Raw genomic sequence first — 53730 nt, forward strand, 5'->3', positions numbered from 1 at the left:
GGCCGGTGATGCCATGGCTGCTTCCCGCCCCCGCCGCACGCTGTTGCCCGTGCGCGGGTTGGCGGGCAGGGGCAACCCATCTCCCGACAATGGTTGTCGTGAGTTCAACGGTGAGAGCGTTCACCCGCCACCGGAAGAGGGCTTAGAAGAACCACCAGCGGTGGACAGCGCGCTGCCTGCAGGCACTGTGAGCGAACAAATCGGCGGCGAGGGGGCGGATGCGTTGACCATCTACCTGCGCCAGGTCCGTCGCACCGAACTCTTCACGCCTGCGCAGGAATACCAGACCGCATGCGCCGCGCGAGCCGGCGACTTCGCGGCGCGGCAATCGATGATCGAGCACAACCTGCGGCTCGTGGTCAATATCGCCAAGAGCTACCTGGGCCGTGGCGTGCCGCTGTCGGACCTCATCGAGGAAGGCAATCTCGGCCTGATGCACGCCATCACCAAGTTCGAGCCCGAACGCGGTTTTCGCTTTTCCACTTACGCGACCTGGTGGATCCGCCAGTCCGTCGAGCGTGCGGTCATGACGCAGGCGCGCGCGATCCGGTTGCCGGTGCATGTGGTGCGTGAGCTGCAGCAGGTGCTGCGGGCCCGCCGCACACTCGAAGGCGACGCCGAATTCCTCGCGCACCGGCCCGATGGCGTGCGCGTGGAAGACATCGCCGCGCTGCTCGGCCGCGAGGTGCAGGCGGTGGCCGACCTGCTGGCCCTGTCCGAAGCCCCGCGCTCGCTGGACGCGGGTGACGCGCGCGGGGACGAGGGCTTCACGCTGGCCGACACCGTGGCTTCCGAGGACGGGCAGGGCAGCCCGACCGACGTGACGCACATGCACGAGGTGGAGCGCCTGCTCGATCAGTGGGTGCTCGCCCTCGATGCGCGCGAACGCGAGGTGCTGGAGGGGCGCTATGGCCTGCACGACCGCGAGCCCGAAACGCTGGAGGTGCTGAGCGTGCGCCTCGGCCTCACGCGCGAGCGCGTCAGGCAGATCCAGAACGAGGCGCTGGCCAAGATGCGCCGCCAACTGGCCCGCGCTGGCGTCGAGCGCGACGCGCTGTTCTAGCTGCCTCGGCCACGCTGAGACAATCGGGGGATGACGGAATCCATCGAAGAAAACAAAGCCCCCGCGAAAGTCCCCACGAATCCCGGTGAAGAGTGGCTGCAGGTCGAGTCTCTCGACCTCGACGCGCAGGGCGTATCGCACAAGGCCGACGGCATGGTCGTGTTCATCGAAGGCGCATTGCCTTTCGAGGAAGTGCAGTTCAATGTCCATCGCCGCAAGAACAACTGGGAGCAGGGCACGGTCACGGCCATCCGCCGCGAATCGTCGCAGCGCGTGCGCCCGGGCTGCCCCCATTTCGGCCTGCACACCGGCGCCTGCGGCGGCTGCAAGATGCAGCACCTGGATGCGGCCGCCCAGGTGGCCGTGAAGCAGCGCGCACTGGAAGACAACCTTTGGCACCTCGGCAAGGTCAAGCCTGAGAACCTGCTGCGGCCGCTCGAAGGGCCGACCTGGCACTACCGCTACCGCGCGCGCCTCTCGGTACGCCACGTGGTCAAGAAGGGCACGGTGCTGATCGGTTTCCACGAGCGCAAGAGCCGCTACCTGGCCGACATGCAGGTGTGCCCCGTGCTGCCGAAGCAGGTCAGCGACATGCTGATGCCGCTGCGCGCGCTCATCGGCTCGATGGACGCGCGCGAAACCTGCCCGCAGATCGAACTGGCCTGCGGCGACGCCCCCGACTCAACGCGGCTCGGCACCATCGCGCTGGTGCTGCGGCATCTTGAACCGCTCTCGCGCGCAGACATCGATCGGCTGAAGGCCTTTGCCGAGAAGAACGAGGGCGTTCAATGGTGGCTGCAGGCCAAGGGGCCGGACACCGTGAAGCTGCTGGAAGAGGGCGGCACGCCGCTGGCATACCGGCTGCCCGAGTTCGACGTCACGATGCCATTCAAGCCCACTGACTTCACGCAGGTCAATCCGCACATCAATCGGGCGCTGGTGGGCAAGGCACTGCGTTTGCTCGACGTGCAGCCCGAAGAGCGCGTGATCGACTGGTTCTGCGGCCTCGGCAACTTCACCTTGCCGCTGGCGAGCCGGGCTCGCGAGGTGCTGGGCATCGAGGGCAGCGACACGCTGGTGGCGCGCGCAACCGACAACTTCAACAGGAATCAGCCAGCGACGTCGGCCCGGCGGGCACTGTCGCCCGCCACTTTCGTGGCGCGCAACCTGTTCGACATGACACCGGAAATGCTTGTGGCCGACGGCAGTGCCGACAAGTGGCTGGTCGATCCGCCGCGCGAAGGCGCCTTCGCGCTGGCCAAGGCCATGGCCGACCTTCATCAGCAGCCCGAGCTGCGAACCGATGGCTGGACACCGCCGAAGCGCATCGTGTACGTGAGCTGCAATCCGTCGACGCTTGCGCGCGATGCCGGCTTGCTGGTGCACCAGGCGGGCTACCGCTGCACCTTCGCGGGGGTGGTCAACATGTTCCCGCACACCGCGCACGTCGAGTCGATTGCAGTCTTCGAGCTGGAATGAAAAAAGGGCCCTTCCGGGCCCTTTTTCTTGCTGCGCGTGATTCGCTCAATCGCGTTCGCCGCCGAAGATGCCCAGCAGCGCCAGCAGGCTCTGGAACACATTGAACAGGTCGAGGTACAGCGCGAGCGTGGCGCTGATGTAGTTGGTTTCGCCGCCGTCCATGATCTGCTTCAGGTCATAGAGCATGTAGGCCGAGAAGATGCCGATGGCGGCCACCGAGATGACCAGCATGCCCGTGGTCGAACCGACGAACACGTTGATGATCGCGCCGAACATCAGCACCAGCGCGCCGACGAACAGGAACTTGCCCATGCCCGACAGGTCGCGCTTGATGATCGTTGCCAGCGAGGCCATCACGAGGAACACGCCGGCGGTGCCGCCGAAGGCCGTCATGACGAGTTCGGAGCCGTTCTTGAAGCCCAGCACCATCGCGATCAGGCGCGACAGCATCAGGCCCATGAAGAAGGTGAAGCCCAGCAGCACGGGCACGCCGGCGGCGGAGTTCTTGGTCTTTTCGATGGCGAACATGAAGCCGAACGCGCCGCCGAGGAAAACCATGAGGCCCAGCCCACCCGTGAGCGAGCGGGTGATGCCGGTGCTGACGCCGATCCATGCGCCCAACACGGTGGGCAGCATGCTCAGCGCGAGAAGCCAGTAGGTGTTGCGCAGCACGCGCTGGCGTTCAGCCTGCGCCAACGGCTGGCCATAGCCAGCGGAAGTGTCTAGGGTGGTGACGCGGTCGTTCATGGCCGGAGCTCCTGTGGTTGCTGCAGTGACGCAGTTTGGGCGCATTCTAGGGGGCTGCAAGAGGGGGTGTCGAAAAGACCGTATGCGGGGTGTTCCCAAGCCCTGAAGACACCCCTGGCCGCATGGCCGTTATGCTGTCGGGTTTTCACGAAACCAGAGCCCATCATGAAGACCAAGTCATTCCTCGAACTCGCCGACGTCAAGGCCGTGGCCGCAGCGGCCGAAGCCGAGGCCCTCAAGAACAACTGGGCGGTGACCATCGCCATCTCCGACGACGCAGGCAACCTGCTCTGGCTGCAGCGGCTGGATGGCGCCGCGGCATTGTCTTCGCACATTGCGCCTGCCAAGGCCCACACGGCAGCCATGGGCCGGCGCGAAAGCAAGGTCTATGAAGACATCATCAACGGCGGCCGCACGGCGTTCCTGACGGCGCCTGAAGTGCAGGGCCTGCTCGAAGGCGGCGTGCCGATCGTCAAGGACGGCCACGTGATCGGCGCCGTCGGCGTGAGCGGCGTGAAGTCGAACGAAGACGCGCAGATCGCCAAGGCGGGCATCGCCGCCCTCGGCCTCTGAGTTTTTCTTCTGCACAAAGCAAAACGCCGACTTCGAGGTCGGCGTTTTCTTTTGGGTGCTTCAGCGTGAAAAAAAGCTTGGCTAGTCGGCGAACCGTTGGCTAGCAAAAAACGACCCTTCGGAGATGAATCTCCTCGAGTCGCCCCACGATGAAACTTGCGCGAAGGGCGGACTGGACGACCTACTTGGTCAGGATCAGCTTGCCGAGTTTGGTGGCTTGAAGCCGGTAGAGGGAGCCGTTGTGCATGATGCCCACGGTCTTGCTTCCCTTCAGAAGTTCGGTGCTCTCGACCACTGGCGCCGGACGCATTGCCTGGATGGACGCATGGCCGCCACCCGACTGGTCGAGCGAAGGATGGTTCAGGACAGAAAAGGCATTCGGTGTGGCTGGCATCTGGGTTTCCCTATCGAAGCGATTAGTTAATGATAATGATTCGCAATAAAAAGTCAATCGTCGCGATCGACTTTTTTGGCTTGCGATGTCAGATCACTTCGCTTCGGGCTCCGTGATGAAGCCGATCTTGCGCACGCCGGCTTCGCGGGCCTCCGACATCGCCTTGGCCACGCGCTCGTAGCGCACGGCCTTGTCGCCGCGGATGTGCAGCTCGGGCTGCGGTTCCTTGGCGGCTTCGGCGGCGAGGCGGTTGGGCAACTCGCTGTCGTCGATCTTCTGTTCGTTCCAGTAGTACGAGCCATCGGCCGTCACGCTGAACAGGATGTTCTGCGGCTTCGGCTGTTCGGGTTCGCTGCTGGCGCGCGGCAGGTCGATGTTGACCGCGTGCTTCATCACCGGCACGGTGATGATGAAGATGATGAGGAGCACCAGCATGACGTCGACCAGCGGTGTCATGTTGATCTCGTTCATCACCTCATCGGGTTCGTCTTGTGTACCGAAGGCCATGGCACTCAGCCCTTCTTGAGCGGAACCACGACGGCCTCGCTGCCGCTTTGAACGCGAGCGCCGGTCACGAAGTAGGCATGCAGGTCGTGCGCGAAGGCGTTGAGCTTGGTCAGCACGAACTTGTTGCCGCGCACCAGGGCGTTGTAGCCCAGCACCGCGGGGATGGCCACGGCCAGGCCCAGGGCCGTCATGATCAGCGCCTCACCGATCGGGCCGGCCACCTTGTCGATGGTTGCCTGGCCGACCGAGCTGATGCTCATGAGCGCGTGATAGATGCCCCAGACCGTGCCGAACAGGCCGATGAAGGGGGCGGTCGAGCCAACCGATGCCAGCACGGCCAGGCCGGTCTGCAGGCGGGCAGTGAAGGCGTCGATGCCGTTGCGCAGGGCGCGCGTGATCCAGTCGCTCACGTCGAGCGCGTCATGCAGATGGGCCTTGGTGTTGCGGTGGTGCGCTGCTGCCTCTCGGCCTTCGAGGGCCAGCGCACGGAACGGGTTGCTGTCGTCCTTGCCGAGCTTGTTCAGCGCGGTGGCGAAGTCTTCGCTGTGCCAGAAGTCTTGCGAATGCTTGGCGAGGCGCTTGTATTTGATGACGTCGAGCGCCTTGACGATGATGACGATCCACGACGCGAGCGACATGCCGATCAACAGTACCGCGACGGCCTTGGTGACGAAGTCGCCCTGATGCCAGACGTTCATCAGGCCAAATTGGGAATCCATACGAAGTTGCTCCAGAGAAAAATTAGTTCAGGACGTAGTTGACGGGGGCGTCATAGGACATGGCCTGCACCACGCCGTTGATCTTGCCGGGCACGAAGCGGCATTTCATGATGTATTCGACCGCGGCTTCGTCGAGGCGATCGAAACCGCTGGATTTCTTGACCTCGGCACTCTTGGGCAGGCCGTCGACGCCGACGAGCACCCGCACGATGACCTTGCCCTGCTCGCCGAGCCGCTTGCTCATGGCGGGGTAGGTTGCCTTGGGGTTTTGAAGGTAGTCGGCGTTGCTCGAGGGCATCTGCACGGCTGGAGGCGCAGGGGGCGCAGGTGGTGGCGCGGGCGGCGTCGGCGGAGCGGGAGGTGCCGGCGGCGTTGCCGGAGGCGGTGGTTCCGTGGTGCCAACGGGCGCCTGGGGCGCCAGCGTGGGCTTCGGCTCGCGGATCGCCTGGGGCCGCGGCGGAGGCGGGGCCTTGGCTTTGGGCTGGGGCGGCGGTGGGGGCGGCGGAGGCGGATCTGCCTTCGGCTTCGGCGGCTCGACGAACTGGCTCAGTATTTCGACTGGAATCACCACCTCGGCGGCGCGGCGGAGCAACCCGCTCTGCAGCGCCCAGAGCGCAGCCGCGTGGAACAGGATGACACCGCCGGCAATGACGACATTGCGTGAAAGGCCGAGGACGGAAGGGGGGGGAGCAAAGCGGTCAGACACGATCAACCATTCGAATGCGGGCACCGCGAAAGGTGCCCCGATTTCAGCAAAACCGCTACGAAGACAACACTTGCGCCAGTTGCGCTACTTGCGAAAGATCCACCAGACCGAGCCTGCAACCAGGATCAGGCTGCCGCCGAGTGTCGAGAAGAGTTCCATGCCTTGCTTTCCTTGATGGAGTTGGCAAGCTGGATCGCCCTCGGACCTGATTCGCAGCTCAGCGCGGCGACCGGATGCGAAGCGCTGCACTGCGCGACGATATCTCGCGCGCACCCTTCACATTGGCCACACTGGGTGGCCACGCCAAGTTCGAACTGAACCTCGTCGAAAGTCATGCCGGCCCGCACGTGGCGTGCGATTTCTCGGTCGGAGACTCGGCGGCAGACGCAAACGATCATGGCTGTGAAAGCGGCAGTTGGCTGGCTGTTGGATTTGCTTGATTATAAATAAGAATCCATCGCATTCACAATAACCATGTGTTACTGATTCATGCAAGTGAGCCAGATCCCTGGATTCAGACCTCGGACCAGAGCCGAAGCAGGTTGTGGTAGTGGCCGGTCAGCGCCACGGTTTCCTCGCCTTCGCCGAAGCGCGCACGAAGTTTCTGGATGTTCTGGTCGAGTTCGAACAGCATGCCGCGCTGCTGGTCGCTGCGCACCATGCTCTGCAGCCAGAAAAACGAACAGATCCGAGCCCCCCGGGTCACGGGGTGGACGCGGTGCAGGCTGCTGGCCGGATAAAGAATGAGGTCGCCGGCCGGCAGCTTCACTTCGTGCGAGCCATAGGTGTCGATGACCTCCAACTCGCCACCCTCGTAACGGCCGGTTGCCCGCATGCATCTTGAGAATGAACAGGCCGGTGATCGAGAAGACCAGTGCGGCGCCCGCGAAGATGTCGATGAACCAGCTCCACGCGGCACCGGTGTTGCGGCCCTTGTGGAGGTCGTTGAAGTAGGAGAGCCAGCCGCGGTCGGTGCGCTCGTACTCGATCTCGCCGTCGGCCAGGCTCAGGCGCAGCCAGGCGTCGCCGCCAGGGCGGGGGAGCGAGAGATAAATTTCGTCGTCCGACCACTCGGCCTCGCGGCCCGCGGTACCGATGTCCCAGTGCTTCTGCACCCAGGCCTGCAGTTCGGCGGGCAAGGGCGCCTTTCCCTTGAGGGCCTTGGCGGCTGGCAACTGCTTTTCGAGTTGCGTGCGCAGGACTTCATCGACCGAACCGCTCAGCTTCGTGACGGCCGGCCGGGCCTCGATCTGCCCCGCGTGATTGAGCGTGAAGCCCGTGACGCTGAACAGGATCATGCCAATCAGGCAGATCGCCGAGCTCACCCAATGCCATTCGTGCAGGGTCTTGAGCCAGTAGGCTCGTCGGCGGGTGTCGGGGCGGGCGGCAGTCATCATCGAAGGCGCGGATTCTATCTGTGCAAATGAGAGTGACTTCTATTCGTGATTGGTTGAGTTGCGTAAAGCAATAAAAAACGGGACCGAAGTCCCGTTGATCGGCAGGCGCGAAAGCCTCGCTTATTCGAGTTCGCCCATCTGCGATTGCAGGTAGTTCTGCACCCCGACCTTGTCGATCAGGTCGATCTGGGTTTCGAGGAAGTCGATGTGCTCTTCCGTGTCGTCCAGGATTTCCTGCAACAGGTCGCGCGAGACATAGTCGCGCACCGATTCGCAATGCGCGATGCCGTCCTTGATGGTCGCTTGCGCGCCGGTTTCGGCGCCGAGGTCGCAGCGCAGCAGTTCCGGCACGTCTTCGCCGATGTTCAGCTTGCCCAGGTCCTGCAGGTTCGGCAGGCCGTCGAGCATGAAGATGCGGTCCATCAGCTTGTCGGCATGCTTCATCTCGCCGATCGATTCCTCGTATTCCTTCTTCGCCAGCTTGTCCAGGCCCCAGTGCTTGAGCATGCGGTAGTGGAGGAAGTACTGGTTGATTGCAGTGAGCTCGTTCTTGAGCTGCGCCTGCAGATGTTCGATGACCTTGGGGTCGCCCTTCATGATCGTTTTCCTTGTTCTGAAAGAGGGGATTGTCCGGTTCCTCGGAGGGCCCGCGCAAGCATTCCCCTGCGCAGTCGGTCTGCATGCGTACGAGGGTGATAGGCGTTCGTATTCGGGCGGGCAACGAAGGCGAGGACGCCTTTGTTTTTCATAGGCCGCACCGATGTTGTTGATAGTTCAATGCTATTAATGTGTCTTATTTGGTAGTTATACTCATGGCTCGCACTTACTTTTGTCCACCCGAAGCATCCAAGGAATCACCATGTCCCTGATCAACACCCAAGTCCAACCCTTCAAGACCCAGGCCTACCTCAACGGCAAGTTCATCGATGTGTCCGACGAGACGCTCAAGGGCAAGTGGTCCGTGCTGATCTTCATGCCGGCGGCCTTCACCTTCAACTGCCCGACCGAAGTCGAAGACGCGGCCGACAACTACCCCGAGTTCCAGAAGCTGGGTGCCGAGGTCTACATCGTGACCACCGACACGCACTTCTCGCACAAGGTCTGGCACGACACGTCGCCGGCCGTCGGCAAGGCCAAGTTCCCGCTGGTGGGCGACCCGACCCACACGCTGACCAACGCTTTCGGCGTGCACATCCCCGAAGAAGGCCTGGCACTGCGCGGCACCTTCGTGATCAACCCCGAGGGCATCATCAAGACCGCCGAAGTGCACTCCAACGAAATCGCCCGCGACGTCAAGGAAACCCTGCGCAAGCTCAAGGCAGCGGTCTACACCGCCGCCCACCCGAACGAAGTCTGCCCGGCCAAGTGGAATGAAGGCGACAAGACCATCGCACCGTCGTTCGACCTCGTCGGCAAGATCTAAGCGCCCCGCGCGAAAGCCCGGGCGCTCACGAGGCCCCGGGCTTTTTCGTCCCCAGTTGATAGTTTCCAGTTATCGAAAGAGAGTCCCTCATGCTCGACGCCAGCACCAAAGCCCAATTGAAGAGTTACCTCGAACGCGCCACGCAGCCGATCGAGATCGTCGCCTCGCTCGACGACGGCAAGGCCTCGGGCGAGATGCTGTCGCTGCTGAAGGACGTCGCCGAAGCCTCGCCGCTGGTCAAGCTGACCGAAAGCCGCGACGACAACCACCGCAAGCCCTCGTTCTCGGTCAATCGCCCGAGCGAAAACCACGGCCCGCGTTTTGCCGGCCTGCCGATGGGCCATGAATTCACTTCGCTGATCCTTGCCTTGCTGCAGATCGGCGGCTATCCCCCCAAGGTCGAGCAGGCAGTGCTCGACCAGATCAAGGCGCTCGACGGCGATTTCGAGTTCGAGATCTACGTCTCGCTCACCTGCCACAACTGCCCCGACGTGGTCCAGGCGCTGAACCTGATGGCAGTGCAGAACCCGCGCATCCGCACCACCATGATCGAAGGCGGCACCTTCCAGGACGAAGTGAAGGAACGGCAAGTGATGGCCGTGCCGACCGTGTTCCTCAACGGCACCGAGTTCGGCCAGGGCCGCATGAGCCTGGAGGAAATCCTCGCCAAGATCGACACCAGCGGCGTCGAGCGCGAAGCGAAGAAGATTGCCGCCAAGGATCCGTTCGACGTGCTGATCGTCGGCGGCGGTCCTGCCGGCGCCGCTGCGGCTGTGTACGCGGCGCGCAAGGGCATCCGCACCGGCGTGGCCTCGGAGCGCTTCGGCGGCCAGGTGCTAGACACGCTGGGCATCGAGAACTTCATCTCGATCAAGGAAACCGAAGGACCGAAGTTCGCGCATGCGCTCGAGGAACATGTGCGCGACTACGACGTCGACATCATGAATCTGCAGCGTGCCAAGGCGCTGGTGCCCGGCAACGGCCTGATCGAAGTGCAACTCGAAAGCGGCGCCTCGCTCAAGAGCAAGTCGGTCATCATCTCGACCGGCGCGCGCTGGCGCAACATCAACGTGCCCGGCGAGCACGAGTTCAAGAACAAGGGCGTGGCCTATTGCCCCCACTGCGACGGCCCGCTGTTCAAGGGCAAGCGCGTCGCGGTGATCGGCGGCGGCAACTCGGGCGTCGAAGCGGCGATCGACCTGGCCGGCATCGTGGGCCACGTCACGCTGATCGAGTTCGACACGGCCCTGCGCGCCGACGCCGTGCTGCAGCGCAAGCTCCAGAGCCTGAAGAACGTCGACATCTTCACCAACGCGCAGACCACCGAGATCACCGGCGACCAGAAGGTCAACGGCCTGGTCTACAAGGACCGTGCGACGGGCGAGCTGAAGAAGGTCGAGCTTGAAGGCGTGTTCATCCAGATCGGCCTCGTGCCCAACACCGACTGGCTCAAGGGCACGGTCGAGCTGTCGAAGCACGGCGAGATCCTCGTCGACGCGCGCGGCCAGACCTCGGTGCCCGGCGTGTTCGCGGCAGGCGATGTGACGACCGTGCCGTTCAAGCAGATCATCATCGCGGCCGGCGACGGCGCGAAGGCGGCGCTCGGTGCATTCGACCACCTGATCCGCACTTCGGCGCCCGCCGCGCCGGCGGCTGCCTGACCGGCTGCCCGATGCAAGAAGGGGTCATCGCAAGTCGATGGCCCCTTTTCTTTGAAGTCTCAGTAGTTCAGCCGCTCCGGCCGCAGTTCCTGCAGGATCGTCGTCGCGATCTCCTCGATCGACTTGGTGGTGGTCGACAGCCAGCGGATGCCGGCGCGTCGCATCATCGCCTCAGCCTCGCTCACCTCGTGGCGGCAGTTCTCGAGGCTGGCATAGCGCGAATCGGGGCGCCGCTCGTTGCGGATCTCGCTCAGGCGCTCGGGCTGGATCGTCAGGCCGAAGATCTTCTTGCGGTGCGGCATCAGGGCCGGCGGCAGCTGGCGGCGGTCGAAATCCTCCGGAATCAGCGGGTAGTTGGCGGCCTTGAGGCCGTGCTGCATCGCCAGGTAGAGCGAGGTGGGCGTCTTGCCGCTGCGGCTCACGCCAACCAGGATCACGTCGGCGCCCTGCAGGTCGCGGTTGCTCTGGCCATCGTCGTGCGCCAGGCTGAAGTCGATGGCCGCGATGCGGGCGTTGTATTCCTTGCTCTTGCTGACGTCGCTGAAGCGGCCGATGCGGTGGTTCGACTTCACGGCCAGTTCGATTTCCAGGGGCCGCACGAAGGTGCCGAACATGTCGAGCAGCATGCCCTTGCAGCCGGTTTCGATCACTTCCAGCACGTCCATGTTGGCCAGCGTGGTGAAGACGATGGGGCGGACGCCCTCGATTTCGGCGGTGTGATTGATCTGCCGCACCGCCTGGTGTGCCTTGTCGACCGTGTCGGTGAAAGGCAGCCGGACATGGCGCGGTTTCATCTCGAATTGGGCCAGAACGGCGTTGCCGAAGGTCTCGGCGGTGATGCCGGTGCCGTCGGAAATGAAGAAAACAGTGCGTGTATGCATGGTCTTGCGGCCTTGTCCTGCGGCGCGCGCGACCTTGCCACGCCTACAATCCGGGCCATTATCGGGAATCCGCTTTCCCAACCCCAATTCTTTCCATGCACACCGCGCTCGCACCCAAAGCAACGACAACGATCGTGCCGCGCCGTCTGCATGCGGCACCGGTTTCAACTTCTGGAGCTTTCCCATGTCTGCACTTTTCGACGCGACCGCCCTGGTCGTACCGTTTGAAAACCTGAGAATGACCGACGTCGAGGCGGTTGGCGGCAAGAACGCCAGCCTCGGCGAAATGATCTCGCAGCTGCCGCAGGGCGTGCGGGTGCCGACCGGTTTCGCGACCACGGCCCACGCATTCCGACAGTTCCTGGCCCACGACGGCCTGGCCGACAAGATCAGCAAGCGCCTCGCCGCGCTCGACACCGAAGACGTGCGCGCGCTGGCCGCCGCCGGCGCCGAGATTCGCGCCATGGTCGAGGCCCAGCCTTTCCCGGCCGACCTGCAAAAAGCCATCGGCGAGGCCTTCGCCACGCTGAGCGCCGGTAACCCCGCCGCCTCGTTTGCCGTGCGTTCCTCGGCCACCGCCGAAGACCTGCCCGACGCCTCGTTCGCCGGCCAGCAAGAGACCTTCCTGAACGTCGTCGGCATCGACGACGTACTGCACAAGATGAAGGAGGTGTTCGCCTCCCTCTACAACGATCGCGCCATCAGCTACCGCGTGCACAAGGGCTTCGAGCACGACGTGGTCGCGCTGTCGGCCGGCGTGCAGCGCATGGTGCGTTCCGACCTCGGCGCCGCCGGCGTGATGTTCACCATCGACACCGAATCGGGCTTCGAAGACGTGGTGTTCATCACCTCCAGCTACGGCCTCGGCGAAACGGTGGTGCAGGGCGCCGTGAATCCTGACGAGTTCTACGTCCACAAGCCGACCCTCAAGGCCGGCAAGAAGGCCGTGATCCGCCGCAACCTCGGCTCCAAGCTGATCCAGATGGAATTCGCCACGCCTGAAGAGAAAAAGGCGAGCGGCAAGCTGGTGAAGACCACCGACGTCAAGGCGGAGCAGCGCAACCGCTATTCGCTGAGCGACGCCGACGTCGAGCAGCTCGCCAGGTACGCGCTGGTCATCGAAGAACACTATGGCCGTCCGATGGACATCGAGTGGGGGAAGGACGGCACCGACGGCCAGCTCTACATCCTGCAGGCGCGCCCCGAGACGGTGAAGAGCCAGCAGCAAGGCAAGGCCGAGCAGCGCTACAAGCTGCTGGGCAAGGGTGCCGTGCTGGCCGAAGGCCGTGCCATCGGCCAGAAGATCGGCACCGGCCCCGTGAGGCTCGTGCACAGCATCAGCGAAATGGACAAGGTACAGGCCGGCGACGTGCTCGTCACCGACATGACCGATCCCAACTGGGAGCCGGTGATGAAGCGCGCCGCCGCCATCGTCACCAACCGTGGCGGGCGCACCTGCCACGCGGCCATCATCGCGCGCGAACTGGGCATTCCGGCCGTGGTCGGCTGCGGTGACGCGACCGATCTGCTGAAGGACGGCACGCTGGTGACCGTGAGCTGCGCCGAGGGTGACACCGGCTTCATCTACGACGGCCTGCTCGAGACCGAAGTGACCGAAGTGCAGCGCGGCGTGATGCCCGAGATCGACCTCAAGATCATGATGAACGTGGGCAACCCACAGCTCGCCTTCGACTTCGCGCAGTTGCCGAACCACGGCGTGGGCCTGGCCCGCCTGGAGTTCATCATCAACAACAATATCGGCGTGCATCCGAAGGCAATCCTCGACTATCCGAACGTCGACAACGACCTGAAGAAGGCCGTCGAGTCGGTGGCGCGCGGCCACGCCTCGCCGCGCGCGTTCTACGTCGACAAGGTGGCCGAAGGCATCGCGACCATCGCGGCCGCGTTCTGGCCAAAGCCCGTCATCGTGCGCCTGTCCGACTTCAAGTCGAACGAGTACCGCAAGCTGATCGGCGGCAGCCGCTACGAGCCGGAAGAAGAAAACCCGATGCTGGGCTTCCGCGGCGCCGCGCGCTACCTGAGCGCCGATTTCGGCGAAGCCTTCGCGATGGAATGCGAAGCGCTCAAGCGCGTGCGCAACGACATGGGCCTGACCAACGTTCAGATCATGGTGCCCTTCGTGCGCACGCTGGGCCAGGCCGAGCGCGTGACCGGCCTGCTCGCCGAGCACGGCCTGAAGCGCGGCGAGAACGAACTCAAGCTGATCATGATGTGCGAGGTGCCGAGCAATGCCATCCTGGCGGATGAGTTCCTGCAGTACTTCGACGGCTTTTCGATCGGCTCGAACGACCTGACCCAGCTCACGCTGGGCCTGGACCGCGACTCGGGCCTCGAACTTCTGGCCGCCGACTTCGACGAGCGCGACCCGGCCGTCAAGGCGATGCTGAGCCGTGCCATCAAGGCCTGCAAGGACCAGGGCAAGTACGTCGGTATCTGCGGCCAGGGCCCCAGCGACCATCCGGACTTCGCACTATGGCTGGCGGAGCAGGGGATCGAATCGATCTCGCTGAATCCCGACAGTGTGATCGACACCTGGCAGCAGCTCGCCAAGCGCTGACCCGCAAAAGGCATTGGGCCATGTGCCCGCCGCGCGACAGACTGCGGGAATCCCCACAGGGGGATTTCCCGCGTCAGCTTGGTGTCATTGAAACAAGATGCGTTTCCGATGTCAGACTTGCGGCTTAACGGGGCGCATCCCGGCAGCTCGCGGGGGACACCATCATGATTCTTGTAAAGACAGACGCCGGCCAGCAGGTTCTCAAGGATCGCTCGGTGCCGCTCACGCCGCGCCAGCGATCGGCGTTCATCCTGTTCGACGGCAAGCGCTCGGTGGATGACGTGATCGCCGCCGGCATGGGCATCACCGCGGAGGACATCAACCAGATGATGGAACTGGGCGTGCTGGCGCCGGTGGGCGGCAAGCCTGCGGCGACGCCGACCGGGGAGGCCGCGGCCCCCGAAGTTCCGAAGCCGGCTGCGGATGCTGCTGGCTCCGGGCGCAGCAAGCAGCAGCGGTACAAGGACGCCTATCCGATCGCCACGCAACTCACCGGCAGCCTGGGCCTGATGGGTTTCCGGCTCAACCTGCAGGTCGAGGGCACCACCAGCTACGAGGACCTCGTGGCGCTGGCGCCGAAGATCCGAGCCGCCGTCGGCCCTGAGAAGGCCGCGGCGCTCGACAAGGCCCTCAACGACTGAATCTTGCCGGGATGGCCGATACAGGGCTATAATCGCCGGCTTTGCCTTGCCACACTGCGCCCGACGCTGCAGGTGGCTTTTCCTCTTCTTCGGAAGAATCCACAAGGAGTGCCATGCGTCACTACGAAATCATTTTGCTGATCCACCCGGATCAGAGCGAACAAGTTCCGGCCATGCTGGAGCGTTACAAGGGCCTGATCACGGCCGGCGGCGGCAAGGTCCACCGCGTTGAAGACTGGGGCCGCCGTCAGCTGGCCTACCAGATCAACAAGCTCAACAAGGCTCACTACCTGTGCGTCAACATCGAAGCTGAACAAGCCGTGATGGGCGAACTGGAACACGCGTTCAAGTTCAACGATGCCGTGCTGCGTCACCTCACCGTCCAGAAGAAGAAGGCTGAAACCGGTCCTTCGTCGATGATGAAGACGGTCGAGCGCGAAGAAGCCCGCAAGGCCCAGCAGGCCGAATACGCCGCCAACAACAACTGATGGCGTGACTGCTGCCGCTACGGCAACCGGGGTCAACCAGCTTCTGCTGACCGCCTCCGTTGCCGAACTCGGAGCCCTGCGATACACGCCAGCCGGCTTGCCCGCCATCGATCTGAAGCTCGAACACGAGTCGACGCTCCAGGAGGCAGGCAAACCCAGGCAGGTGAAGACGGCCCTCAAGGCCGTTGCCTTCGGCGCCATCGCCGAACGGCTCGCAAGACAGTCGATGGGAAGTCTCTGGCGTTTTCAGGGCTTCCTGGCGACACCGGGCAACGGCAAGCATCCGGTCCTGCATATCCAGGATTTTCAGCAAGATTAATTTTCGACAAGAGGTCCCCAAATGGCCACGTTCAAGAAATTCAACAAAGACAAGCGCCCGAAGCGCAACACCCAGTCGCTGCTGTTCAAGCGCAAGCGCTTCTGCCGCTTCACCGTCGCTGGCGTCGAAGAAATCGACTACAAGGACATCGACACGCTGCGTGACTTCATCAGCGAAAACGGCAAGATCATCCCCGCACGCCTGACCGGCACGCGCGCGATCTACCAACGCCAGCTGAACACCGCCATCAAGCGCGCGCGCTTCCTGGCCATGGTGCCGTACAGCGACCAGCACCGCGTCTAAGGAGCCGAGACCATGCAAATCATTCTTCTGGACAAGGTTCTCAACGTCGGCGGCCTGGGCGATATCGTCAAGGTCAAGGACGGCTATGCACGCAACTTCCTGATCCCGACGGGCCGCGCCCGCCGTGCTACCGCCGCCAACAAGGCTGAATTCGAAGCCAAGCGCGTCGAACTCGAAAAGGCTGCGGCTGCCAAGCTGGCCGAATCGCAAGCCCAAGGCGAAAAGCTCGGTGGCACGACCGTCAAGCTGACGCAAAAGGCTGGCGTCGACGGCCGTCTGTTCGGCTCGGTCACCAACGGCGACATCGCCGAAGAACTGGGCAAGCAAGGCTACAAGGTCGCCAAGTCGCAAGTGCGCCTGCCCAATGGCCCGATCAAGGTTGTTGGCGACAGCACCGTGAGCGTTGCGCTGCACACCGACGTGGTGGTCGACATCACCGTGACGGTCTACGGCGAAACCGCCTGATCGTCCACGGCGCCTTAGTGCGCTGCAGCAAAAGCCGCCTTCGGGCGGCTTTTCTTTTTCTGCGCTCGGGTTATCCAGTCGATTGCACTGGAAGATCACTGTTTATTCACAACCTTGTCCACACGCGCATCCGCGTGCGCGGCTTAGCATGCAGGGTTGCAAGGGAAGTCCATGTCCGCCGTTTTCTCCTATGCCGACAATGACCCGTCGGCCGATCGCCAAGTCGCTCAACTGCGCATTCCGCCTCACTCCATCGAGGCCGAATCGAGCGTGCTCGGCGGCCTGCTGCTCGACAACGGCGCCTGGGACCGAATGGGCGACCTGCTGGTCGACGGCGACTTCTATCGCCACGAGCACAAGCTGATCTATGCCGCCATCGGTGGGCTGATCAATGCCAGCAAGCCGGCCGATGTGATCACGGTCTACGAGCAACTGCAGAACCTCGGCAAGGCCGACGAGATCGGCGGGCTGGTGTATTTGAACTCGCTCGCGCAGTACGTGCCCAGCGCGAGCAACATCCGCCGCTATGCAGAGATCGTGCGCGAGCGCTCGATCCTGCGCAAACTTGTCACCGCCAGCGACGAGATTGCGACCAACGCTTTCAACCCGCAGGGCAAGGCGGTCGACAAGATCCTCGACGAGGCCGAGCAGAAGATCTTCAACATCGGCGAAGAAGGCACGCGGATGAAGCAGGGCTTCCAGAGCATGGATTCCCTGGTGGTCGAGCTGCTCGACCGCGTGACCGAAATGGCCGAGAACCCGAACGACATCACGGGCATTCGCACCGGCTTCCACGACTTCGACAAGATGACCTCCGGCCTGCAGCCGGGCGACATGATCGTGCTGGCTGCGCGTCCATCGATGGGCAAGACCTCGCTCGCGATCAACATCGCCGAGCACGTGGCGCTCGAGGAGGGTCTGCCGGTGGCGGTGTTCTCGATGGAAATGGGTGCCTCGCAGCTCGCGGTGCGTATCGTCGGCTCCATCGGGCGCATCGACCAGGGCCACCTGCGCACCGGCAAGCTCAGCGACGAGGAATGGCCGCGCCTCACCGAAGCCATCGAGAAGCTTCGCACCGTGTCGCTGCACATCGACGAAACGCCGGGCCTGTCGACCAGCGAACTGCGTGCCAACGCGCGCCGGCTTGCGCGCCAGTACGGGCGCCTTGGCCTGATCGTGGTCGACTACCTGCAGCTGATGTCGACCAGCAGCTCGGGCGACGAGAACCGCGCCACGGCCGTGGGCGAAATCTCGCGCGGCCTGAAGATGCTGGCCAAGGAACTCAAGTGCCCGGTGATCGCGCTGTCGCAGCTCAGCCGAGGCGTGGAAAGCCGCACCGACAAGCGCCCCATGATGAGCGACCTGCGCGAATCCGGCGCCATCGAGCAGGACGCGGACATCATCATGTTCATCTACCGCGACGACTACTACAACAAGGAGTCGAAGGAGCCGGGTGTGGCCGAGGTGATCATCAGCAAGCACCGCAACGGCCCGACCGGCACCGTCAAACTGGCCTTCCTGAAGCCGATCACCAAGTTCGAGAACCTGGTGGGCTACAGCAACAACGACCAGTACTGACGCAGCGCGTCAGCCAACGTTGCCGCCAGGCCGGGGCAGCGAGGCCGGCGGCTTCTGCTTTATCGTTTTGCCGTGCGCCGTCTCGGCCTTCACCTGCCGCAGCAGGTCGGCCAGCGTCTTGCCGGGTTCGTCACGAAAGCGCTCGGGCAGCATTTCGATCGTGTCCATGCGGTCCAGGCGAAAGCCGCGGAAGTCGTTGCGCAGCTCGCACCAGGTCGAGAGCGTCCAGACCTTGCCCCAATAGAAGCAGCCGAGCGGCCGAACCGTGCGTTCGCTCGCATCGCCCGACACATCGTGGTAGCTCAATCGCAACTTGTTGTGCGACTGCACCGCCTCGCGCAGCGTCTGCAGCCGCGTGCGCAGCGTGTCGTCCAGGCCCATCGCAGGGGCATAGAGTGCCAGCGCCTCGGCCGAGACGCGTGCCGCCGGTGGCAGCACCGACAGGATCTTGCCCAGCCCGCTCTCGATGTCGCGCGCCAGCGCCGGATCGACCCAGCTCTGCGCGAGCCGCGCCGCGGCCATCAGTGCCGAGGCTTCGTCCTGCGTGAACATCAGCGGCGGCAGTTCGAAGCCCGCGCCCAGCCGATAACCCACGCCGGCCTCGCCCTCTATGGGCACGCCTTGGTGCTGCAGGTCGGCCACGTCGCGGTACACCGTGCGCTCCGACACCTCGAGGCGCTGCGCCAGGAACGCAGCCGTGGTGAGCCGGCGTCCGCGGATGAGCTGCACGAGTTGGAAGAGGCGGTCGGCGCGGCGCATCAGCGGGTTTCGGTGAGTTTCTTCGCGAAGCCTTCGACGAAGCAGTGCTTGCCGCGCTGTACGGCCGCCCCGACGTTCGGCAGATGAAGGCGGCCGGCCAGCCGGGTGCGCCGGTTTTTCCTGATGCTCATGAAACTCCGATGTGGACCGCCACCCTGTCTGGCCCTTCGTAGGCTTCGAAATCGCTGCGGTAGCTGCGCGCGATTTCCGGGTGAGCCTCGAAATACTGCCAGATGCGCTGCCAGGTGGCGATGATCATCTGCGGCATCTTGCCCTGGCCGGTGAACACAAGGTAGTCGCCGGCCTCGATGGCAAGGCTGCCTTCGCCGCCCGAGACGGCGACGCCCGTCGTCACGTCGAAGGCGTCGCGGGTGTCCGACTCGTAGGCCGAATAGACGCCGAAGAGGCGGACGTCAGCGGTGCGGTGCGGCGTCGACTCGTATGTCTGTTCGCCGAAGAACCGATCCCACAGTGCGCCGATGCGGGCCGTTGCGGGATCGTTCTCTTCATGGTTGGTAGTGCGGGCGGTGAGGCCCGCGACGCGGAAGGCGTCCAGGTGTTGGCGGATAGGTTCCATGGGGCTTGTTCTCAAAGTGCCAGCGTCTTCGGATCGGCCTTCATGGCCCGGGCGATCAGCTTCATGTCGGCATCGGTGACGTCGAACATGCCAAAGCGAAACTTGTAGCCCCATTGCCTGGGGTTCTCGATGAAGGCCAGGCGCTCGATCAATGGCGCGATCGGTGCCTCCTGCCCGGCCGTGTAGGCCACGTCGCGGCGCCACGGCACGAAGCCGTCGCCCATGTCGAACTCGTAAGGCTCGCCGGGCTGCACGACGCCGATCGACACGAAGCTCTGCAGCTTGTCCGTGCCGCCGAACACCGTGGCCGGCGAGTAGTAGACGACGCGGTCGCCCGCCGCAACCCGCTTGAGCGGCGCATGCTTGCCATGGCCGACCTGCATGAAGCCGAGCGGCCGGTGGTCGCGGCCGCGCCGGGCATGCTCGGCGCTGGCCACGGCGATCCAGTTGCGTTGCGTCATGGCGGCATCACTCCAGGGAGTGCAGGCCGACTTCGTTGCCTTCGGTGTCGCGCAGGTGGGCGATGAAGCCCATGCCAGGCGGCAAAGCGGACTTGGGCGCCACGATCTGGCCGCCGGCCGCCTCGACCCGCGCGAGCACGGCGTCGATGCTGGGCATGCAGTCGAGGTAGATGCGGATGCCTGTGCCGGCGCGCGCGCTTGCGTTGGCGCCGGCCTGCAGGGCGCCGCCGGTGGCGGGATCGTCGTAGGGGAACACGGCCAATGTCTGGCCGCCGAAGTTCTCGCGGCGCAGCTTGCGGGCCAGCACGGTTTCGTAGAAGGTTTGCGCACGGTCCATGTCGGCGACGGGGATCTCGAACCAGCTGATGGCGTTCTGCTTGTACATGGGTGTTCTTTCGTGTGGTTGAAGGAGCCCCGATGGTGCGGACCGGCTCCTGACAACGTCTTGTCAGTAGGCTGTCATCGCAGGCGAAAAAAGTGCCCGCGATGCCCCTTGGGGCACACGCGGGCTCTTGTCGGCCAGGAGTCGCGGCTTAGAGCACGTCGCTCGCGAAATCCGCCAGCCGCGAGCGTTCGCCGCGCGCCAGCGTGATGTGCCCGCCGTGCGGCCAGCCCTTGAACTTGTCGACTGCGAAGGTGAGGCCCGAGGAGCCTTCCGTGAGGTACGGCGTGTCGATCTGAGCGAGATTGCCCATGCAGATGATCTTGGTGCCGGGGCCGGCACGGGTGATCAGCGTTTTCATCTGCTTGGGCGTGAGGTTCTGCGCCTCGTCGATGATCACGTACTTGTTGAGGAAGGTGCGCCCGCGCATGAAGTTCATGCTCTTGACCTTGATGCGGCTGCGGATCAGCTCGTTGGTGGCCGCGCGGCCCCACTCGCCGGCGCCGCCGCCGTCGCCCTTGGCCAGGAACTCGAGGTTGTCGTCGAGCGCCCCCATCCAGGGGCCCATCTTTTCTTCTTCGGTGCCGGGCAGGAAGCCGATGTCTTCACCCACGCTCACGGTGGCACGGGTCATGATGATCTCGGTGTAGCGGCGGTCGTCGAGCACCTGCGTGAGGCCGGAGGCCAGCGCCATCAGGGTCTTGCCGGTGCCGGCGGTGCCGGTCAGCGTGACGAAGTCGATCTCCGGGTCCATCAGCAGGTTCATCGCGAAGTTCTGCTCGCGGTTGCGCGTGTTCACGCCCCAGACCGCGTTCTTGCCCGAGCTGTAGTCCTTCAGTGTCTTGAGTACCGCGGTCTTGTCGCGGATCTCGGTGACGCGCGCGTACATGCTCGGCTCGCCCGGTGCCTCGAAGAAGACGAACTGGTTGATGTACAGGTTGGGCACCAGCGGACCGCTGATCCGGTAGAAGGTGTTGCTGCCGCTCTGCCAGCTTTCGACCGTCTTGCTCTGGCGGGTCCAGAAGTCGGGCGGCAGCGCCAGCGAGCCGGCGTACAGCAGGTCGCCGTCTTCCAGCGTCTTGTCGTTCTGGTAGTCGTCGGCGGCCAGGCCCAGCGCACGCGCCTTGACGCGCATGTTGATGTCCTTCGACACCAGCACCACTTCCTGCTTCGGCTTGCCCGGCCGGTCCTTGGCGTACTCGTCGCGTAGCGCGTGCACCACACCGAGGATCTGGTTGTCGGCCTTGCCTTGGGGCAGGCTGATCGGCAGCGAGTAGTCGAGCGGAGCGGTCTGGAAGAACAGCCGGCCGCCGGCTTCGCGGTGGCCGGTGGTGTCGAGCTTCAGGCCCTTGTCGATGTCGGCATCCTGGGCGCCAGCGAGCGCGTCGAGCGTGCGGCTGGTCTGGCGGCCGTTGCGCGCGACTTCGGTGGTGCCTTTCTTGTGGCCGTCGAGTTCTTCCAGCACGATCATCGGCAGGAAGATGTCGTGCTCCTCGAAGCGGAACAGGCACATCGGGTCATGCAGCAGCACGTTCGTGTCGAGCACGAACAGCTTGGCGGGGCCGGTGGACTTGCTGCGTTTGGGCCGTGCCGGTGCCTGCGGCGCCGGGGCCGGGGCGGGGGGGGTGGCGACGACCGGTGCCTTCGTCTCGACCTGGATGAGGGCTTGCGGCTGGGGCGCGCTCACGGGTACGGGCGCCGGTTTCGACTTGGCCCGGCGTGCCGGGCGCACAGTGTTGCCGCCGCCGGCACTGTCGGTGCCGAGGCTGTCGAACAGTTCCAGCGGCTGCGGGCTGCGCGCCGTGGTCTCGTCAGCGCGCGAATCGCCGGAACGGCGCGAACCTCTGTGCGAGGACCGGGCGGGTGCGTCGATCGCGTCCGGCGAGAGCAATGCAGCGCGTTTCGTGGGGGCGGGAGGCAATGGCATGTGTCAGATCGCTCGCAGAAAGTGGGAACCAGAAAACAAAAAAGCCGCCTGAAGACCAAGGCGGCTTTGTTCGGGGGATGCGGTCGTGGAGCTCAACGGCATGAGCCCATTATGCACACCGCGGATGACGCGCCGGAGGCACTTTACGCAGTGCGTTGGGCATTTCCCACGCAAGAGCGGAAAAGCGCACCGCCGGCTCGCCGGGAGGCGGTCAGGCGGCCTTCTTGAGTGCCTTGACGGCCTTGAGCACGTCGTCGACATGGCCGGGAACCTTGAGCCCGCGCCATTCGGCCTTCAGGATGCCGTCGGCGCCGATAAGGAAGGTGCTGCGTTCGATGCCCTTGACCTTCTTGCCGTACATGATCTTGTTCTTGACCACGCCGAACATGTGGCACATTTTTTCTTCGGTGTCGGCGATGAGTTCGAAGGGCAGCTCGAGCTTGGCCTTGAACTCGTCGTGCGACTTCATGTTGTCGCGGGATACGCCGAACACCGTGGCGCCGGCCTTTTCGAAGTCCTTGTAGCGGTCGCGGAACTGCATGGCTTCGGTAGTGCAACCCGGAGTGTTATCTTTCGGGTAAAAATACATGACCAGCACATGGCCGAGATGCGAGGTATTCGAGACCTTGAGGCCGCCCGTGGCGTTGGCGTCGAATTCAGGAATGGGTTTGTTGACAACGATCGCCATGAAACTTGTTTTCTCCGTTAGATTCCGCTCCTGAGCCCTCTCGCCCCGTTTCGGACGGGACTTGCTCAAGGAATGGAGGATTGGTCGTTGCTAACTTAGGGGTAGCTGGCCTGTTCGCAACCCGGTATTTTACCCCGAAAACACCTCTCTCAGCCACGCGGCGGGCTCTCGACCAGCAGGGCGGCGATCACGTGCCGGCCTTCTCCAGCCAGGATGTTGTAGGTTCGGCAGGCTGCAGCGGTGTCCATGGTCTCGACACCGGTGCGTTGCGCCATCAGGGGTTTCAGCCAGCCGGGTTGGGGAAAGCGGATGCGGTTTCCGCTGCCGAAAATGATCAATTCCGCGCCCAGGGCGGCCAGTTGCTCGAAATGTTCGGCGCCGAGCTGGTCGAAGCTCGAGCAATTCCATTCGAAGCGCTCGCCGCGCGAGCCCACTACCACGCTGCCTTCGACTTTTTCGTTGTTGATCGCCACCCAGCCGGGGCCGTGCGCGGTAAGGGACTGGGCGTCGGATTTGTCGGGCTGGAGCTTCATCTGGGCACTGGGAACTGTGGTCAAATTATAGGTTTTCCCTAGTGCCACGGGGCTCGCAAGGGCCTTTGCCTTCGAGTAAGCAACCCGTTCAACCCGTTAATTTCCGCGCCCGGGAGGGCCCTTTGAAGCAGCTCAAGAAATCGGCCAAGCTGGCCAACGTTCTCTATGACATCCGCGGTCCCATCATGGATGCCGCCAAGCAGATGGAAGAGGACGGCCAGAAGATCATCAAGCTCAACATCGGCAACCTCGCCGTGTTCGGTTTCGATGCTCCCGAGGAAATCCAGCAGGACATGATCCGCAACCTGCCCACCTCGGCCGGCTATTCGGACAGCAAGGGCGTCTTCGCGGCACGCAAGGCGGTGATGCACGAGACGCAGAAGCAGGGCATCGCGGGCGTCACGCTCGACGACATCTACCTCGGCAACGGCGCCAGCGAGCTGATCGCCATGTCCACCAATGCGCTGCTCAACGACGGCGACGAATTGCTGCTGCCGGCCCCCGACTACCCGCTGTGGACCGCCTCCACGAGCCTGTCGGGCGGCACGCCGGTGCACTACCTGTGCGACGAGGCCAACGGCTGGATGCCGAATCTCGACGACATCCGCGCCAAGATCACGCCGCGCACCAAGGGCATCGTGGTCATCAACCCGAACAACCCGACCGGTGCGCTGTATTCCGACGAGCTGCTCAAGAGCATCGTGGCCATCGCGCGCGAGCACGGCCTCGTGATCTTCGCCGACGAGGTCTACGACAAGGTCCTGTACGACGGCGTGAAGCACACCGCCATCGCCAGCCTGTCGAGCGACGTGCTCACGCTCACCTTCAATTCGCTCTCCAAGAGCTACCGCTCGTGCGGCTACCGCGCCGGCTGGCTCGTGGTGTCGGGCGACAAGCGCAGCGCGCAGGACTACATCGAGGGCCTGAACATGCTCTCGAACATGCGCCTGTGCGCCAACGTGCCCGGCCAGTGGGCCATCCAGACGGCGCTCGGCGGCTACCAGAGCATCAACGACCTCGTGTGCGAGGGCGGCCGGCTGCGCCGCCAGCGCGACCTGGCCTACGAACTCATCACCGCCATTCCGGGCGTGAGCTGTGTCAAGCCGAGCGCCGCGCTCTACATGTTCCCCAAGCTCGATCCCGAGGTCTATCCGATCGAGGACGATCGCCAGTTCTTCCTCGAACTGCTGAAGGAAACCCGCGTGATGCTGGTGCAGGGCACCGGCTTCAACTGGGCCACGCCGGATCACTTCCGCATCGTGTTCCTGCCCCATGAAGACGACCTGCGCGAGGCCATCAACCGCATCGCGAGGTTCCTGGAACAGTACCGCCTGCGCCGCCAGTCGCGGCCATGAAGCCTGCCTGCATCACTGCTGCCGCCACCCCATCGAAACCATGAACGCGACTCTCCCAATGAAACCCATCCAAGTAGGCCTGCTCGGCGCAGGCACGGTCGGCAGCGGCACCTTCAAGGTGCTCCAGCGCAACCAGGAAGAGATCAAGCGCCGCGCTGGCCGCGGCATCGAGATCACCATGGTGGCCGACCTCGACACTGCCCGCGCCCGCGAAGTGGCCGGCGAAAGCGTCAAGGTGGTCAGCGATGCGCGCGAAGTCATCGCCAACCCCGACATCGACATCGTCATCGAGCTGATCGGCGGCTATGGCATCGCCAAGCAGCTCGTGCTCGAGGCCATTGCGGCCGGCAAGCACGTGGTCACGGCCAACAAGGCATTGCTCGCCGTGCACGGCACCGAGATCTTCGCGGCCGCGCACGCCAAGGGCGTGATGGTGGCCTTCGAGGCGGCGGTGGCCGGCGGCATCCCGATCATCAAGGCGCTGCGTGAAGGCCTCACGGCCAACAGCATCCAGTGGCTGGCCGGCATCATCAACGGCACCACCAACTTCATCCTGTCCGAGATGCGCGACAAGGGCCTGGATTTCGCGACCGTGCTGAAGGAAGCGCAACGCCTGGGCTACGCCGAAGCCGACCCGACCTTCGACATCGAGGGCGTCGACGCCGGCCACAAGGTCACGCTGATGAGTGCCATCGCCTTCGGCATTCCGGTGCAGTTCGACAAGGCCCACATCGAGGGCATCACCAAGCTCGCCGCGCAGGACATCAGGTACGCCGAGCAGTTGGGCTATCGCATCAAGCTGCTGGGCGTGACCAAGCGCACTGCCAAGGGCATCGAACTGCGCGTGCACCCCTCGCTGGTGCCCTCGAAGCGCCTGCTGGCCAACGTCGAAGGTGCGATGAACGCGGTGGTGGTGCACGGCGACGCCGTGGGCACCACGCTCTACTACGGCAAAGGCGCAGGCAGCGAGCCGACCGCCAGCGCCGTGATCGCCGACCTCGTCGACATCACCCGCCTGCATACTGCCGACGCCGCGCACCGCGTGCCGCACCTGGCCTTCCATCCCGACGCGATGAGCGACCTGAAGGTGCTGCCGATGTCGGAAGTTGTCACCAGCTACTACCTGCGCCTGCGCGTGGCCGACCAGGCCGGCGTGCTAGCCAAGGTCACGGGCCTGCTGGCCACCGCCGGTATCAGCATCGATGCCGTGCTGCAGCGCGAAGCCGACGAAGTGGGCGGCGAAGGTTCCACGCAGACCGACCTGATCATCCTCACGCACGACGCGCGCGAAGGCACCGTCAACGACGTGATGGCCGAGCTGCAGGCGCTGCCCACCGTGCTCGAACCCATCGTGCGCATCCGCAAGGAAGAGTTGAAGTGAACTACCTGAGCACCCGCGGCCACCCGGACCGCAAGCGCTTCTGCGAAATTCTCCTCGAAGGCCTTGCGCCCGATGGCGGCCTCTATCTGCCCGAGGCGTATCCGCAGGTCGATGCTGCCACCCTGGCGAAGTGGCGCAAGCTGCCGTACGCCGAACTGGCCTTCGAGATCCTCTCGCTTTACATCGACGACATTCCGCCGGCCGACCTGAAAGCGATCTGCGCGAAGACCTACACCGCCGAAGTGTTTGGCACCGACGAGATCGTGCCGCTGCGCGAGCTCGAGGACGGCGTGTACCTCGAAGCCCTGTCCAACGGCCCCACGCTGGCCTTCAAGGACATGGCGATGCAACTGCTGGGCAACCTGTTCGAGTACGAGCTGGCCCGCCGCGGCGCGGAGCTCAACATCCTCGGCGCGACCAGCGGCGACACCGGCAGCGCGGCCGAATACGCCATGCGCGGCAAGAAGGGCGTGCGTGTCTTCATGACCTCGCCCGACGGCCGCATGAGCCCGTTCCAGCAGGCGCAGATGTTCAGCCTGCAGGACGAGAACATCCACAACATCGCCATCACCGGCGTGTTCGACGATTGCCAGGACATCGTCAAGGCGGTATCGAACGACCTGGGCTTCAAGCGCAAGTACCGCATCGGCACCGTCAACTCGATCAACTGGGCGCGGCTGCTGGCGCAGGTCGTCTACTACTTCGCGGGCTATTTCCAGGCCACCGCGAGCAACGACAAGCCGGTGAGCTTCACCGTGCCCTCGGGCAACTTCGGCAATGTCTGTGCGGGCCACGTGGCGCGCTCGATGGGCCTGCCGATCCAGACGCTGGTGGTCGCCACCAACGAGAACGACGTGCTCGACGAGTTCTTTCGCACTGGCGTCTACCGCGTGCGCGCGGCCGTCGACACGCACGAAACCTCCAGCCCGTCGATGGACATCAGCAAGGCCAGCAACTTCGAGCGCTTCGTGTTCGACCTTGTCGGGCGCGATGCGGCCAAGCTGCGCAAGCTGTTCGTGGACGACCTGGGCCTGCAGGGCAGCTTCGATCTGAGCGCCGACCCGGCGTTCAAGCAGGCCGCGGGGCGCTTCGGCTTTCGCAGTGGCCGCAGCACGCACGCCGACCGCCTGGCCACCATTCGCGACACCGACAAGCGCTTTGCCACGCTGGTCGACCCGCACACGGCAGATGGCCTGAAGGCTGCACGCGAACAGCACGTGCCCGGCGTGCCGATGGTGGTGCTCGAAACGGCGCTGCCGATCAAGTTTGCGGCCACGCTGGTCGAGGCGCTCGGCGCGGAGCCCGCGCGGCCGAAGAAGTTCGAAGGCATCGAGGCGCTGCCCAAGCGCGTCGTCAAGCTGCCTGCAGATGCCGAGGCCGTCAAGGCCTACATCGCCGAAAACTGTGACTGATCGCGGTCGGGTCTTCGCATGAAAGTCGTCGGTTTCGCCGGCTATTCGGGCGCGGGCAAGACCACGCTGCTTGAGCGCCTGATACCGGCGCTCAAGCGGCTCGGCCAGCGCGTGTCGGTAGTCAAGCACGCGCACCACAAGTTCGACATCGACCATCCCGGCAAGGACACCTACCGCCACCGCGAGGCGGGTGCCTTCGAGGTGGTGGTCGCCTCCGACAAGCGGCTGGCCGTGATGCGCGAGTTCGAGGCTCCCGTCGAACTCAGCGTGCACCAATTGCTGGCCGAAGTGCATCCGGCTGCCGACTGGGTGCTGGTCGAGGGCTTCCGCCACAGCGACGTGCTCAAGATCGAGGTCTGGCGGCTGCCGGAAGCGGGCAAGCCGTCGCGGCCTGTGCTGTACGCGGACGATCCTTTCGTCATCGCCGTGGCCACCGACGCGCCTGCCAGCCTGCCGTCGCCCACCGAGCGGCCGTTGTTCGACCTCAACGACGCCGAGGCCATTGCGAGGTGGTTGATCGACAGCGGCGACCGCTTCGAATACAACCCCGATCACCATGGCTGATTCACCCGTTCCTTTCGCCGCTTCTTCCTCGCGCCCGCCGCTGATGCCGCTCGATGAGGCGGTCGCGGTCCTGCTCGCGAAGGCATTGCCGAAGCTGCCCGCCGAGAGCGTCGGTACTTTCGACGCCGACGGCCGCGTGCTGGCGCAGGACCTCGTCTCCGGCCTCACCGTGCCGCCGCGCGATAACAGCGCGATGGACGGCTACGCCGTGCGCGCGGCCGACTGTGCCGCACCGGGCGCCGAACTGAAGGTGACGCAGCGCATCCCCGCAGGCACCGTCGGCACGCCGCTCGCGGCCGGCACCGCGGCGCGCATCTTCACGGGCGCGCAGATCCCCGAAGGCGCCGACGCCGTCGTGATGCAGGAAGACACCACGGCAATGCCGCAGGAAGGCGGCCTGGGCTCGGTGCGCATCGCCATCGTTCCCGCTGCCGGCCAATGGATCCGTCGCGCGGGCGAAGACGTGGCCTCGGGCGATGTCGTGCTGAAGAAGGGCGAGCGCCTCACCCCCGCCGCGCTCGGCCTTGCGGCCAGCGTGGGCTTCGACCGCCTGCAGGTGGCCCGCAAGCCGCGTGTGGCCATGCTCTCCACTGGCGACGAACTGGCGATGCCCGGCGAGGTCGCACCCGACGCGATGAAGCCTGGCGCCATCTACAACTCCAACCGCTTCTTCATGCGGGCCCTCCTGCGCCGCCTGGGCTGCGAAGTGAACGACCTGGGCATCGTGCCCGACGACCGCGAAGCCACCATCGCCGCACTGCGCGATGCGGCGGAGACGAGCGACCTGATCATCACCACCGGCGGCGTCTCCGTCGGCGAGGAAGACCACATCCGCGCGGCGCTGCAATCGCTGGGCGAGCTGCAGCTCTGGTCGCTGTCGATGAAGCCCGGCAAGCCTTTCGCCTATGGCTCGATCGCGCGCAGCAACGGGCAGGGCGCCTGCCATGTGACGGGGTTGCCCGGCAATCCGGTGTCGAGCTTCCTGACCTTCCTGATGCTCGTGCGGCCCTTCCTGCTGGCGCTGCAGGGCGCCGCGCGCGTCGCGCCGGAAGCGGTGAAGATGCGCGCCGATTTCGACTGGTTGCGCGCCGACAAGCGCCGGGAGTTCCTGCGCACGCGGCGCAACGCGGACGGTGGCCTCGACCTGTTCGGCAACCAGAGCTCGGGTGTGCTGACCTCGATGGTCTGGGGTGACGGCTTGGTCGACAACCCTGCCGGCCAGACGATCAAGGCAGGCGACACCGTCGACTTCATTCCCTTCGCATCGCTGCTCGCCTGAATCGTATGAAGATCCAGATCCGTTACTTCGCCTCGGTGCGCGAAGCCCTTTGCAGCAGCGGCGAAACCGTCGACACGAAGGCCGGGACGCTTTCGGCCCTGCGCGACGAGCTCATCGCCCGCGGTGGAGCCTACGCCACCGCGCTTGCACGCGGCAAGGCGGTGCGCATGGCGCTCGACCAGATGATGAGCGACGAAGCCGCCGCCCTGAGCGAAGGCTGCGAAGTCGCATTCTTTCCACCCGTCACGGGCGGTTGAGGCGCCCGTCCAGGGCCGCGAGGCGCTCGCGCAGGCCGTCGGACGCACGGGTCATCGGCGAGCGCAATTCGTCCTGCATTTCGCCCGCGTGCGCCAGCAGCGCCTTCAGCGGGCCGGGATTCGGTTCGGCAAAGAGCATCTCCACCAGCGCCTGCAGCGCCTGCCATTCGGCGCGCGCCTCGGCCAACCGGTTGTCCGCCAGCAGGCGCACCAGCCGCACGAAGCGGCGCGTCTGCACATTGCCGCTGGCCGCGATGGCGCCCGCGCCGCCTTCGGCCATGGTGCCGAAGATCTGGTGATCCTCGCCCGACAGCACCTGCAGCCGACCGTCGGCGATCACGGCGCGCGTCTTGGCCATGTCGCCGCCGCAGTCCTTGATGCCGCGGATACGCGGATGTTCGGCCAGCGCCAGCAGCGTGTCGCGGGCGATGGTGACGCCGGTGCGATAGGGAATGTCGTAGACCAGCACCGGCACCGTGCTGGCATCGGCGATGGTGCGGAACCATTCGAGCAGGCCGGCCTGCGACGGCCGTACGTAGTGCGGCGCAGCCACCAGCAGGCCCGCCAGCGGGCGTTCGGAGAGCTTGCGCGCCCAGGCCGTGGCCTTGCCCAGGTGATAGCCGGAAATGCCCATGACCACCGGCAGTCCGCCGGCCGCGGCCAGCACGGTATCGAGCACGGCCAGTTGCTCGGCTTCATCGAGCGCGGCGGCCTCGCCGGTCGAGCCGCAGGGCACGAAGCCGGTCACGCCATCGCCGGCGAGCCGCCGCGTCAGCGCGGCGAGGGCGGCATGGTCCACCGCGCCGTCGCGGAACGGGGTAACGAGGGCCACCCAGAAGCCGGAGAAATCAGGGGTGGTGGAGCTTGGTTGTTGTTGAGGCACGCGGGCTTCCTTTCAGGAATCGACCGATGGAACGAACCATCGTCCGATGCGCGCACAACCCGAAAGGGGCCAAAGCCTTTTGCAGGTTCCGTCGCTCATCCGACGACGGAACCTCGGCTCCGGTCAGACGAGCTTTGGTTTTTTGGCTTTGTTGCTGCCCTGGCACGCGCAACGGCTCTCGGCGTGCGAAAGCACTGTGAAAAGCGTGGCGAGGCAAGGCATTGCCGCAGTCTATCGCGATGCCACAATCCGGACATGAGCGTTGCGCGTGTTTCGATCCAGACAGCCGATTTCGACCTGGGCCAGGAGGTCGCCGCGTTGCGTGCCGGCGACAAGCGCGTGGGCGCCGTCTGCAGTTTCGTGGGGACCGTGCGCGACCGCAACGACGGCAGCGCGGTCGCCTCTATGGAGCTGGAGCACTACCCCGGCATGACCGAGAAGGCCATCGAAGCCATGATCGACGAGGCGCACAAGCGCTTCGACATCCTGGGCGCGCGCGTGATCCACCGTGTGGGCCTGCTGCAGCCGCTGGACCAGATCATGATGGTGGCGGTGGTGTCGGCGCACCGCGGCCAGAGCTTCGAGGCTTGCGAATTCCTGATGGACTACCTCAAGACCCAGGCGCCTTTCTGGAAGAAAGAGCAGACGCCCGAAGGCGCCCGCTGGGTGGATGCGCGCGTGGCCGACGACGCGGCGCTGGCGCGCTGGGGAATCAGCGCCCCGAACGCCTGACTTGTTGCCTCTCCCCGAGGGGGAGAGGGAGCAAGAGGTCAGAGGGGTTTGAAGCCGCTCGCTTGAATGATCCGCTCCCACGTCTGCGTATACGTGCGCACGCGGCCCGCGAACTGGCCCTGCGGCTCGTAGCCGACCGTCAGCCCCATTGTCGTCAGCTTCTGCTTCACGTCGGGCATCGCCAGCACCTTCTGCAGCGCGTCGCCGTACTTGTCGATGATCGGCTGCGGCGTGCCGACCGGCGCGAAGATGCCGTAGTAGGGCAGGTCTTCCAGGTTCGAGAAGCCCAGCTCGGTGAAGGTCGGCACGTTCGGGATCACGGCCTGGCGCTTGGCGCCGATGGAGGCCACGATGCGCAGCTTGCCGGCCTTGTGGTTCTCGATGAAGTCCGGCACCGAGGCGATGCCCGCGGTGATCTGGTTGCCCAGCATGTCGGCCGTCATCGGCGCGCTGCCGCGGTAGGGGGCGGGCTGCACGTCGATCTTGTACTTGTCCGAGATCATCTTCACCAGGAACTCGGGGATCGAGGCCGGCGCCGGGATACCGATGGTCTCCTTGCCGCCCTTCTGCGTGCGAACCCACTTCACGTACTCGTCGATGCTCTTGGCCGGCGTGCCGCCCGACACCGCCAGCACGTTGGCGAAGGTGGCGAAGCCGGCCACGGGCACGAAGTCGGTGGCGGGGTTGAAGCCCGGGTTCTTCACCACCTGCGGCAGGATCGAGATGGTGTGGTCGTGCGACAGGAACAGCGTGTGGCCGTCGGCCGACGAAGACTTCAGCACCGTCGCGGCGATCTGCCCGCCCGCGCCGGCGCGGTTCTCGACCACCACCGGCACGCCCAGTACGTCCTTGAGTTTTTCGCCCAGCGTGCGTGCAATGGCGTCGCTGCCGGCGCCGGCGGGGAAGCCCACCAGCAGGCGGATGGGGGTGCCGCTTTGCGCCTGCGCAAGGCCGGACAGGCCCATGACGGCTAGAAAGAGGCCCACGCTGATCGCCCGGCGCACCGGTTGAACGCGCTGCATTGAAAAAACCATGATCGACTCCATTCGAGAGAGAGAAATGCCTACGGGCAGGGAAAACGGATCTTGTGCAATAGCCGTGCCCACGGCACCGGCTTAGCCGGCAGCCTTGAATCGTGCCCGAACAGCCCTATTTTGGATGCAGGAATACCACCATGCGACAAGACAAACTCACCACCAAATTTCAGGAAGCGCTGGGCGACGCCCAGACGCTCGCACTGGGCAACGACAACGCCTACATCGAGCCGGCCCACCTGCTGCTCGCGATGCTGCGCCAGGACGACGGCCCGCGCGCGCTGCTGGAGCGTGCCGGCGTCAACGTCCCTGGCCTGACGCAGGCGGCCGAGGCCGCCATCAAGAAGCTGCCGCAGGTGCAGGGCCACGACATCGTGCAGGTCGGCCCCGAGCTCGGCAAGCTGCTTCAGGCCACCGAAAAGGAAGCCCTCAAACGCAATGACCAGTTCATCGCCGGCGAACTCTTCCTGCTGGCGCTGGCCGACAGCAAGGCCGACGTCGGCAAGATCGCGAAGGAAAACGGCCTGAGCCGCAAGTCGCTCGAATCGGCCATCGACGCCGTGCGCGGCGGGCAGGGCGTGAACAGCGCCGATGCCGAAGGCCAGCGCGAAGCCCTCAAGAAATACTGCCTCGACCTCACCGAGCGCGCCCGCCTGGGCAAGCTCGATCCGGTCATCGGCCGCGACGAGGAAATCCGCCGCGCCATCCAGGTGCTGCAGCGCCGCACCAAGAACAACCCCGTGCTCATCGGCGAACCCGGCGTGGGCAAGACCGCCATCGTCGAAGGCCTCGCGCAGCGCATCGTCGCGGGCGAAGTGCCCGAGTCGCTCAAGGGCAAGCGCGTGCTGTCGCTCGACATGGCCGCGCTGCTGGCGGGCGCCAAGTTCCGCGGCGAGTTCGAGGAACGCCTGAAGACCGTGCTCAACGAGCTCGCGAAGGACGAAGGCCAGACCATCGTCTTCATCGACGAGCTGCACACCATGGTCGGCGCCGGCAAGGCCGAAGGTGCCATGGACGCAGGCAACATGCTCAAGCCCGCGCTCGCGCGCGGCGAGCTGCACTGCGTGGGTGCCACCACGCTCGACGAATACCGCAAGTACATCGAGAAGGACGCCGCGCTGGAGCGCCGCTTCCAGAAGATCATCGTGGGCGAGCCCAGCGTGGAAGCCACCATCGCCATCCTGCGCGGCCTGCAGGAGAAGTACGAAGTGCACCACGGCGTTCAGATCACCGACCCGGCCATCGTGGCCGCGGCCGAGCTGTCCGACCGCTACATCACCGACCGCTTCCTGCCCGACAAGGCCATCGACCTGATCGACGAGGCCGCGGCCAAGATCAAGATCGAGATGGACTCCAAGCCAGAGGTCATGGACCGCCTCGACCGCCGGCTGATCCAGCTGCAGATCGAGCGCGAAGCCGTGCGTCGCGAGAAGGATGAGGCCTCGCAGAAGCGCCTCGGCCTGATCGAAGGCGAGATCGAGAAGCTGCAGAAGGAAATCGCCGACTACGACGAGATCTGGCAGGCCGAGAAGGCCCAGGCCCAAGGCAGCGCGCAGGTGCGCGAGGACGTGGACAAGATCAAGTTCCAGATCGAGGAATGGAAGCGCAAGGGCGACTTCAACAAGGTCGCCGAGTTGCAATACGGCCAGCTGCCCGCGCTCGAAAAGCGCCTGAAGGAAGCCGAGGCCAGCGAGGCGAGCAAAGGCAAGTCCAGCGCGCCCACGCTGCTGCGCACCCAGGTCGGCTCCGAAGAGATCGCCGAGGTCGTGGCGCGCGCCACCGGCATTCCGGTCGCCAAGCTGATGCAGGGCGAGCGCGACAAGCTGCTCGTGATGGAAGACAAGCTGCACGAGCGCGTGGTCGGCCAGGACGAGGCCATCGGCGCGGTCGCCAACGCGATCCGCCGCTCGCGCTCGGGCCTGTCCGATCCGAACCGCCCGACCGGCTCGTTCCTGTTCCTCGGCCCCACGGGCGTGGGCAAGACCGAGCTGTGCAAGGCGCTGGCGGGCTTCCTGTTCGACAGCGAGGACCACCTGATCCGCATCGACATGAGCGAGTTCATGGAGAAGCACTCGGTCGCCCGCCTGATCGGTGCGCCGCCGGGCTACGTGGGCTACGAGGAGGGCGGCTACCTCACGGAAGCCGTGCGCCGCAAGCCCTACAGCGTGGTGCTGCTCGACGAAGTCGAAAAGGCCCACCCCGACGTGTTCAACGTGCTGCTGCAGGTGCTCGACGATGGGCGCCTGACCGACGGCCAGGGCCGCACGGTGGACTTCAAGAACACCGTGATCGTGATGACGAGCAACATCGGCTCGCCCATCATCCAGGCCATGGTGGGCAAGCCCTCGGAAGAGATCAAGGAAGCGGTGTGGGACGAGCTGAAGAACTACTTCCGCCCCGAGTTCCTGAACCGCATCGACGAGACGGTCGTGTTCCATGCGCTCGACGCGAAGAACATCGAATCGATCGCTGCGATCCAGCTCAAGGTGTTGCAGGCGCGGCTCGCGAAGATGGACCTGGGGCTGGAAGTGTCGCCGGCGGCGCTGGCGGAGATCGCCAAGGTCGGCTTCGACCCGGTGTTCGGTGCGCGGCCCCTGAAGCGCGCGATCCAGCAGCGCATCGAGAACCCGCTGTCGAAGCTGCTGCTGGACGGCAGCTTTGGGCCGAAGGACACGATCGAGGTCACGACCGATCCGATCCGGTCGCCCGGACAGTTCTCCTTCGGCAAGGCAGGGGAACCAACGGCGGCCGCTTCGGCCTAAAGTCGGATGATGAATTTCATTTTTCGCGTCATTCTTCTGCTTCTGGGACTGGTCTTCGCGGCCAGCCTGGCCGTGGCGGTCATGCTGCTGGCGGCCGTGTGGGGTGTGCGCTACGCCTGGGGGCGTCTCACGGGCAAGCCCGTGACGCCCTGGGTCATGCGTTTCAACCCGCGCTCGGGCTTCGATAAATTTCGCCATGCGGCACCGCCGGCCGAGCCGACGGCCGCCGACGTGGCCAATGCGCGGGCGCGTGGCGAATCGGTGGAGCGCCCGGTGCGTATTCGCGGCAGCGCCAGCGACGTGACCGACGTGGCGCCGAAGCCGGTTTCGCGCGGCTGAGGCCCCGGTGTTCCCGGCGTGACCACCCGTCGCGCCGTTCGCCGTCAGAATCGTCCTCCTGCCGCCGCCGCTGACCGCGGCTTTCGCTTTCATCCAGGAGAGACATTCCATGACCCAACGCGACATCTTCGTGGTCGGCACCGCCCGCACCGCCATCGGCACCTTCGGCGGCGCGCTGAAGGACGTGCCCAACACCCAGCTGGCCACCACCGCCGTCAAGGCCGCCATCGAGCGCAGCGGCGTGGCCGCCGATGCCATCGGCCATGTGGTGATGGGCAACGTGATTCCCACCGACGTGAAGGATGCGTACCTGAGCCGCGTGGCTGCCATCGACGCAGGCTGCCCGATCGAGACGCCGGCCTTCAACGTGAATCGCCTCTGCGGCTCGGGCTTGCAGGCCATCGTGTCGGCGGCCCAGGCCATCGCGCTGGGCGACTGTGACATCGCCATCGGCGGCGGTTCGGAGTCGATGAGCCGCGGCCCGTACTTCGACACATCGGCCCGTTATGGCGCCCGCATGGGCGACGCGGTGCTGGTCGACTACATGCTGGGCATCCTGCACGACCCGTGGGAGAAGATCCACATGGGCATCACCGCCGAGAACGTGGCCGCGCGCTACGGCATCACGCGCGAGCAGATGGACGAACTGGCCGTGACCAGCCAGCAGCGCGCGGCGGCCGCCATCGCGGCGGGCCGCTTCAAGGAGCAGATCGTTCCGGTCGAGGTGAAGACGCGCAAGGGCGTCTTGCTGTTCGACACCGACGAGCACGTGCGCGCCGACACCACCGTCGAGGCGCTGTCGAAGATGAAGCCCGCGTTCAAGAAGGACGGCCTCGTGACCGCTGGCAATGCCTCGGGCATCAACGACGGCGCCGCTGCCGTGGTGCTGGCCGAAGGCGGTCGCGTGAAGGCGCTGGGCCTGAAGCCGCTGGCGCGGCTGGTGGGCTATGCGCATGCGGGCGTCGAGCCCGCGTACATGGGCATCGGCCCGGTGCCGGCCACGCGCAAGGTGCTGGAGCGCACGGGCCTGAAGGTGGGCGACTTCGACGTGATCGAGTCGAACGAAGCTTTTGCGGCGCAGGCCTGCGCCGTCATCAAGGAGCTGGGCTTCGACGCGGCCAAGGTGAACCCGAACGGCTCGGGCATTTCGCTGGGCCACCCCGTCGGTGCGACCGGCGCGATCATCACGACGAAGGCGATTGCCGAGCTGCACCGCACCGGCGGCCGCTATGCACTGGTCACGATGTGCATCGGCGGCGGCCAGGGCATCGCGGCCGTGTTCGAACGCGTTTGAAGGCACACTCGCGCGCATGTTCCACCCACCCCTCCTGATCGACCCCGACGAAGTCGAGATCAGCGCCATCCGGGCGCAGGGCGCGGGCGGGCAGAACGTCAACAAGGTGTCGAGCGCGGTGCACCTGCGCTACGACATCCATGCGAGCTCGCTGCCGGCCGACGTGAAGGAGCGTCTGCTCGCGCTGCGCGACAGCCGCATCACGCAGGAAGGCGTGTTCGTGCTCAAGGCGCAGCAGCACCGCACGCGGGAGATGAACCGCGCCGATGCGCTCACGCGCCTGCAGGCGGTGGTCGACAGCGTGGCCATGCCGCCGCGCGTGCGGCGCGCCACCAAGCCGACCTATGGTTCGAAGCAGCGCCGCCTCGAGGGCAAGAGCCAGCGTTCGCAGATCAAGAGCCTGCGCGGGCCGGTACGCGACTGAGCGCGCATTCGGCTGAACTCGTCTGATCTGAGGCGAATTGAGTGCAAAAGGCCCTGCTGTACGGGTCTGAAACATCTCCCAAGCAGAATCGCGGTCATGAGAAGGTTCTTTTCGCGCGCCGTGTTGGCTGTGCTCCTGCTGGCGCCGGCCGCGGCACTCCTGACCGGCTGCGGTCCGGGGACAGCGGCGATGCAGGGCACGAGCACGGCCGCGGCCCCTGAACTCAAGTGGGAAGAGCTGATTCCCAAGAGCTGGGACCCGACCAGTCGCTACCGCAACATCAGCCTCGAAGCGCTGCGCGACAACGATCCGCGCGCGATCCAGATGCTCGACGAGATGCGTGCTGTCTGGGACAACGCTCCGGTCAACGTGGCGCTCGACGGCAAGGCGGCCAAGCTCGCGGGCTTCGTCGTGCCGCTCGACGCTGCGCAGGACGGCATTCGCGAATTCCTGCTGGTGCCGTATTTCGGCGCCTGCATCCACACGCCGCCGCCGCCCGCCAACCAGATCGTGCACGTGATCGCGCCTGCCGCCGTGAAGGGCCTGCACGCGATGGACACGGCGTACGTCAGCGGCACACTGAAGGCGGCGCGCTACTCGTCGGCAGACATGGGCGTGAGCGGCTACGAGATCAAGTCGGCGTCCGTGGAGCGCTTCGTCGCGAAGCAGGCGCAGTAAGCAGCGCCGCCGCTTGCGCACTCAGGCCATGCGCTGCGACAGGAAATCCAGGAACGAAGTGATGCGCGCCGACAGCTGCGTGTTGCGGTAGTACACCGCGTTGACCGGCTGGCGCACGTCCGCCGTGTCCTTTGCCAGCACCTGCACCAGCGCGCCGCTTGTGCGGTCGGCACCGGTCATGAAGTCCGACAGGCAGACGACGCCCACGCCGGCCAGCGCCAACTGGCGCAGCGTTTCGCCGCTCGATGCCATCAGCGTCGGCGCGATGTTCCATTCGTCGCCATGCACGCCGCGCAGGGGCCAGCGGTTCAGCGACTCGGGTTGGGTGAAGCCCAGCAGCACGTGTTCGGCGAGGTCGCTTACCTTGCGCGGCTTGCCGTGTGCCTCGAGGTACGCAGGGCTCGCGAGCACGCGCAGGCGGTGCGTGCCGAGCGGGCGCGCATGCAGCGTGGAGTCGCGCAGCGGGCCGATCCGGATCGCGATGTCGGTGCGGCGCTCCAGCAGGTCGATGGGCAGGTCGTCTGTGTCGAGCTCGAGGCTGATCTGCGGGTAGAGCTTTCGAAACTCCGGCACCAGCGGCACGATGGCGTGCAGCATGAAGGGCGAGGCCGCGTTCACGCGCAGGCGCCCGGCCGGCTGCTGGCGGCGCGCGGCCATCTGCTCTTCGGCGTCGTCGATCGCGTCGAGGATGGCGCGCGTGCGCTGCAGGAAGGCCGCGCCTTCCTCCGTGAGTTCGAGCCGCCGCGTCGTGCGGCGCAGCAGCGTGGTGTCGAGCTTCTGTTCGAGCCGGCTCAAGGCGCGGCTGATGCCCGAGACCGTTTGCGCCAACTGTTCGGACGCGGCCGTGATCGAGCCAGTGTCCACCACCGTGCGGAACGCGACCAGTTCTTCGATGGTGGACTTCATGGGCGCTGGCGGGTCAGGCGGCGGCTTCCTGTTCCTCGGACTCGTCGATGCGCGGCATCAGCGCCGCGAGCGCCTCGCCGTCGGTGCGGTAGCTGAACAGCATCGGCCCCGGCGCCAGCAGGCCGGCGCGCTCCAGCACCTGCATCGCGGGCAGCTTGAGGCCGCTCAGGTGCAGGCGGATGCCCTTGGCTTCCATCATCCGGCGGATCGAGCCGAACACTTCGGCGCCGGTGATGTCGATGCGATTGATGGGCTGCGCGAACAGGCACACGTCGGTGAGATCGGGCCGCTCGGCCAGCGCCACCGTGAGCGCGCGTTCGAGCGTGGAGGCCGAGGCGAAGTCGAGTTCGGCGTCCATGCGCAGTGCATAGAGCTGCGGCGCCAGCGGCGGCAGCTTCCAGAGGTTGCGGTCGCGCAGGCTGCCGTCGGGGTGCAGGCCCACCTCGATGATGCGCGGATGCAGGTGGCGGTACATGTAGTGCGCCATGCTCGCCAGCAGGCCACCGAGCACGCCCCAGTAGATGCTCGGTGCGGTCGCGATGGTCAGCACGAAAGTGCCGAAGGCAATGCCGGCCTCGATGCGCGAGATGCGCCACAGCGCCGTGAAACTCGCGGGCTTCACCAGCCCCAGGATGGCCGTGACCACCACCGCCGCCAGCACTGCCTGCGGCACGTGGTACAGCAGCGGCATCAGCCACAGCAGCGCACCGGCTACCACTGCCACGCTGAACAGCGTGGCCCAGCCGGTCTGCGCGCCCGCATAGAGCGTGATGGCCGAGCGCGAGAACGACGAACTGGTGGGAAACCCGCCCGTGAAGCCCGAGGCCAGCTTGGCGAGGCCCTGGCCGATCAGATCCTGGTTTTCGTTCCACAGCGTGCCGGCGCGCGCGTTGTCGACCTTGGCGCTCGACGCGGTTTCGAGGAAGCTCACGAGCGTGATCATCAACGCCGGCAGCACCAGCGCGCTGAAGGTACTCATGGGTAGCAGGCCGGGCCAGTAAAGCGAGGGCAGGCCCGAAGGCAGGCTGCCCACCACCGCACCGCCGCGCAGCGCGTAGTCGACGAGCCAGCTGATGGCGGCCGCGCCGGCCACCAGCGCCATGGTGGTCGGAAAGCGCGGCAGCAGGCGCTTGCCCAGCCACAGCACCGCGATGCTGCCGAGCCCGAAGGCAATGGCCACGAGGTCGGGCAGCGGGCCGCCGCGCAGCACCTGCGCAATGGTCCGCCCCGTGAAGCCCAGCAGCGCCGGCAGCTGCGAGATGGCGATCAGCACCGCCGCGCCTTGCGTGAAGCCGATGAGCACCGGCGAATTGACCAGCCGCAGCAGCCAGCCGAAGCGCCCCGCGCCCAGCACGATCTGGATGGCGCCCGACATCAGCGTGAGCCACACCGCCATCGCCACCCATTCGGCGCTGCCTGCCACCGCCAGCGGCGCGAGCGAGGCGCCGACCAGCAGGCTGGTGAGCGCCGTGGGCCCGACCGACAGCCGCTGCGACGAACTGAACATCACCGCGATCAGCGCGGGGAACAGGGCCGCGTACACCCCCGTCACCAGCGGCATGCCCGCCAGCGCCGCATACGCCACGCCTTGCGGGATCACCATCAGCGCCACAGTGATGCCGGCCATCGCCTCGTTGCGCAGCAGCGCGGCGGAAGGGCGCGGCCAGGCGAAGCAGGGAACCCAGCGAGAGAGGCGCTGGCGCAGGGAAGGAGAGGTTGTAGCCGGATTCATGAATGACGGATGGCACGCGCAACGGCGCTGGAATGCTGCGCTGGCACAGGGAGCTTACGCGGCCAGTCGGGGGATGCCGCGGAACCGGCTTTGCCGGGCCGCTGGCATTGCCCCCGGGGAGGGGGTGTGCGAAGCGACACGCAGTGCGCGAAGCATGGGGGTGTCTAGATGAGCGAGGTCGCGTTCTTGAGCACGTAGTCGCAGGCCTTGGTCTTGACCTTTGACGACAAGAGCTTGAAGTTCAGCGACTTGCCGTCGCCACCTTTCAGCAGGCCCTTGGCGCCGTTCGCGAAGCCGGTCTCCTGCTGCTTCTGACCGGTGATCTTGGCGAGCAGCTTGTCTTTCACCGAGGCCGCGTCGCCGCCCAGGTAGTTGTTCTTGACGCAGTACTGCAGCACACCGGCCGCGTTGCCGACGGTGCTGGAGCCGATGGCGGGCATCTTGAAGCCGAGGTTGCCGAGCGAGGAGCCGCTGCCACCTTGCGAATTGGCGCTGGCGGCCTCGCCGGCTTTCTCCTTCAGCTGGTCGAACAGGTCGTTGGCATGTGCCGAAATGCCCGCGGCGAGCAGGGCAAGGGCGATGAAGGTGGAGCGGGCGTGCACGGGGAGCCTCCTGTAGGTCTGTATGGTGGAAAGCGGCCACCAGCATACCGGAGACCTTGGGGGCCGCAGCCCATCGGCGTGCACCGGCCTACTTCGAGCGTGGAGCGCGTTTTTCCAGCAAGGGCGTGCTGGTGCCCTGCACTCCCACCAGGCCCAGCACGGTCACCAGCGAGTTCTGTGCACCCTTCCAGCCGTCGGTCACGTCGATCCACTCGGACAGCGCGTGGAAGCCGCCGGTCTTGCCGCCGCCGCCGATGATGATGGCGGGGATGCCCAGCGACATAGGCACGTTCGCGTCGGTGCTCGCGCCGCTCAGCAGCGTCTTGTGGCCGAAGGCGCTGTTCGCGCGCGTGGCGGCCTCGACGATCACGGTGTCCGATTGCGTGCGGCCGCCCGGACGGTCGCCGATGAGCTTGGCGCTCACGCTCAGCGTGTTGACGTTCCAGCGCTTGTTTTCCTCGACCACGGCTTCGTCGATGGCCGTGAGGATCTTCTTTTCGGTCTCCAGCAGCGGTGCCATTTCGTCGGAGCGGATGTCGACCGCCATGCGCGCATCCGGCGCGATGGTGTTGACCGAGGTCCCGCCGCCCACGGTGCCGACGGTGAAGGTCGTCTTCGGGAAGCTCGGCGTGCGGATCTCGGCGATCTTCGCGATGGCGCGGCCCATGCCGTGGATGGCGCTGGGCACCTGGCCGAAGGCGCCGTAGCTGTGGCCGCCCGGGCCCTTGAAGCTCACTTCGTAGCGGTGGCTGCCGGTGCCCAGCATCAGCACCGTGCCGTCGGGCGCGGGCTCGAGGCCGACCATACCGTCGATGTCGAGGTTGTCCCGGAAGACGGCCTTGATGCCGCGCAGGTTGCCGAGCTCTTCCTCGCCGACGTTGCCGACGAACAGCAGGTCGCCCACGGTCTGGACCTTGTTGTCGTTGAGCACCTTGAGCCACGACAGCAGCACGGCGAGCCCGCGCGTGTCGTCGGAGATACCGGGCGCGTAGAGCTTGCCGTCGCGCTCCTTCACCTTCACGTCGGTGCCGGCGGGGAACACCGTGTCGAGGTGCGCGGAGATCAGCAGCTTCGGCCCGTTGCCCGTACCCTTGCGCAGGCCGACCACGTTGCCTTCGGCGTCGATCTTCGCGTCCGCCAGGCCGAGGGCCTTCATGCGCGCGAGAAAGGCTTCGGCGCGCTTCTGTTCCTTGAATGGCGGCGCCTCGATCTCGGTGAGCATCTTCAGGTCTTCGACCGAGCGCTCGTGGTCGGCCCTGACCGCGTCGAGCAGCTTCTGGATGGCGGGCGATGCCATCAACTGCGTGTAGGCCTTGTCGACTTCGGGGCGCACCTGCGTCGGCGTGGCCGCGACGGCGCCGGTCTGGGCATGCGCGAGGCCTGCGGCCGTGGAGGCCAGGGCGAGGACGAGCGGGGCGAGGCGAAGTGACATGGGGCGGGGCATGGTCGGGATGTCCTTGGGAGTGAAGCCGGGTTGGCGACGCCGGCGCGGCGTCGCCGACGATTCTTATGGCTGTGTTAGCCACGCGCTCTGGTTTAATCTTTGGCGTTGTCAGTTTTTCTAACGAGGCTCGCCATGCGCCGCCACATCCCCAGCACCCGCGCGCTGCTGATCTTCGACGCGGTGGCGCGCCACCATGGCGTGGGCAAGGCTGCGGAGGAGTTGTGTCTCACGCACAGCGCGGTGAGCCAGCAGCTGCGCCTGCTGGAGTCGCAGATCGGTGTGCGGCTGGTGCAGCGCACGGCGCGCGGCACCGAGCTGACCGAGGCCGGGCGGCGCTATCACGGCCAGGTTTCGGGCGACCTGCTGCGGCTGCAGAACCACACGCTCGAAGCCATGGCGCAGCGTGCCGACGGCCTGCGCCTGCTGGTGGGCGCGGTGCCGGTGCTGGCCGAGGGCTGGCTGACGCCGCGGCTGCCGGAGTTCATCGCCCGGCACCCGGGCTGCAGCCTGCACCTGCAGGTGTTCCCGACGCATCTCTACATGGAGGACATGCCCTTCGACGTGGGCGTGCAGTACGACGATGCGGTCTGGCCCGGCGCGAATGCGCTGCCGTTGATGGGCGAGTCCTGCGTTGCGGTGTGCTCGCCGAAAGCGAAGGGGCGCCCGGCGATGGCGCGCGGTGACTTCCGCTCGGTGCCGTTGCTGCAGCTGCGCACGCGCATGGGCGCGTGGGAGGAATGGTTCGGGCAGACGGCGCATGCGCGGCCGCCCGAGAACCTGGTGGCGGGGCATCGCTTCGATCTGTTCTCTTCGCTCGTTGCCGCAGTGCGTGCCGACCTGGGCGTGGGGCTGGTGCCCGAGTATTTCGTCGAGCGTGAACTGCGCTCGGGCGAACTGCTGCTGGCCTGCCCGCACAGGGCGCCGTCGAGCCGGGGCTACAGCGTGTTCGTGGCGCCGAGCCGCACGGACGATCCGCTGGTCGGCGCTTTCGTGGAATGGCTCTGCGCGGCGGCTGCCTAGGCGCGGCGAAAGAGCAGCACGGAGTTCGTGCCGCCGAAGGCGAACGAATTGCTGATGGCGGCCTCGAGCAAGGGCGTCGCTGATTCGTTCGGCGTCACGAGGTTCAGGCTGCAGTCCGGATCGATCTCGCGGCAGTTTGCATTGGGCGGCAGCTGCCGCTGGTGCAGCGCCAGCACGGTGACGAGCGCTTCGATCGCGCCCGCCGCGCCGAGCATGTGGCCGTGCAGCGCCTTGGTCGAGCTCACGCGCAGCGCGTCGAGATGGTCGCCCCACACATCGGCCAGCGCATTGCGCTCGACCACGTCGCCGATGCGCGTGGCCGTGCCGTGTGCATTGCAGTAGCCCACGTCGCGCGGCTGCAGGCCGGCCTGGCGCAGTGCGGCGCGCAGTGCGCGGGCCTGTCCCGGGGCGTCGGGCTTGGTGAGATGGGTGGCGTCGCTGCTCAGGCCCCAGCCGGCCAGCGTGGCGTAGCGGCGGGCGCCGCGGGCGCGTGCGCGCTCGGCGGATTCGAGAATCAGGAAGGCCGCGCCCTCGCCGAGCGCGAAGCCGCTGCGGTCGGTGGCGAAGGGCCGCACCGCGCCGGCCGCTTCGCCGGGCTGGAAGGTGGCCAGCGTCTGCATGGCCTGCCAGGCCACGACCACGCCCGGCACGATCAGCGCTTCGCTGCCGCCGGCAATGGCGACGTCGACCTCGCCACGCTGCACGGCCTTGGCCGCTTCGGCGATCGCAGCCGAAGAAGAGGCACAGGCGACGGAGTAGGTGAGCACCGGTCCCTGCACGCCTTGGCGCATCGCCACATGGGCGGCCGGCGCATTGGGCATGAAGGCGGGAATCGTGAGAGGCGACACGCGGCCGTTGCCGCGGTAGGCCGCTTCGAGCGCCGCGGCGCCGCCCATGCCGCAGCCGGCAAAGACGCCCACGCGCTCGGGATCGGTGTCGGCGATGCCGAGGCCCGCGTCGCGCATCGCCATGTCGGCGGCGGCCACGGCCAGCTGGCTCACGCGGTCGACGCCTGCGAGCTGCAGCTTGGTGAACCAGCGGGTTTCATCGAAGGCCGCGGTGGCCGCGGCGGCCGGCTTGGGTAGATCCGGAAAGACCGGCTGGATGGCCGAGCGGCCTTGCAGCAGGGCCTGGAACAACGTGTCGGGCTCGCCGCCATGCGGCGCCATGACGCCCAGCCCGGTGACGGCGACCTCGTGGTTCACGCGGTTTTGGCGGCCCGGACCTTGTCGACCAGCAGCGCGAGTTCGGCCAGGGTGTCGATGCTCGCGTCCTCGTCGGGCATGGTGATGCCGAAGTGGTCTTCGATGGCGAACAGAAATTCCGCGAGGGCGAGTGAATCGAGCCCGCCGGTTTCCCGCATCGAAGCGTGGGGGTCGAGCTTCGACGGTTCGATGCCGTACTTCTCGTGGATCAGGTCCTGCAATTCCTTCAGCGAACTCATCGTGCAATGCCTGTCGTCATGTGCCGCTGATCGATTGCCACCCTGTGCGGGTGCCATTGAATCGATCCCTTCCTCGTCGGCCAGTGGTGAGTGTGGTCAGTGAGCGTCGATGATATCCGCTCCCACGCGAGGGACATCCCCTCGCAAACGCGGTTTCGGCCGCCAGCGCAGAGAGGGCAGTGCGAAGGCCATGCCTAGCAGCGCGCCGGCCGCCACGTCAAGCGCCACGTGCTGCTTGACCGCCAGCGTCGAGTAGGCAATGGCGGCGAACCAGGTCCAGTTCAGCACGCGCCACAGGGCCGGCGTGCGCGCTTCGCGCAACACATGCTCGATGCGGATGGCGGTGAAGATGGCCACGGCCACATGCATCGAGGGGCAGGCGTTGCCCGCCGCGTCCACGCCCTGCAGCATCGCGAAGCCAGGGTAGCCTGCGGCGTCGATGGCCATGGGCGGGATCTGGGTCGGCCAGAAGTAGAAGAGGCCCAGGCCCGTGATGCAGAGTGCGCCGATCCACAGTCCGTAGACCACCAGTTCCCGGAACGTGAGCTGCAGGCCCGGCGCGACGCCCACATATACCCAGAGCGAAAGGTACGCGCCCAGCGTGTAGGGCTGGAACGGGACCAGGTGGTCCAGCGGCGTCAGCGGCATCACCGCGATCGGAAAGGCCGGGTTGCGCAGCAGGTGGAAATAGCCGATGAAGAACAGCCACGTGAAGACCGTGGTGCCGACCGCCTTCAGCAGGAAATGGCGGCGGATGCGCAGCCAGATCTCGGCGGTCCAGGTGGGTGGCCCGGTGTCGGGCGCCATGTGCAGAGGGATCGGTGAGTGCATGGTGTTGTCGGCCGCCGATCTTGCCAGAGCGCCATGACGATCCCCCGCAATGCCCCGCCGTGTCAGGTGGGGGCAGGGCGCTTGCGGTGCTGGAACGAAGTCGGGGAGCGGCCCGTGGCCGCCTTGAACATCGCGCAGAAGGCACTGTCGGTGGCATAGCCGCTGGCGGCAGCCACCTGGCTCACGGCCATGCCGCGTGCCAGCAGCGGCAGCGCATGCGCCATCACGGCCTGCTGGCGCCATTGCTGCCAGCTCATACCGAGCTGGTCGCGAAACAGGCGCGCCACCGTGCGCTCGCTGGCGCCGATGGTGGCGGCGCGTTCGGCCAGCGTGGCACGGTCGGCCGGGTTGCGCAGCAGCGCCTCGCAAAGCTGGCGCAGGCGCTTGTCGGTGGGCAGCGGCACGTCGATGCGGATCTGCGTGGCGCGCTCCACTTCGTCGATCAGCAGCGGCGCGATCATGCGTTCGCGCTGCGGTGCATGCGGGTCGGACGGCGGCAGGCCGTCGGGCGTGGTGTCGAGCGCGAGCATCAGCGCGCGCAGCAGCGGGCTGATTTCGAGCACCTCGCATTTTTCCCAGGTGGGGGCGATCCAGGCGTGCAGGTAGACGGTGCGCAGCTCGGCGTCCTCGATCAGCGTGATGCTGTGCGGCATGTTGGCCGGCACCCAGAGCGCGCGCGAGGGCGGCACGATGTAGCTGCCGTCCTGCGTGCTCAGGCGGATCACGCCGCGGGTGGAGAAAGTGAGCTGTGGCCACGGATGCTCGTGCAGCTCGACCAGCGTGTCCGCGCTCAGGAAGTGCTCCTTGGCGCGCAGCGGACGCACCGCGTCCGGAGCGTAGAGGTGCGGCGTGAGAGAGGCGACGCTGGTGATCGGGGCAGGGGCTGCGCCGCGCGGCCTGGCGGGCACGGTGCTCCTGGAGGTGGGTGAGGCGGCGCTTGGCATGGTTTCGACAAATGTTGTCGCTGTATCGCCATTCTGCCGCGTCCCCGGCGCATAGCATCGGTCCCTGCCCCGTTTTTTTGTAGCAATCCATGTCTTCCACTTCGTCAACGACCGCCGCTTCTCCTCCCAACACGACCCTGCGCACCGACGCCAAGCTGATCGGACTCGTCGGTCTGGCCCACGCGGTCAGCCATTTCAGCCAGCTCATCCTGGCGCCGCTGTTCCCGTGGCTCAAGGACGCGTTCAACGTGAGCTATGTCGAATTGGGCGCGGTGCTCACGGTGTTCTTCGTGGTTTCGTGCATGGTGCAGGCGGCCTCGGGCTTCATCGTCGACAAGCTGGGCCCGCGGCCGGTGCTGTTCGTCGGATTGGGCGCGCTGGGCCTGGCGGCTTTCGGCTACGCCGCGGCACAGAGCTACTGGATGCTGCTGGTGTGCGCGGTGGTCGGCGGCATCGGCAACGGCGTGTTCCATCCGGTGGACTACACGCTGTTCAACCGCAAGGTCGCGCCGACGCGGCTGGGCCACGCCTACAGCGTGCATGGCATCACCGGCAGCCTGGGCTGGGCGCTGGCGCCGGCCTTCGTCGTGCCGATCGCCATCGCGTACTCGTGGCGCGTGGCGCTGGCCTCGGCGGGTGTCGTGGCGCTCGTGGTGTTGCTGGTGCTGTGGGCGTACCGCAGCGTGCTGTCGCTCGACGCGGCGGCCGTGCACAAGGCCACGGGGCAGGGCGAGCCCGCGCCGGTCGGCGGCGAGTTCGACTTCCTGCGCATTCCTGCTGTGTGGATGTGCTTCGGTTTCTTCTTCTTCTATGCCGCCGTGATCAGCGTGGTGCAGACCTTCGCGCCGGTGGCCGCCGGGCACCTGCATGCGGTGCCGGTGGCGCTGGTGGCGGTGTGCCTCACGGTCTACATGGTCGCGAGCGCGGCGGGCATGGTGGTAGGGGGCTTCCTGGCTTCCGATCCGTCGCGCTGCGAGCGCATCGTGGGCGCGGGCTTCGGCATTGCGGCCGCACTGGCGCTGGTGCTGGCGTTTGCGAGCTTTCCGCCGATCGTGGTGCCGGTGCTGTTCGGCGCCATGGGTTTTGTCTCGGGCGTCGCCGGGCCGTCGCGCGACCTGCTGGTGAAGAGGTCGACGCCGCCCAATGCGACGGGGCGCGTCTACGGCGTGGTGTATGCGGGGCTCGACATCGGGCAGGCCCTGGCGCCGCTGGTGTTCGGGCGGCTGATGGACCATGGGCAGTACACGAGCGTGATCGTGGGGCTGGCGCTGGTGCAGGGGGTGCTGATTGCCAGCGCGTTCAATGTGCGCCGCGTGCGGCGTACCGTGCTGGTGCCGGTCTCGGCCTGAGTCGCGCTCTCCTGGTTGAAGTGCGGTCGATATCATCGGCCGCATGCAAGCCTTGTACGTCTACGTGATCGCCGGAGCCGTGCTGGCGGGCTTCGTGCAGGGCCTGTCGGGCTTCGCGTTCGGGCTGGTGGCGATGTCGGTCTGGGCGTGGACGCTGGAGCCGCAGCTCGCGGCAGTGCTTGCGCTTTTCGGGGCGCTCACGGGGCAGGTGATCGCGGCCGTGACCGTGCGGCGTTCTTTCGACAGGAACATTCTCTGGCCCTTCGTGTTGGGCGGGCTGGTGGGAGTGCCGTTCGGTGTCTGGCTGCTGCCGCACCTCGACCTCGTCGTTTTCAAGCTATGCCTCGGCGTGCTGCTGGTGCTGTGGTGCCCGGCGATGCTGATGTCGCAGCATCTGCCGAAGGTTTCGTTCGGTGGGCGTGCGGCTGATGGAGTGGCCGGCGCCATCGGTGGTGCGATGGCGGGCATCGGTGGGTTCTCGGGGGCCATACCCACGCTCTGGTGCACGCTGCGCGGCTTTCAGCGCGACACGCAGCGCGCAGTGATCCAGAACTTCAATCTGTCGATGCTGATGGTGGCGTTTGCCGTGCATGTGTTCAGCGGGAGCATCGAGCGCTCCGTGGTGCCGCTGCTGGGCCTGGTCGCGTTGGCCGTCGCGGTGCCGGTCCTGCTCGGTGCGCGGCTGTATATCGGGATCAGCGAGGTGGCGTTCCGCAAGCTGGTGCTCGGGTTGCTGACAGCTTCGGGAGTGGCCATGCTGGCTTCGTCCGTGCCCGCCCTGTTGCAGCGGGGATAAGCCTGTGCTCGGGGAAGGTACTCACCGGGGCAGCGCCAGGGCAAACGGCAGGCTCACGACACCCAGCAAGGTGGACAGCGTCACCAGCCCCGCCACATAGGGCCCGTTGTAGCCCATGCGCGCAGCCAGCACATAAGCACTCGAAGCCGTAGGTACAGCCGAAAAAGCCATCAGCACCGAAGCCTGGGTCGCATCCAGCCGCAATGCCAGCGCCAGCCCCCATGCGACCAGCGGCAGCAGCAGATGCCGTATCGCCAGCACCGAAGTGGCCAGCACCTTGCCTGCCCCCAGCGTGGAGAACTTCATTCCCGCCCCTGCGGCCAGCAGTCCCAATGCCAGCGATGCAGCCCCGATGCGCGTCAGCGTCGGCGTCGCCCATGTCGGCACGGCAAGGCCCAGCACATTCGCGAGCAGGCCAGCCACCGTTGCGACGATCAGCGGGTTGCGCACGAGCTGCCGCACGAATCCGGTCTGCGCATGCCGTGTCATCGGCCACACGGCGGCGATGTTGAAGATGGGCACGCAAACGCCGATGAGCACCGCGATCAGCAGCAGGCCTTCAGACCCCGCCAGCCGCTCCGCCAGCGCAAGGCAGATGAACGAGTTGAAGCGGAAGGCGATCTGTGCGCTGGCCGCGTGGTCGCGCCGGTCGATGTGCGTGCGCAGGCCCGGAACGAAGGGCAGGGCGTAGGCCAACGCGATGCCGCAGACACCGACGCCGACGCCCGCCGTGAGCAGGCTCGACGTGGCACCAAAATCCAGCGGACTGCGCACGATCGAGTGGAACAGCAGCACGGGAAAAAGAAAGTAGTAAACCAGGCTCTCGACCTGGTCCCACACGCGGCGGTCGAGGGCGGTGTAGCGGCACAGGAGCCAACCGATGGCGATGAGGGAGAAGTCGGGGAAAAGCAGCTGAGCGTAATTCACCGCTTCGAGGATAAACCCGCTTGACCATGGGTAATCCACAGCACGAGGACTGCCCCTGAGCCGCTAGCATCCGGGCTTCGTTTTTCGACATCAATCAGATCAAGGAGTTTTCGATGCAACGTCGTCAATGGAGCACGCTGGTGGGAGCTGCGGCACTGGTCGCGGTGGCGGGCCAGAGCTTTGCACAGGGCTATCCGAACAAGCCTGTCGAGCTGAGCGTTCCGTTCGCACCGGGCGGCACGACGGACATCGTGGCGCGCGTGATCTCCGACCCGCTGGGCAAGGTGCTCGGCCAGCCGGTGGTGGTGATCAACCGCGCCGGTGGCGGCGGCATCGTCGGCGCGGCCGAAACGGCGCGCGCGACGCCCGACGGCTACAAGCTCGGCGTTGCCACGGTGTCGAGCACGGCGGCCAACCCGGCCATCAACCCCAAGGTGCCGTACGACCCGATCAACGACTTCACGCCGATCATCAACATCGCGGCCACGCCGAACATCATCGCGGTCAACCCGAGCTTCCCCGCCAAGAACTACGCCGAGTTCGTGGCCGAGATCAAGAAGAATCCCGGCAAGTATTCGTACGCCTCGTCGGGCACGGGCGGTATCGGCCACCTGCTGATGGAGCTGTACAAGAGCCTGACCAACACCTTCATCACGCACATCCCGTACCGCGGCGCGGGTCCGGCGCTGAACGACGTGGTGGCCGGCCAGGTGCCGATCATGTTCGATAACATCCCCTCGGCCATGCCCTTCATCACCAGCGGCCGGCTGATCCCGATCGTGGTGTCGGCGCCGCAGCGCCTGGCCGCGCTGCCGAACGTGCCGACCTTCAAGGAAGTGGGCCTGGAGCCGGTGAATCGCATGGCCTACTACGGCATCCTCGGCCCGAAGGGCCTGCCGAAGGAAGTGGTCGACAAGATCAGCGCCGGCGTGAAGAAGGCGGTGGAAGACCCGGCCGTGCGCAAGCGCATCGAGGACACGGGCTCGCTGATCGTCGCCAACACGCCGGAGCAGTTCGCCGCGCAGATCAAGGCCGAGTACGAGGTCTACAAGCAGGTCGTGAAGAAGCAGAACCTGAAGCTCGACTGAAGATTTTTTTCCCGCACCCCGAAGCCGCCCGCATGCCGGGCGGCTTTTTCTTTTGTTATCTTGCACGGCATGACCGAGGCCTCTCCGCAGATACAGACGCAGACATCCGATATCGACGACTTCATCGACGCGCTCTGGCTGGAAGACGGCCTGTCGAAGAACACGCTGGCCGCCTACCGCCGCGACCTCGCGCTGTTCGCGCAGTGGCTCGATGCGCAGCGCAACGGTGCCGGGCTCGATGCCGCGAAAGAGACCGACCTGCAAGCCTACATGGGTGCACGCCTGTCGACCAAGGGCAAGGCCACTTCGGCCAATCGCCGGCTCACGGTGTTCAAGCGTTACTACCGTTGGGCGCTGCGCGAGCGCCGTGTCGTGGCGGACCCGAGCATCCGGCTTGCGCCAGCGCGGCAGATGCCGCGCGCCATCAAGACGCTGTCGGAAAAACAGGTCGACGACCTGCTGGCCGCGCCCGACGTCGAATCGCCGCTCGGCCTGCGTGACCGCGCGATGCTCGAGCTGATGTACGCGAGCGGCCTGCGCGTGAGTGAACTGGTGGCGCTCAAGGCCATTGACATGAGCCTCAACGACGGCGTGCTGCGTGTGCTGGGCAAAGGCAACAAGGAACGGCTCGTGCCCTTCGGCGGCGAGGCGCGGCGCTGGATCGAGCGCTATCTCGAGGAGTCGCGCCCCCTCATCCTCGACGGGCAACAGACGTCCGACCTGTTCGTGACCGCACGCGGCGCCGGCATGACGCGCGTGATGTTCTGGATCATCGTGAAGAAGCACGCCACCGCGGCGGGCATCCACGTGCCGCTGTCGCCGCACACGCTGCGCCATGCCTTTGCCACGCACCTGCTGAACCACGGGGTCGACCTGCGCGCGGTGCAGTTGCTGCTGGGCCATGCCGACATCTCGACCACCACCATCTACACCCACGTGGCGCGCGAGCGGCTGAAGCAATTGCACGCGCAGCATCATCCGCGCGGCTGAGCGCACCACACAAGCCCGCGGCCCGGCAATGCGATGACGCTGGCGCGCCTGCTTCAACATCGCTGATTCGCCAGGGCCGACAATGCGGTGGAAGGGTCCAGGCTCATTCGCGAGCGCAAGCCGCCGCTGGACCGATGCAACCCACGTAGACGATCGACAGGAATCCTCATGAATTTCCTCGCTTCCTCGAAGCCTTCGCACCGCACGGCAACCCGGCTCCTCGCAGCCGCGGCACTGTGCGCTGCCTCGGGTGCGCACGCACAGGCCATTCCCAAGACGGTGCGCCTCATCGTGGCGTACCCCGCGGGCGGCGTCAGCGACGTCGTTGCGCGTGCGCTCGGCGACAGGCTCGCGGCGCAACTGGGCGTCACGGTGATCGTCGACAACCGGGCCGGCGCGAGCGGCGCCATCGGCATGGACGCCGTCGCCAAGGCCGCGCCCGATGGCGCGACGCTGGGCTTCTCGGCGATCAGCCCGCTGGTGCTGAGCCCGCACCTCGGCAAGCTGCCCTTCGATCCATTGAAGGACATCGCGCCGGTGGCGAGCGTGATGTATTCGCCGGTGCTGCTGATCGCCACGCCGGCCAGCAAGGCGAAGGATTTCCGCGCGCTCATCGCCGATGCGAAGGTGCAGCCGGGCGCGCTGCGCTGGGCCACGTCGGGGCCGGCTTCGCTAGGCCATATCGTGCTGGAGCAGTTGCGCTCGGCGGCGGGGGTCGACATCACGCACGTGCCGTACAAGGGCGGCGGCCAGCAGCTGAACGACGCCATCGGCGGGCAGTTCGAGATTCTCTCGACCAATGCGAGTCCGACGCTCACGTCCCACATCCAGTCGGGCAAGCTGCGTCCGCTGGCCGTCGGTGCGCCGGCGCGGCTCGAGAGCCTGCCCCAGGTGCCCACGCTGGGCGAACTGGGCTACAGCGCGGCGAACATCAATTCGCTGTTCGGCGTCTTCGCACCCGCGGCCACGCCGCCCGCGCTGATTGCCAGGTACAACGCCGAGATCAACAAGGCCCTGGCCAGCGCCGAGCTGCGCGCCAGGCTCATGGCCACCGACAACGTGCCGACCGGCGGCACTTCGGCTGCGTTTGCGAAAGAGATCGCCAGCGAGTTCGAAAGCAACGGCCGCATCATCAAGGCCGCGGCCATCAAGGCGGATTGACCCTGCTGATTGCGGTTTGAAATTCCCTACCTTATAGTTGGTAGATGACCCCCGCCACAGCCTTTGTCGCCGGCAGCACCCGCGAGCAGATCCTCGCGGTGGCGCGCGGCTTCATCGAAACGCGTTCCTACCTGGGCTTCAGCTTCCAGGATGTGGCCGACGCGGTCGGCGTTCGCAAGGCCAGCCTGTACCACCACTTTCCGACCAAGGAGGCGCTGGGCATCGCGGTGATCCGCGGGGCCACGCAGAGCTTCAAGGACTGGGACGCGGCACGGGCGCGCGAGCCCAAGGACGCGCTCGAATCGTATTTCCGCATGTACCGCAACACGCTGAAGGCGGGATCGGGCATGTGTCCAGCGGGAGCATTGGCGCCCGGATGGGGCGTGATCAACGACGAACTGCGCCAGGCCGTGCAGGAACTGCGCAATACGCAGGTGACGTGGCTCACCGGGGTGCTGGGCGCACTGATGCCGGCGCGAAAGAAGGGCACCTCGGTCGCTTCGCTGGCCGCCTATGTGTTTTCCGTCTGTCAGGGCGCGCTGCTGTCGGCGCGCATGACGGGCCGCGTGGACGACTTCGATGAAGCCATCGCGCAACTCAGGAGTTCATTGCCGGGCTGACCGCCCGGCCCAACGCGGGCACGCCACGGCGTGCTTATTTTTTGACCTCGATGCCTACCGATTGGATGGTAGTTTCAATTTGCTGGAGAACCTTCATGAAAGCCGTCATTTCCGCCTACGCCCGTTCCCCTTTCCATTTCTCGAAGAAGGGCTCCCTCGCCGAGGTGCGGCCCGATACGCTGGCTGCCGGCGTGGTGCGCGGCCTGCTGCAGCGCACGGACCTCGACCCTGCG

At 66.0% G+C, this 53730-nt stretch carries 60 protein-coding genes and 2 pseudogenes (2 of these 62 only partly in view); 33 read left to right on the forward strand and 29 right to left on the reverse strand.

Annotated elements, in window-relative coordinates:
* The 3 genes in view from PMI12_RS07660 to rlmD are tightly spaced (at most 30 nt apart) and all read left to right on the forward strand, a layout consistent with a single transcriptional unit that may run on beyond the window.
* Nucleotides 1-9, forward strand: partial view of a peptidoglycan DD-metalloendopeptidase family protein gene (locus tag PMI12_RS07660; RefSeq protein ID WP_007830726.1) — the 3' portion only. The gene continues 903 nt to the left of window position 1, outside the view; only the last 9 of its 912 coding nucleotides appear in the window; its start codon lies off the left edge, out of view; it ends in the stop codon at nt 7-9.
* A gap of 4 nt (nt 10-13) precedes the next feature.
* Entirely contained in the window at nt 14-1063 is a 1050-nt protein-coding gene (locus PMI12_RS07665) for a sigma-70 family RNA polymerase sigma factor (protein WP_007830729.1), read from the forward strand.
* A 30-nt stretch (nt 1064-1093) separates the two neighbouring features.
* Nucleotides 1094-2542 carry a 23S rRNA (uracil(1939)-C(5))-methyltransferase RlmD gene (gene rlmD, locus PMI12_RS07670; RefSeq protein WP_007830731.1) on the forward strand — a complete coding sequence of 483 codons (1449 nt, stop codon included), beginning with the start codon at nt 1094-1096 and terminating at the stop codon, nt 2540-2542.
* A gap of 45 nt (nt 2543-2587) precedes the next feature.
* Here the strand turns inward: rlmD and PMI12_RS07675 are convergent, their stop codons facing one another.
* Nucleotides 2588-3289: a Bax inhibitor-1/YccA family protein gene (locus PMI12_RS07675; protein ID WP_007830734.1), complete on the reverse strand. Its 702-nt coding sequence runs from the start codon at nt 3287-3289 to the stop codon at nt 2588-2590.
* Nucleotides 3290-3454: 165 nt separating this feature from the next.
* Between PMI12_RS07675 and PMI12_RS07680 the strand changes: the two genes are divergently transcribed.
* Nucleotides 3455-3862 carry a GlcG/HbpS family heme-binding protein gene (locus PMI12_RS07680; protein WP_007830736.1) on the forward strand — a complete coding sequence of 136 codons (408 nt, stop codon included), beginning with the start codon at nt 3455-3457 and terminating at the stop codon, nt 3860-3862.
* Nucleotides 3863-4043: 181 nt separating this feature from the next.
* On the opposite strand, the gene hemP is transcribed toward PMI12_RS07680, so the two are convergent.
* The 8 genes and pseudogenes from hemP to bfr all read right to left on the reverse strand — a co-directional run bounded on the left by hemP (nt 4044) and on the right by bfr (nt 8182).
* A complete protein-coding gene (gene hemP, locus PMI12_RS07685) occupies nt 4044-4256 on the reverse strand; it encodes a hemin uptake protein HemP (protein ID WP_007830738.1) in 213 nt (70 codons plus the stop codon).
* A gap of 93 nt (nt 4257-4349) precedes the next feature.
* Nucleotides 4350-4763: an ExbD/TolR family protein gene (locus PMI12_RS07690; protein ID WP_007830740.1), complete on the reverse strand. Its 414-nt coding sequence runs from the start codon at nt 4761-4763 to the stop codon at nt 4350-4352.
* A gap of 5 nt (nt 4764-4768) precedes the next feature.
* Entirely contained in the window at nt 4769-5482 is a 714-nt protein-coding gene (locus PMI12_RS07695; protein ID WP_007830742.1) for a MotA/TolQ/ExbB proton channel family protein, read from the reverse strand.
* Nucleotides 5483-5504: 22 nt separating this feature from the next.
* Nucleotides 5505-6191, reverse strand: a complete 687-nt coding sequence (locus tag PMI12_RS07700; protein ID WP_042673030.1) for an energy transducer TonB — start codon at nt 6189-6191, stop codon at nt 5505-5507.
* A gap of 122 nt (nt 6192-6313) precedes the next feature.
* Complete coding sequence (locus PMI12_RS28025; RefSeq protein ID WP_081502622.1) at nt 6314-6586, reverse strand: (2Fe-2S)-binding protein; 273 nt, start codon at nt 6584-6586, stop codon at nt 6314-6316.
* A gap of 116 nt (nt 6587-6702) precedes the next feature.
* Nucleotides 6703-7005: pseudogene (locus tag PMI12_RS07705) on the reverse strand (2OG-Fe(II) oxygenase); the annotation flags it as partial.
* Nucleotides 6986-7582: pseudogene (locus PMI12_RS28030) on the reverse strand (PepSY-associated TM helix domain-containing protein); the annotation flags it as partial. The pseudogenes PMI12_RS28030 and PMI12_RS07705, both read right to left, overlap by 20 nt.
* A gap of 123 nt (nt 7583-7705) precedes the next feature.
* A complete protein-coding gene (bfr, locus tag PMI12_RS07710; RefSeq protein WP_007830763.1) occupies nt 7706-8182 on the reverse strand; it encodes a bacterioferritin in 477 nt (158 codons plus the stop codon).
* A gap of 262 nt (nt 8183-8444) precedes the next feature.
* On the opposite strand from bfr, the gene ahpC reads away from it, so the two are divergent.
* Together ahpC and ahpF are read left to right on the forward strand one after the other, a co-directional pair.
* A complete protein-coding gene (ahpC, locus tag PMI12_RS07715; RefSeq protein ID WP_007830764.1) occupies nt 8445-9008 on the forward strand; it encodes an alkyl hydroperoxide reductase subunit C in 564 nt (187 codons plus the stop codon).
* A gap of 89 nt (nt 9009-9097) precedes the next feature.
* Entirely contained in the window at nt 9098-10669 is a 1572-nt protein-coding gene (gene ahpF, locus PMI12_RS07720; protein WP_007830766.1) for an alkyl hydroperoxide reductase subunit F, read from the forward strand.
* A gap of 59 nt (nt 10670-10728) precedes the next feature.
* On the opposite strand, the gene ppsR is transcribed toward ahpF, so the two are convergent.
* Complete coding sequence (ppsR, locus tag PMI12_RS07725) at nt 10729-11550, reverse strand: posphoenolpyruvate synthetase regulatory kinase/phosphorylase PpsR (RefSeq protein WP_007830768.1); 822 nt, start codon at nt 11548-11550, stop codon at nt 10729-10731.
* A 184-nt stretch (nt 11551-11734) separates the two neighbouring features.
* Between ppsR and ppsA the strand changes: the two genes are divergently transcribed.
* From ppsA to dnaB, 7 genes are all read left to right on the forward strand, one after another.
* Nucleotides 11735-14128, forward strand: a complete 2394-nt coding sequence (ppsA, locus tag PMI12_RS07730) for a phosphoenolpyruvate synthase (protein ID WP_007830770.1) — start codon at nt 11735-11737, stop codon at nt 14126-14128.
* Between the two features lie 164 nt (nt 14129-14292).
* Nucleotides 14293-14769 (forward strand): hypothetical protein, encoded by a 477-nt coding sequence (locus PMI12_RS07735; RefSeq protein WP_007830772.1) that lies wholly within the window; start codon nt 14293-14295, stop codon nt 14767-14769.
* Between the two features lie 113 nt (nt 14770-14882).
* The gene (gene rpsF / locus PMI12_RS07740; RefSeq protein ID WP_007830775.1) at nt 14883-15257 is read left to right on the forward strand and encodes a 30S ribosomal protein S6; all 375 of its coding nucleotides are present in this window, start codon (nt 14883-14885) and stop codon (nt 15255-15257) included.
* 4 nt (nt 15258-15261) lie between these two features.
* Nucleotides 15262-15576, forward strand: coding sequence for a primosomal replication protein N (gene priB / locus PMI12_RS07745; protein ID WP_007830777.1), 315 nt, complete (start codon nt 15262-15264; stop codon nt 15574-15576).
* A 21-nt stretch (nt 15577-15597) separates the two neighbouring features.
* Nucleotides 15598-15879, forward strand: a complete 282-nt coding sequence (gene rpsR, locus PMI12_RS07750; RefSeq protein WP_007830781.1) for a 30S ribosomal protein S18 — start codon at nt 15598-15600, stop codon at nt 15877-15879.
* Nucleotides 15880-15891: 12 nt separating this feature from the next.
* Nucleotides 15892-16344 (forward strand): 50S ribosomal protein L9, encoded by a 453-nt coding sequence (gene rplI / locus PMI12_RS07755; RefSeq protein WP_007830783.1) that lies wholly within the window; start codon nt 15892-15894, stop codon nt 16342-16344.
* A gap of 171 nt (nt 16345-16515) precedes the next feature.
* A complete protein-coding gene (gene dnaB / locus PMI12_RS07760; protein WP_007830785.1) occupies nt 16516-17922 on the forward strand; it encodes a replicative DNA helicase in 1407 nt (468 codons plus the stop codon).
* A gap of 9 nt (nt 17923-17931) precedes the next feature.
* Here dnaB and PMI12_RS07765 read toward each other — a convergent pair whose 3' ends face one another.
* The 8 genes from PMI12_RS07765 to PMI12_RS07795 form a co-directional block, all read right to left on the reverse strand.
* A complete protein-coding gene (locus tag PMI12_RS07765) occupies nt 17932-18681 on the reverse strand; it encodes a helix-turn-helix transcriptional regulator (RefSeq protein WP_007830788.1) in 750 nt (249 codons plus the stop codon).
* Nucleotides 18681-18812, reverse strand: a complete 132-nt coding sequence (locus PMI12_RS29555; protein WP_007830791.1) for a hypothetical protein — start codon at nt 18810-18812, stop codon at nt 18681-18683. The genes PMI12_RS07765 and PMI12_RS29555 overlap by 1 nt, the downstream gene beginning before the upstream one ends.
* A complete protein-coding gene (locus PMI12_RS07770; protein ID WP_007830793.1) occupies nt 18809-19258 on the reverse strand; it encodes a GyrI-like domain-containing protein in 450 nt (149 codons plus the stop codon). The genes PMI12_RS29555 and PMI12_RS07770 overlap by 4 nt, the downstream gene beginning before the upstream one ends.
* 11 nt (nt 19259-19269) lie before the next feature.
* The gene (locus PMI12_RS07775; RefSeq protein ID WP_007830795.1) at nt 19270-19719 is read right to left on the reverse strand and encodes an EVE domain-containing protein; all 450 of its coding nucleotides are present in this window, start codon (nt 19717-19719) and stop codon (nt 19270-19272) included.
* Between the two features lie 7 nt (nt 19720-19726).
* Complete coding sequence (locus tag PMI12_RS07780; RefSeq protein WP_007830797.1) at nt 19727-20104, reverse strand: VOC family protein; 378 nt, start codon at nt 20102-20104, stop codon at nt 19727-19729.
* A 148-nt stretch (nt 20105-20252) separates the two neighbouring features.
* Nucleotides 20253-22028: a PhoH family protein gene (locus PMI12_RS07785; RefSeq protein ID WP_007830799.1), complete on the reverse strand. Its 1776-nt coding sequence runs from the start codon at nt 22026-22028 to the stop codon at nt 20253-20255.
* A gap of 211 nt (nt 22029-22239) precedes the next feature.
* Nucleotides 22240-22716 carry a peroxiredoxin gene (locus PMI12_RS07790; RefSeq protein WP_007830801.1) on the reverse strand — a complete coding sequence of 159 codons (477 nt, stop codon included), beginning with the start codon at nt 22714-22716 and terminating at the stop codon, nt 22240-22242.
* Between the two features lie 149 nt (nt 22717-22865).
* Entirely contained in the window at nt 22866-23249 is a 384-nt protein-coding gene (locus PMI12_RS07795; protein ID WP_007830803.1) for an Mth938-like domain-containing protein, read from the reverse strand.
* Between the two features lie 122 nt (nt 23250-23371).
* On the opposite strand from PMI12_RS07795, the gene PMI12_RS07800 reads away from it, so the two are divergent.
* The 6 genes from PMI12_RS07800 to PMI12_RS07825 are packed head-to-tail and all read left to right on the forward strand — an operon-like array spanning nt 23372 to nt 29497.
* Nucleotides 23372-24604 (forward strand): pyridoxal phosphate-dependent aminotransferase, encoded by a 1233-nt coding sequence (locus PMI12_RS07800; protein ID WP_007830805.1) that lies wholly within the window; start codon nt 23372-23374, stop codon nt 24602-24604.
* Nucleotides 24605-24662: 58 nt separating this feature from the next.
* Nucleotides 24663-25985: a homoserine dehydrogenase gene (locus PMI12_RS07805; RefSeq protein WP_007830808.1), complete on the forward strand. Its 1323-nt coding sequence runs from the start codon at nt 24663-24665 to the stop codon at nt 25983-25985.
* On the forward strand, nt 25982-27397 hold the full coding sequence (gene thrC / locus PMI12_RS07810; RefSeq protein WP_007830810.1) for a threonine synthase: 1416 nt from the start codon (nt 25982-25984) through the stop codon (nt 27395-27397). Before PMI12_RS07805 ends, thrC begins: the two co-directional genes overlap by 4 nt.
* A gap of 18 nt (nt 27398-27415) precedes the next feature.
* Nucleotides 27416-27961, forward strand: a complete 546-nt coding sequence (mobB, locus tag PMI12_RS07815) for a molybdopterin-guanine dinucleotide biosynthesis protein B (RefSeq protein WP_007830812.1) — start codon at nt 27416-27418, stop codon at nt 27959-27961.
* Complete coding sequence (locus PMI12_RS07820) at nt 27954-29240, forward strand: molybdopterin molybdotransferase MoeA (protein WP_042673017.1); 1287 nt, start codon at nt 27954-27956, stop codon at nt 29238-29240. The genes mobB and PMI12_RS07820 overlap by 8 nt, the downstream gene beginning before the upstream one ends.
* A 5-nt stretch (nt 29241-29245) precedes the next feature.
* Nucleotides 29246-29497 carry a MoaD/ThiS family protein gene (locus PMI12_RS07825; protein WP_007830816.1) on the forward strand — a complete coding sequence of 84 codons (252 nt, stop codon included), beginning with the start codon at nt 29246-29248 and terminating at the stop codon, nt 29495-29497.
* On the opposite strand, the gene dapA is transcribed toward PMI12_RS07825, so the two are convergent.
* Nucleotides 29484-30380, reverse strand: coding sequence for a 4-hydroxy-tetrahydrodipicolinate synthase (gene dapA / locus PMI12_RS07830; RefSeq protein ID WP_007830818.1), 897 nt, complete (start codon nt 30378-30380; stop codon nt 29484-29486). The two genes, PMI12_RS07825 and dapA, sit on opposite strands and share 14 nt — an antisense overlap.
* Before the next feature lie 255 nt (nt 30381-30635).
* On the opposite strand from dapA, the gene PMI12_RS07835 reads away from it, so the two are divergent.
* The gene (locus tag PMI12_RS07835; RefSeq protein ID WP_007830820.1) at nt 30636-31112 is read left to right on the forward strand and encodes a molybdenum cofactor biosynthesis protein MoaE; all 477 of its coding nucleotides are present in this window, start codon (nt 30636-30638) and stop codon (nt 31110-31112) included.
* 38 nt (nt 31113-31150) lie between these two features.
* Here the strand turns inward: PMI12_RS07835 and PMI12_RS07840 are convergent, their stop codons facing one another.
* On the reverse strand, nt 31151-32146 hold the full coding sequence (locus PMI12_RS07840; RefSeq protein WP_007830827.1) for a Bug family tripartite tricarboxylate transporter substrate binding protein: 996 nt from the start codon (nt 32144-32146) through the stop codon (nt 31151-31153).
* Nucleotides 32147-32286: 140 nt separating this feature from the next.
* Here PMI12_RS07840 and clpB point away from each other — a divergent pair, with 140 nt between their 5' ends.
* From clpB to PMI12_RS07865, 5 genes are all read left to right on the forward strand, one after another.
* Nucleotides 32287-34908, forward strand: a complete 2622-nt coding sequence (gene clpB / locus PMI12_RS07845; RefSeq protein WP_007830828.1) for an ATP-dependent chaperone ClpB — start codon at nt 32287-32289, stop codon at nt 34906-34908.
* 9 nt (nt 34909-34917) lie between these two features.
* Nucleotides 34918-35247 (forward strand): hypothetical protein, encoded by a 330-nt coding sequence (locus PMI12_RS07850; protein WP_237726056.1) that lies wholly within the window; start codon nt 34918-34920, stop codon nt 35245-35247.
* Nucleotides 35248-35356: 109 nt separating this feature from the next.
* On the forward strand, nt 35357-36541 hold the full coding sequence (locus tag PMI12_RS07855) for an acetyl-CoA C-acyltransferase family protein (protein ID WP_007830833.1): 1185 nt from the start codon (nt 35357-35359) through the stop codon (nt 36539-36541).
* A 16-nt stretch (nt 36542-36557) separates the two neighbouring features.
* Entirely contained in the window at nt 36558-36965 is a 408-nt protein-coding gene (arfB, locus tag PMI12_RS07860; RefSeq protein WP_007830835.1) for an alternative ribosome rescue aminoacyl-tRNA hydrolase ArfB, read from the forward strand.
* Nucleotides 36966-37061: 96 nt separating this feature from the next.
* Nucleotides 37062-37643: a DUF3299 domain-containing protein gene (locus tag PMI12_RS07865; protein ID WP_007830837.1), complete on the forward strand. Its 582-nt coding sequence runs from the start codon at nt 37062-37064 to the stop codon at nt 37641-37643.
* A 21-nt stretch (nt 37644-37664) separates the two neighbouring features.
* On the opposite strand, the gene PMI12_RS07870 is transcribed toward PMI12_RS07865, so the two are convergent.
* The 4 genes from PMI12_RS07870 to PMI12_RS07885 all read right to left on the reverse strand — a co-directional run bounded on the left by PMI12_RS07870 (nt 37665) and on the right by PMI12_RS07885 (nt 42327).
* Nucleotides 37665-38549, reverse strand: a complete 885-nt coding sequence (locus PMI12_RS07870) for a LysR substrate-binding domain-containing protein (protein ID WP_007830839.1) — start codon at nt 38547-38549, stop codon at nt 37665-37667.
* 13 nt (nt 38550-38562) lie between these two features.
* The gene (locus tag PMI12_RS07875; RefSeq protein WP_007830840.1) at nt 38563-40281 is read right to left on the reverse strand and encodes a SulP family inorganic anion transporter; all 1719 of its coding nucleotides are present in this window, start codon (nt 40279-40281) and stop codon (nt 38563-38565) included.
* 164 nt (nt 40282-40445) lie between these two features.
* Nucleotides 40446-40883, reverse strand: a complete 438-nt coding sequence (locus PMI12_RS07880) for a DUF2501 domain-containing protein (RefSeq protein WP_007830841.1) — start codon at nt 40881-40883, stop codon at nt 40446-40448.
* A gap of 88 nt (nt 40884-40971) precedes the next feature.
* Complete coding sequence (locus PMI12_RS07885; RefSeq protein ID WP_007830843.1) at nt 40972-42327, reverse strand: M20/M25/M40 family metallo-hydrolase; 1356 nt, start codon at nt 42325-42327, stop codon at nt 40972-40974.
* Between the two features lie 132 nt (nt 42328-42459).
* Here PMI12_RS07885 and PMI12_RS07890 point away from each other — a divergent pair, with 132 nt between their 5' ends.
* Nucleotides 42460-43347: a LysR substrate-binding domain-containing protein gene (locus tag PMI12_RS07890; RefSeq protein ID WP_007830845.1), complete on the forward strand. Its 888-nt coding sequence runs from the start codon at nt 42460-42462 to the stop codon at nt 43345-43347.
* Here the strand turns inward: PMI12_RS07890 and PMI12_RS07895 are convergent.
* The 4 genes from PMI12_RS07895 to PMI12_RS07910 all read right to left on the reverse strand — a co-directional run bounded on the left by PMI12_RS07895 (nt 43344) and on the right by PMI12_RS07910 (nt 46566).
* A complete protein-coding gene (locus PMI12_RS07895) occupies nt 43344-44552 on the reverse strand; it encodes a beta-ketoacyl-[acyl-carrier-protein] synthase family protein (RefSeq protein WP_007830848.1) in 1209 nt (402 codons plus the stop codon). The two genes, PMI12_RS07890 and PMI12_RS07895, sit on opposite strands and share 4 nt — an antisense overlap.
* The gene (locus tag PMI12_RS07900) at nt 44549-44791 is read right to left on the reverse strand and encodes an acyl carrier protein (protein ID WP_007830850.1); all 243 of its coding nucleotides are present in this window, start codon (nt 44789-44791) and stop codon (nt 44549-44551) included. Before PMI12_RS07900 ends, PMI12_RS07895 begins: the two co-directional genes overlap by 4 nt.
* 96 nt (nt 44792-44887) lie before the next feature.
* On the reverse strand, nt 44888-45622 hold the full coding sequence (locus PMI12_RS07905; protein WP_157632152.1) for a phosphatase PAP2 family protein: 735 nt from the start codon (nt 45620-45622) through the stop codon (nt 44888-44890).
* Between the two features lie 62 nt (nt 45623-45684).
* Nucleotides 45685-46566, reverse strand: coding sequence for an AraC family transcriptional regulator (locus tag PMI12_RS07910; RefSeq protein WP_042673022.1), 882 nt, complete (start codon nt 46564-46566; stop codon nt 45685-45687).
* Between the two features lie 89 nt (nt 46567-46655).
* Between PMI12_RS07910 and PMI12_RS07915 the strand changes: the two genes are divergently transcribed.
* Nucleotides 46656-47915: an MFS transporter gene (locus PMI12_RS07915; RefSeq protein ID WP_007830857.1), complete on the forward strand. Its 1260-nt coding sequence runs from the start codon at nt 46656-46658 to the stop codon at nt 47913-47915.
* Nucleotides 47916-47958: 43 nt separating this feature from the next.
* Nucleotides 47959-48711, forward strand: coding sequence for a sulfite exporter TauE/SafE family protein (locus PMI12_RS07920; RefSeq protein WP_007830858.1), 753 nt, complete (start codon nt 47959-47961; stop codon nt 48709-48711).
* Between the two features lie 21 nt (nt 48712-48732).
* On the opposite strand, the gene PMI12_RS07925 is transcribed toward PMI12_RS07920, so the two are convergent.
* Complete coding sequence (locus tag PMI12_RS07925) at nt 48733-49650, reverse strand: AEC family transporter (protein ID WP_193386539.1); 918 nt, start codon at nt 49648-49650, stop codon at nt 48733-48735.
* Between the two features lie 101 nt (nt 49651-49751).
* Here PMI12_RS07925 and PMI12_RS07930 point away from each other — a divergent pair, with 101 nt between their 5' ends.
* The 5 genes from PMI12_RS07930 to PMI12_RS07950 form a co-directional block, all read left to right on the forward strand.
* Nucleotides 49752-50726 (forward strand): tripartite tricarboxylate transporter substrate binding protein BugE, encoded by a 975-nt coding sequence (locus PMI12_RS07930; protein ID WP_007830864.1) that lies wholly within the window; start codon nt 49752-49754, stop codon nt 50724-50726.
* Nucleotides 50727-50795: 69 nt separating this feature from the next.
* On the forward strand, nt 50796-51716 hold the full coding sequence (xerD, locus tag PMI12_RS07935) for a site-specific tyrosine recombinase XerD (protein WP_007830866.1): 921 nt from the start codon (nt 50796-50798) through the stop codon (nt 51714-51716).
* A gap of 168 nt (nt 51717-51884) precedes the next feature.
* On the forward strand, nt 51885-52877 hold the full coding sequence (locus PMI12_RS07940; RefSeq protein ID WP_007830868.1) for a Bug family tripartite tricarboxylate transporter substrate binding protein: 993 nt from the start codon (nt 51885-51887) through the stop codon (nt 52875-52877).
* Nucleotides 52878-52921: 44 nt separating this feature from the next.
* Nucleotides 52922-53497: a TetR/AcrR family transcriptional regulator gene (locus tag PMI12_RS07945; protein WP_007830871.1), complete on the forward strand. Its 576-nt coding sequence runs from the start codon at nt 52922-52924 to the stop codon at nt 53495-53497.
* A gap of 95 nt (nt 53498-53592) precedes the next feature.
* Nucleotides 53593-53730 carry the 5' portion of a thiolase family protein gene (locus PMI12_RS07950; RefSeq protein WP_007830873.1) on the forward strand. The gene runs 996 nt beyond the window's last position, so only the first 138 of its 1134 coding nucleotides appear in the window; its start codon is at nt 53593-53595; its stop codon lies beyond the right edge, outside the window.

The organism is Variovorax sp. CF313 (assembly GCF_000282635.1).
Lineage (GTDB): Bacteria > Pseudomonadota > Gammaproteobacteria > Burkholderiales > Burkholderiaceae_C > Variovorax.

Bases quoted from the DNA above. Each gene is read 5' to 3' on its own strand.
- PMI12_RS07665 (WP_007830729.1), top strand. From the start codon at position 14: ATGGCTGCTTCCCGCCCCCGCCGCACGCTGTTGCCCGTGCGCGGGTTG.
- rlmD (WP_007830731.1), top strand. From the start codon at position 1,094: ATGACGGAATCCATCGAAGAAAACAAAGCCCCCGCGAAAGTCCCCACG.
- PMI12_RS07675 (WP_007830734.1), bottom strand. From the start codon at position 3,289: ATGAACGACCGCGTCACCACCCTAGACACTTCCGCTGGCTATGGCCAG.
- PMI12_RS07680 (WP_007830736.1), top strand. From the start codon at position 3,455: ATGAAGACCAAGTCATTCCTCGAACTCGCCGACGTCAAGGCCGTGGCC.
- hemP (WP_007830738.1), bottom strand. From the start codon at position 4,256: ATGCCAGCCACACCGAATGCCTTTTCTGTCCTGAACCATCCTTCGCTC.
- PMI12_RS07690 (WP_007830740.1), bottom strand. From the start codon at position 4,763: ATGGCCTTCGGTACACAAGACGAACCCGATGAGGTGATGAACGAGATC.
- PMI12_RS07695 (WP_007830742.1), bottom strand. From the start codon at position 5,482: ATGGATTCCCAATTTGGCCTGATGAACGTCTGGCATCAGGGCGACTTC.
- PMI12_RS28025 (WP_081502622.1), bottom strand. From the start codon at position 6,586: ATGATCGTTTGCGTCTGCCGCCGAGTCTCCGACCGAGAAATCGCACGC.
- bfr (WP_007830763.1), bottom strand. From the start codon at position 8,182: ATGAAGGGCGACCCCAAGGTCATCGAACATCTGCAGGCGCAGCTCAAG.
- ahpC (WP_007830764.1), top strand. From the start codon at position 8,445: ATGTCCCTGATCAACACCCAAGTCCAACCCTTCAAGACCCAGGCCTAC.
- ahpF (WP_007830766.1), top strand. From the start codon at position 9,098: ATGCTCGACGCCAGCACCAAAGCCCAATTGAAGAGTTACCTCGAACGC.
- ppsR (WP_007830768.1), bottom strand. From the start codon at position 11,550: ATGCATACACGCACTGTTTTCTTCATTTCCGACGGCACCGGCATCACC.
- ppsA (WP_007830770.1), top strand. From the start codon at position 11,735: ATGTCTGCACTTTTCGACGCGACCGCCCTGGTCGTACCGTTTGAAAAC.
- PMI12_RS07735 (WP_007830772.1), top strand. From the start codon at position 14,293: ATGATTCTTGTAAAGACAGACGCCGGCCAGCAGGTTCTCAAGGATCGC.
- rpsF (WP_007830775.1), top strand. From the start codon at position 14,883: ATGCGTCACTACGAAATCATTTTGCTGATCCACCCGGATCAGAGCGAA.
- rpsR (WP_007830781.1), top strand. From the start codon at position 15,598: ATGGCCACGTTCAAGAAATTCAACAAAGACAAGCGCCCGAAGCGCAAC.
- rplI (WP_007830783.1), top strand. From the start codon at position 15,892: ATGCAAATCATTCTTCTGGACAAGGTTCTCAACGTCGGCGGCCTGGGC.
- dnaB (WP_007830785.1), top strand. From the start codon at position 16,516: ATGTCCGCCGTTTTCTCCTATGCCGACAATGACCCGTCGGCCGATCGC.
- PMI12_RS07765 (WP_007830788.1), bottom strand. From the start codon at position 18,681: ATGCGCCGCGCCGACCGCCTCTTCCAACTCGTGCAGCTCATCCGCGGA.
- PMI12_RS29555 (WP_007830791.1), bottom strand. From the start codon at position 18,812: ATGAGCATCAGGAAAAACCGGCGCACCCGGCTGGCCGGCCGCCTTCAT.
- PMI12_RS07770 (WP_007830793.1), bottom strand. From the start codon at position 19,258: ATGGAACCTATCCGCCAACACCTGGACGCCTTCCGCGTCGCGGGCCTC.
- PMI12_RS07775 (WP_007830795.1), bottom strand. From the start codon at position 19,719: ATGACGCAACGCAACTGGATCGCCGTGGCCAGCGCCGAGCATGCCCGG.
- PMI12_RS07780 (WP_007830797.1), bottom strand. From the start codon at position 20,104: ATGTACAAGCAGAACGCCATCAGCTGGTTCGAGATCCCCGTCGCCGAC.
- PMI12_RS07785 (WP_007830799.1), bottom strand. From the start codon at position 22,028: ATGCCATTGCCTCCCGCCCCCACGAAACGCGCTGCATTGCTCTCGCCG.
- PMI12_RS07790 (WP_007830801.1), bottom strand. From the start codon at position 22,716: ATGGCGATCGTTGTCAACAAACCCATTCCTGAATTCGACGCCAACGCC.
- PMI12_RS07795 (WP_007830803.1), bottom strand. From the start codon at position 23,249: ATGAAGCTCCAGCCCGACAAATCCGACGCCCAGTCCCTTACCGCGCAC.
- PMI12_RS07805 (WP_007830808.1), top strand. From the start codon at position 24,663: ATGAAACCCATCCAAGTAGGCCTGCTCGGCGCAGGCACGGTCGGCAGC.
- mobB (WP_007830812.1), top strand. From the start codon at position 27,416: ATGAAAGTCGTCGGTTTCGCCGGCTATTCGGGCGCGGGCAAGACCACG.
- PMI12_RS07820 (WP_042673017.1), top strand. From the start codon at position 27,954: ATGGCTGATTCACCCGTTCCTTTCGCCGCTTCTTCCTCGCGCCCGCCG.
- PMI12_RS07825 (WP_007830816.1), top strand. From the start codon at position 29,246: ATGAAGATCCAGATCCGTTACTTCGCCTCGGTGCGCGAAGCCCTTTGC.
- PMI12_RS07835 (WP_007830820.1), top strand. From the start codon at position 30,636: ATGAGCGTTGCGCGTGTTTCGATCCAGACAGCCGATTTCGACCTGGGC.
- PMI12_RS07840 (WP_007830827.1), bottom strand. From the start codon at position 32,146: ATGGTTTTTTCAATGCAGCGCGTTCAACCGGTGCGCCGGGCGATCAGC.
- clpB (WP_007830828.1), top strand. From the start codon at position 32,287: ATGCGACAAGACAAACTCACCACCAAATTTCAGGAAGCGCTGGGCGAC.
- PMI12_RS07850 (WP_237726056.1), top strand. From the start codon at position 34,918: ATGAATTTCATTTTTCGCGTCATTCTTCTGCTTCTGGGACTGGTCTTC.
- PMI12_RS07855 (WP_007830833.1), top strand. From the start codon at position 35,357: ATGACCCAACGCGACATCTTCGTGGTCGGCACCGCCCGCACCGCCATC.
- arfB (WP_007830835.1), top strand. From the start codon at position 36,558: ATGTTCCACCCACCCCTCCTGATCGACCCCGACGAAGTCGAGATCAGC.
- PMI12_RS07865 (WP_007830837.1), top strand. From the start codon at position 37,062: ATGAGAAGGTTCTTTTCGCGCGCCGTGTTGGCTGTGCTCCTGCTGGCG.
- PMI12_RS07870 (WP_007830839.1), bottom strand. From the start codon at position 38,549: ATGAAGTCCACCATCGAAGAACTGGTCGCGTTCCGCACGGTGGTGGAC.
- PMI12_RS07875 (WP_007830840.1), bottom strand. From the start codon at position 40,281: ATGAATCCGGCTACAACCTCTCCTTCCCTGCGCCAGCGCCTCTCTCGC.
- PMI12_RS07885 (WP_007830843.1), bottom strand. From the start codon at position 42,327: ATGCCCCGCCCCATGTCACTTCGCCTCGCCCCGCTCGTCCTCGCCCTG.
- PMI12_RS07890 (WP_007830845.1), top strand. From the start codon at position 42,460: ATGCGCCGCCACATCCCCAGCACCCGCGCGCTGCTGATCTTCGACGCG.
- PMI12_RS07900 (WP_007830850.1), bottom strand. From the start codon at position 44,791: ATGAGTTCGCTGAAGGAATTGCAGGACCTGATCCACGAGAAGTACGGC.
- PMI12_RS07905 (WP_157632152.1), bottom strand. From the start codon at position 45,622: ATGCACTCACCGATCCCTCTGCACATGGCGCCCGACACCGGGCCACCC.
- PMI12_RS07910 (WP_042673022.1), bottom strand. From the start codon at position 46,566: ATGCCAAGCGCCGCCTCACCCACCTCCAGGAGCACCGTGCCCGCCAGG.
- PMI12_RS07915 (WP_007830857.1), top strand. From the start codon at position 46,656: ATGTCTTCCACTTCGTCAACGACCGCCGCTTCTCCTCCCAACACGACC.
- PMI12_RS07920 (WP_007830858.1), top strand. From the start codon at position 47,959: ATGCAAGCCTTGTACGTCTACGTGATCGCCGGAGCCGTGCTGGCGGGC.
- PMI12_RS07930 (WP_007830864.1), top strand. From the start codon at position 49,752: ATGCAACGTCGTCAATGGAGCACGCTGGTGGGAGCTGCGGCACTGGTC.
- xerD (WP_007830866.1), top strand. From the start codon at position 50,796: ATGACCGAGGCCTCTCCGCAGATACAGACGCAGACATCCGATATCGAC.
- PMI12_RS07940 (WP_007830868.1), top strand. From the start codon at position 51,885: ATGAATTTCCTCGCTTCCTCGAAGCCTTCGCACCGCACGGCAACCCGG.
- PMI12_RS07945 (WP_007830871.1), top strand. From the start codon at position 52,922: ATGACCCCCGCCACAGCCTTTGTCGCCGGCAGCACCCGCGAGCAGATC.